General features: G+C 53.2%; 40 protein-coding genes and 1 pseudogene (2 of these 41 running past the window's edge). 32 read left to right on the top strand and 9 right to left on the bottom strand.

The window, feature by feature from the left end:
• Window positions 1–615, top strand: the 3' portion of a protein-coding gene (locus BITS_RS01745; protein ID WP_026642845.1) for an Nramp family divalent metal transporter. 663 nt of this gene lie to the left of the window's left edge; only the last 615 of its 1278 coding nucleotides appear in the window; its start codon lies beyond the left edge, outside the window; it ends in the stop codon at window positions 613–615.
• Between the two features lie 119 nt (window positions 616–734).
• On the opposite strand, the gene BITS_RS01740 is transcribed toward BITS_RS01745, so the two are convergent.
• The 3 genes from BITS_RS01740 to trxA form a co-directional block, all read right to left on the bottom strand.
• Window positions 735–2468: an MDR family MFS transporter gene (locus BITS_RS01740; RefSeq protein WP_081693602.1), complete on the bottom strand. Its 1734-nt coding sequence runs from the start codon at window positions 2466–2468 to the stop codon at window positions 735–737.
• Between the two features lie 302 nt (window positions 2469–2770).
• Window positions 2771–3772: a G5 domain-containing protein gene (locus tag BITS_RS01735; RefSeq protein ID WP_026642846.1), complete on the bottom strand. Its 1002-nt coding sequence runs from the start codon at window positions 3770–3772 to the stop codon at window positions 2771–2773.
• 190 nt (window positions 3773–3962) lie between these two features.
• Window positions 3963–4292 carry a thioredoxin gene (gene trxA / locus BITS_RS01730; protein WP_026642847.1) on the bottom strand — a complete coding sequence of 110 codons (330 nt, stop codon included), beginning with the start codon at window positions 4290–4292 and terminating at the stop codon, window positions 3963–3965.
• Between the two features lie 339 nt (window positions 4293–4631).
• Here trxA and BITS_RS01725 point away from each other — a divergent pair, with 339 nt between their 5' ends.
• The 12 genes from BITS_RS01725 (at window position 4632) to BITS_RS01670 (ending at window position 20353) form a co-directional block, all read left to right on the top strand.
• Complete coding sequence (locus tag BITS_RS01725) at window positions 4632–5246, top strand: NUDIX hydrolase family protein (RefSeq protein WP_026642848.1); 615 nt, start codon at window positions 4632–4634, stop codon at window positions 5244–5246.
• A gap of 123 nt (window positions 5247–5369) precedes the next feature.
• The gene (locus BITS_RS01720; RefSeq protein WP_152571161.1) at window positions 5370–6227 is read left to right on the top strand and encodes an alpha/beta fold hydrolase; all 858 of its coding nucleotides are present in this window, start codon (window positions 5370–5372) and stop codon (window positions 6225–6227) included.
• A 15-nt stretch (window positions 6228–6242) separates the two neighbouring features.
• Window positions 6243–7340: an NAD(+) diphosphatase gene (gene nudC / locus BITS_RS01715; RefSeq protein WP_034534445.1), complete on the top strand. Its 1098-nt coding sequence runs from the start codon at window positions 6243–6245 to the stop codon at window positions 7338–7340.
• A 270-nt stretch (window positions 7341–7610) separates the two neighbouring features.
• Window positions 7611–9233: a L,D-transpeptidase gene (locus tag BITS_RS01710; protein WP_152571154.1), complete on the top strand. Its 1623-nt coding sequence runs from the start codon at window positions 7611–7613 to the stop codon at window positions 9231–9233.
• Window positions 9234–9336: 103 nt separating this feature from the next.
• A complete protein-coding gene (locus BITS_RS01705; RefSeq protein WP_026642853.1) occupies window positions 9337–9747 on the top strand; it encodes a glycine cleavage system protein H in 411 nt (136 codons plus the stop codon).
• 130 nt (window positions 9748–9877) lie between these two features.
• The gene (locus BITS_RS01700; RefSeq protein ID WP_081693603.1) at window positions 9878–11110 is read left to right on the top strand and encodes an App1 family protein; all 1233 of its coding nucleotides are present in this window, start codon (window positions 9878–9880) and stop codon (window positions 11108–11110) included.
• Between the two features lie 56 nt (window positions 11111–11166).
• Window positions 11167–13587 (top strand): S9 family peptidase, encoded by a 2421-nt coding sequence (locus BITS_RS01695; protein WP_238556517.1) that lies wholly within the window; start codon window positions 11167–11169, stop codon window positions 13585–13587.
• A 226-nt stretch (window positions 13588–13813) separates the two neighbouring features.
• Window positions 13814–14851, top strand: a complete 1038-nt coding sequence (locus BITS_RS01690; protein ID WP_026642856.1) for a 3-isopropylmalate dehydrogenase — start codon at window positions 13814–13816, stop codon at window positions 14849–14851.
• A 114-nt stretch (window positions 14852–14965) separates the two neighbouring features.
• Window positions 14966–15535 (top strand): TM2 domain-containing protein, encoded by a 570-nt coding sequence (locus BITS_RS01685; RefSeq protein WP_026642857.1) that lies wholly within the window; start codon window positions 14966–14968, stop codon window positions 15533–15535.
• A gap of 303 nt (window positions 15536–15838) precedes the next feature.
• Window positions 15839–16558 carry a Crp/Fnr family transcriptional regulator gene (locus BITS_RS01680; protein WP_026642858.1) on the top strand — a complete coding sequence of 240 codons (720 nt, stop codon included), beginning with the start codon at window positions 15839–15841 and terminating at the stop codon, window positions 16556–16558.
• Between the two features lie 142 nt (window positions 16559–16700).
• Window positions 16701–18944 (top strand): transglycosylase domain-containing protein, encoded by a 2244-nt coding sequence (locus BITS_RS01675; protein WP_026642859.1) that lies wholly within the window; start codon window positions 16701–16703, stop codon window positions 18942–18944.
• A gap of 236 nt (window positions 18945–19180) precedes the next feature.
• The gene (locus BITS_RS01670; RefSeq protein WP_044259252.1) at window positions 19181–20353 is read left to right on the top strand and encodes an NADH:flavin oxidoreductase/NADH oxidase; all 1173 of its coding nucleotides are present in this window, start codon (window positions 19181–19183) and stop codon (window positions 20351–20353) included.
• Between the two features lie 225 nt (window positions 20354–20578).
• Here the strand turns inward: BITS_RS01670 and BITS_RS01665 are convergent, their stop codons facing one another.
• Window positions 20579–21724 (bottom strand): quinone-dependent dihydroorotate dehydrogenase, encoded by a 1146-nt coding sequence (locus tag BITS_RS01665; RefSeq protein WP_026642861.1) that lies wholly within the window; start codon window positions 21722–21724, stop codon window positions 20579–20581.
• A gap of 225 nt (window positions 21725–21949) precedes the next feature.
• Between BITS_RS01665 and BITS_RS01660 the strand changes: the two genes are divergently transcribed.
• The 6 genes from BITS_RS01660 (at window position 21950) to BITS_RS01635 (ending at window position 28131) form a co-directional block, all read left to right on the top strand.
• Entirely contained in the window at window positions 21950–22708 is a 759-nt protein-coding gene (locus BITS_RS01660; protein WP_026642863.1) for a polyprenol monophosphomannose synthase, read from the top strand.
• Between the two features lie 111 nt (window positions 22709–22819).
• Window positions 22820–23623: a DeoR/GlpR family DNA-binding transcription regulator gene (locus BITS_RS01655; protein WP_026642864.1), complete on the top strand. Its 804-nt coding sequence runs from the start codon at window positions 22820–22822 to the stop codon at window positions 23621–23623.
• Window positions 23624–23628: 5 nt separating this feature from the next.
• Window positions 23629–24876 (top strand): galactose-1-phosphate uridylyltransferase, encoded by a 1248-nt coding sequence (gene galT, locus BITS_RS01650; RefSeq protein WP_026642865.1) that lies wholly within the window; start codon window positions 23629–23631, stop codon window positions 24874–24876.
• Window positions 24877–25109: 233 nt separating this feature from the next.
• On the top strand, window positions 25110–26360 hold the full coding sequence (gene galK, locus BITS_RS01645; protein ID WP_026642866.1) for a galactokinase: 1251 nt from the start codon (window positions 25110–25112) through the stop codon (window positions 26358–26360).
• A gap of 112 nt (window positions 26361–26472) precedes the next feature.
• A complete protein-coding gene (locus BITS_RS01640; RefSeq protein WP_026642867.1) occupies window positions 26473–26745 on the top strand; it encodes an ACT domain-containing protein in 273 nt (90 codons plus the stop codon).
• Between the two features lie 21 nt (window positions 26746–26766).
• On the top strand, window positions 26767–28131 hold the full coding sequence (locus BITS_RS01635) for a PFL family protein (RefSeq protein WP_026642868.1): 1365 nt from the start codon (window positions 26767–26769) through the stop codon (window positions 28129–28131).
• Between the two features lie 264 nt (window positions 28132–28395).
• Here the strand turns inward: BITS_RS01635 and BITS_RS01630 are convergent, their stop codons facing one another.
• Window positions 28396–29040, bottom strand: a complete 645-nt coding sequence (locus BITS_RS01630; protein WP_081693604.1) for a tRNA (cytidine(34)-2'-O)-methyltransferase — start codon at window positions 29038–29040, stop codon at window positions 28396–28398.
• Window positions 29041–29342: 302 nt separating this feature from the next.
• Between BITS_RS01630 and BITS_RS01625 the strand changes: the two genes are divergently transcribed.
• The 10 genes and pseudogenes from BITS_RS01625 (at window position 29343) to BITS_RS01580 (ending at window position 51661) form a co-directional block, all read left to right on the top strand.
• Window positions 29343–30359 carry an HhH-GPD family protein gene (locus tag BITS_RS01625; protein ID WP_026642870.1) on the top strand — a complete coding sequence of 339 codons (1017 nt, stop codon included), beginning with the start codon at window positions 29343–29345 and terminating at the stop codon, window positions 30357–30359.
• 178 nt (window positions 30360–30537) lie between these two features.
• A complete protein-coding gene (locus tag BITS_RS01620) occupies window positions 30538–31143 on the top strand; it encodes a hypothetical protein (RefSeq protein ID WP_034534500.1) in 606 nt (201 codons plus the stop codon).
• 213 nt (window positions 31144–31356) lie between these two features.
• Window positions 31357–34919: pseudogene (gene rpoB / locus BITS_RS01615) on the top strand (DNA-directed RNA polymerase subunit beta).
• A gap of 91 nt (window positions 34920–35010) precedes the next feature.
• Window positions 35011–39030, top strand: a complete 4020-nt coding sequence (locus BITS_RS01610) for a DNA-directed RNA polymerase subunit beta' (protein ID WP_026642873.1) — start codon at window positions 35011–35013, stop codon at window positions 39028–39030.
• Window positions 39031–39385: 355 nt separating this feature from the next.
• On the top strand, window positions 39386–40039 hold the full coding sequence (locus BITS_RS01605; protein WP_051264398.1) for an SDR family NAD(P)-dependent oxidoreductase: 654 nt from the start codon (window positions 39386–39388) through the stop codon (window positions 40037–40039).
• A 100-nt stretch (window positions 40040–40139) separates the two neighbouring features.
• On the top strand, window positions 40140–40517 hold the full coding sequence (locus tag BITS_RS01600; RefSeq protein ID WP_051264399.1) for a nuclear transport factor 2 family protein: 378 nt from the start codon (window positions 40140–40142) through the stop codon (window positions 40515–40517).
• A gap of 295 nt (window positions 40518–40812) precedes the next feature.
• Window positions 40813–45357 carry a PD-(D/E)XK nuclease family protein gene (locus BITS_RS01595; RefSeq protein ID WP_420795446.1) on the top strand — a complete coding sequence of 1515 codons (4545 nt, stop codon included), beginning with the start codon at window positions 40813–40815 and terminating at the stop codon, window positions 45355–45357.
• On the top strand, window positions 45354–49355 hold the full coding sequence (locus tag BITS_RS01590) for an ATP-dependent DNA helicase (protein ID WP_026642875.1): 4002 nt from the start codon (window positions 45354–45356) through the stop codon (window positions 49353–49355). Before BITS_RS01595 ends, BITS_RS01590 begins: the two co-directional genes overlap by 4 nt.
• Window positions 49356–49493: 138 nt before the next feature.
• Window positions 49494–50279, top strand: coding sequence for a GNAT family N-acetyltransferase (locus BITS_RS01585; RefSeq protein ID WP_152571153.1), 786 nt, complete (start codon window positions 49494–49496; stop codon window positions 50277–50279).
• Window positions 50276–51661 carry an MFS transporter gene (locus tag BITS_RS01580; RefSeq protein ID WP_407712221.1) on the top strand — a complete coding sequence of 462 codons (1386 nt, stop codon included), beginning with the start codon at window positions 50276–50278 and terminating at the stop codon, window positions 51659–51661. The genes BITS_RS01585 and BITS_RS01580 overlap by 4 nt, the downstream gene beginning before the upstream one ends.
• An 89-nt stretch (window positions 51662–51750) precedes the next feature.
• On the opposite strand, the gene BITS_RS08860 is transcribed toward BITS_RS01580, so the two are convergent.
• From BITS_RS08860 to BITS_RS01565, 3 genes are all read right to left on the bottom strand, one after another.
• Complete coding sequence (locus BITS_RS08860; RefSeq protein ID WP_081693606.1) at window positions 51751–52011, bottom strand: Txe/YoeB family addiction module toxin; 261 nt, start codon at window positions 52009–52011, stop codon at window positions 51751–51753.
• 5 nt (window positions 52012–52016) lie between these two features.
• The gene (locus tag BITS_RS01570) at window positions 52017–52283 is read right to left on the bottom strand and encodes a type II toxin-antitoxin system RelB/DinJ family antitoxin (protein ID WP_026642879.1); all 267 of its coding nucleotides are present in this window, start codon (window positions 52281–52283) and stop codon (window positions 52017–52019) included.
• Between the two features lie 521 nt (window positions 52284–52804).
• Window positions 52805–53818 carry a bile acid:sodium symporter family protein gene (locus BITS_RS01565; RefSeq protein ID WP_034534447.1) on the bottom strand — a complete coding sequence of 338 codons (1014 nt, stop codon included), beginning with the start codon at window positions 53816–53818 and terminating at the stop codon, window positions 52805–52807.
• Between the two features lie 241 nt (window positions 53819–54059).
• Here BITS_RS01565 and dapB point away from each other — a divergent pair, with 241 nt between their 5' ends.
• Entirely contained in the window at window positions 54060–54812 is a 753-nt protein-coding gene (gene dapB / locus BITS_RS01560) for a 4-hydroxy-tetrahydrodipicolinate reductase (protein ID WP_026642880.1), read from the top strand.
• A gap of 85 nt (window positions 54813–54897) precedes the next feature.
• Here dapB and BITS_RS01555 read toward each other — a convergent pair whose 3' ends face one another.
• Window positions 54898–55665: a FadR/GntR family transcriptional regulator gene (locus BITS_RS01555; protein WP_202961117.1), complete on the bottom strand. Its 768-nt coding sequence runs from the start codon at window positions 55663–55665 to the stop codon at window positions 54898–54900.
• A 164-nt stretch (window positions 55666–55829) separates the two neighbouring features.
• Between BITS_RS01555 and BITS_RS01550 the strand changes: the two genes are divergently transcribed.
• Both BITS_RS01550 and BITS_RS01545 read left to right on the top strand, forming a co-directional pair.
• Entirely contained in the window at window positions 55830–57242 is a 1413-nt protein-coding gene (locus BITS_RS01550) for a GntP family permease (protein WP_026642882.1), read from the top strand.
• Window positions 57243–57305: 63 nt separating this feature from the next.
• A protein-coding gene (locus BITS_RS01545) for a gluconokinase (protein ID WP_081693607.1) crosses the window boundary here: on the top strand, window positions 57306–57671 show its 5' portion. Its footprint extends 210 nt past the window's final position; only the first 366 of its 576 coding nucleotides appear in the window; the start codon lies at window positions 57306–57308; its stop codon lies off the right edge, out of view.

The raw sequence follows: 57671 nt of genomic DNA, 5'->3' as shown, positions 1-57671 counted from the left end.
ATCTATCTGCATTCCACTCTGGTGAATGATCATTATTCTGCGGGGCGTGAAAAGCCCAGTATCAAGCGGTTGCTTACCGGTTCAAAGGTGGATGTGGTCTGGGCTCTGCTTCTGGCCGGAACGGTGAATTTGGCACTGTTGGTTCTAGCGGCTCATTCCTTATTCGGTGTGACTGGGACGGATACCATCGAAGGAGCGCAACAGGCAATTGTCCGCGTATTGGGTCCCGGCGTCGGTGTGGTGTTCTCTATTGGATTATTGGCATCGTCGTTATCTTCAACAGCAGTGGGCACCTATGCAGGTTCGCAAATCGCCAAAGGCCTATTGCATTATGAACTGCCCATGTGGCTGTGCAGAGTAATCACACTCGTCCCGGCTCTGCTTGTGCTGTGGTTCTCATCCAATCCCACGATGGCATTGATTGTGGGACAAGTGGTATTGTCACTCGGCATCCCCTTCGCCATAATTCCTCTTATGCGTTACACTCGAAGCGCCGAAATCATGGGTTCGTGGCGTGATGGGCTGGGCAAGCACTTGCTGTGCATTGCAGTAGGTGCGGTCATCATTTGTCTGAATGTGGTTCTTGTGTATTTAACGCTTACCGGTCAGGCATAAGGCCTGTAAGGCGTAAGGATTATCTGCCGGCATATTCATTGCATCGAATGTGATGATTCATACCTCGAAGCAGGATGTGATGGCTGTTTGGACATCTTTCTGTTTCGGGGGAGTGCGGTTTATTCCTCCACGCTTGATGCTTGTGGCCCGTGTTCATGATTGCCCTGAGCCCGATGGGACCCGATATTGATCTGATGGCCTGCGATCGAAGGCAAATGGGGGTGCACCATGTGGACACGCGCCATGGCTCGTTGCACGGTGTCATGGGTTGAACCGGCGCCATTGCCTTTGACTCCGAAGAACACCAGCAGCACCATGATGAAGCATATGGCTGCGCTGATATGCAAAGCAGATTGCACTCCGAATACGCTTGCCTGAATTGCGGTTTGCGGTGTGCCACCAAGACTTGCATGACGCAGTTTGGTGAAGGCTTCCATGCTGATAACCAAAATAGGGGCACCGATGGCACCGGCAATTTGCCGGGCGGTATTGGTCACCGCTGAACCGGCTGAGACTTCATGTGGTTCCAAGCAGTTCAATGACCATGTGGTGATGGGCATCAGCACGAATCCCATGCCGATTTGGCGGACGAATTGCCAGATCGAAATCCACCAAATCCAAGTATGCATTCCCAGAAGACTCATCATGATAGTGCCGAAAAACAGGGTTATGGATCCGGTAAGCGCAACAGGTCGGGCTCCGAATCGATCAAGCAGTTTGCCGCCGAAGAACTGGGCGATGCACATGCCAAAGGCGCCCGGCAGCATGATCAGACCGCTCATTGTGGAGGAGAACCCTCGATCATTTTGAATGTACAACGGAATAATCACCACAATGGAGCTAAAAGCGAAGAAGCTTAATGATGCGCATATGGTTCCTATGGTGAAGCTTCGATTGCGCAAAACACCGAGGTTCAGCAGTGGTGGCTGAATGGCTCGTCCCTTGTGTTGCATTGCTGCTGGCGGCACCTCACTGCCGGCGGCACGGGCCTTTCGGTGTGCTTCGCGGAGCTCTTCAAAGCGACGCGCAGTGTGAATTTGCCGCATAATGAACCAGGCGATGCCAAGTATGCCAATAACCATTGGACCCCAAACCATGGGGTTATCGAATGGATACGACTCGATATTGGTGAAGCCAAACATCAATCCGCCAAAACCAATGACTGAGAGGCTGGCCGAGAACAGGTCCGCTTGTGCGTTTCGATCTTGTGCTCCGAAGTTACGCAGGAATACCACTGCAAGCACGATGGCGATTGCACCGATAATTGTAAGCGAGAGGAATATTGAGCGCCAGCCATTGGCATCGGTCTGCCAACCGCCTATGGTCGGCCCGAGTGCAGGGGCGACACTCATGGCCATGCCGACAGTGCCCATGGCAACCCCACGACGAGACATAGGGTAGATGGAGAATACGGTGATCTGCAGAACTGGCCACATTACGCCTGTTCCTATGGCTTCCAGTGTGCGTCCCAGTAAAACGAGTAGGAATGTGGGAGCGGTCAAGGCGATTGCAGAGCCAATCGTGAACACGATCATCGAAGTGATCACAATATGGCGGGTGGAGAATCGCCTGGTCAAGAAGGCGGTCAAAGGCACCATAACACCCATAACCAACTGGAAGACCGAAGTCATCCATTGTCCTGTTGTCACATTGATCTTGAATTCCGCAACGATTGTTGGCAATGCGGCGCTGAGCTGAAGCTGGGTGAAATTGCCGACGAATGTGATGAAGGTGAGAATGGCGAGTGAGATAAATGCCGGTTTCGTCAAATGTCCGTCACGGAAGGTGTCTTCGCTCGATAAAGCTTGACTTCGCTGCTGTTTTATTGTTGACAAGTGACGATTCTTCGACATCTAAGTTCTTTCGACGCATTGGCGGGCCCAAACGGTTTTTGGCGCGATTGGGACTTTTCAAGCCGTTGAAGAGCGGCTAGTAGCATGCCGGCATAGAGAATCGGCGTTCCCATCCCCAGTCGGTAGCCTTGTTCGTGACCAAGATATGATACACCGTTGTCCGGATTTCTGTTGCGGCCACGGTGCAGCAACCTGTCGTAGACAATATCCATGGTATCCGAAGTCGTGAATAACAACGGACGGATATGTTTTGAGCCCCGCACCGAACGGTACGAGGCTCAAAACATCAATGATATTGTCAATCAGTATGAGTGGTTGGCGATCCAATAGTTGTATGCACCTTGGATAGAACCATATCTGCTGGCGCAGTACATCCAGAACCACTTGAGCTGTGTCTGATAATTTGTCGCCCAATCGGATCCTGCAGAAGCCATCTTGCTGCCCGGCAGAGCCTGTGGCAGGCCGTAGGCGCCTGAGCTGGCATTGGTGGCATTCACACGCCATCCCGACTCATGGGTGATGATGTACACAGTTGCCGTGAAATCGGCCTCTGTGTAGCCATTGGCAATCAAATAATCATGAGCCCACTGCTGCATCTCGCCTGCTGGCACTGTGGTGCCGATATCGGTGGATGTGCTCGATGAAGATGACGAAGAAGATGAGGTAGATCCGGTACCTACCAAAATGACCTTGTCAACCGGGGCTTTCTTCACATAGGAAGCGAAAATATTGGAAGATACCACCTTGTCGCCGGCGCGAGTCACAAGGCTTGTGGTTTCCATGACGCCTTCCTCGCCCTCGGTCTCCACCTTCTCGGTTCCTGCCGGGAGATCGGAGGTTTCTTTTTTGACGACATTGAACGCAATGGATTCGTCAGAGGTTTCCAATTGCGCACCTGCGCGTTCAATGGTGATGACCGTGGATTCATCCACTTTGGTGGTCAACGAGGGAGATACCGTGTCATTGGATTCAAGCGTGATATCACCGGCATCCAAAACCGATTTCACATCGGTAAAATCCGTTCCCAAAACCACTCGAGACTGACCGTTGATCTTCACCGTGATATACGAAGTCTCACCGTTGAGAGCGTCGCGGGAAGTGCCACGGGACACGTCGAGTGCATTTGAATCAGTTGCCGAATACTCAGTCACCTGTGCCACCGGGTTGGCGGACACATAGAACGTGCGGGAGATAACGCCTACTCCCGCGAGCAGGCTAATCGCTGCCGCCGTTGCCGTTATCTTCATCCACTGGCGTTTGCTCAGGGATTTCAGGGTGGGCACTTGCTTGCGATGGCTTGCCATTATGCTCCTTGATGGGCCTACATTACCTAGGTCCCGCTTCGATGTTTTCTTATGTTCAAACCTCATCGACGCGGGCGCACCGCGCACAATGATAACAGAACATCCTGAACCTACGAAAAAACCGCCTTCTGAAGTGCAGTACACACCTTGTGCATTTCAGAAGACGGTTTGTTATTCCGCCGTTGGGCGATTACTTGAGTTCGAAGTTCTTTGCCTGCTCGATCAGCTTGTCGAGATCGGAGCCACGCAATGCACCTGCCTGCTTGTAGATGACCTTGCCCTTCTTGGTCACCATCAAAGTAGGCACTGCCTGGATGTCTGCGGCTGCGGCCAGTTCCTGGTTCTGGTCGATATCCACCTTGCCGAACACAATCTCGGGGTTCTTCTCGCTGGCCTTGTCGTACACGGGGCCGAAAGCCTTGCACGGTCCACACCAAGTGGCCCAGAAGTCCACGAAAACGAGATCGTTGTCGGTGATGGTTGATTCAAAGTTCTTGCTGTTCAGTGTCGTAGTTGCCATAGTCGACTCCTTACCTTTTTGACGTGACCACAGCATACCCCATAGGGGTAGTTCATATGCTGACAGGAAAATACCGCTGAGTCGGAATATTTCGCTGAGATTCTCAATCGCTCAACGACACTAAGGAAGTTGAGAAATAAGGCCGTTTTTCAAGGTGTTCCGATTGTGGATACAGCAGGCAGTGATATGCAGGTCGCCAGCGTCGTGGATACGCTCGTGGCTTTGGTCGTCAATGAAACAAATACGCTCTGCATGTGGAAACAATCCTGCCTTGCGAAATACCTACGAAATACCTTCCTGTGTTGCGCATCGGTTTGAGGCATGTCGCATAATAGTGGCATGCCAGTGTTGAATGATGAAGTGCCTGATGATGATGACTTCGACGCAGGGCGTCGTCGCGGCGAATTCGATAATGTCACCCCTGAGGATTTCGGTGGGAGCAATCCTCCAGGCTGGTTGGATCGCCCTGAAATAGAGCGGATTCGTCGGCAGGTTCCGATTCCTTATGTGGAAATCGTGCCCGTGCGCACTGACGATCTCGGCCGAATCGTGAGCGTGGGTTCACTGCTTCGGGTCGATGAGCACGGTTCCATTGAACGAACGCTCATTGCTGGCAGAGTGTTATTCCATGAGTCTTTGCGCGAAGCCATAGCTCGAAATATTGCCAAGGATTTGGGTGATATTGCATTGCCTGTGCTGCCGCAATGCCTGCAGCCCTTCACCGTTGCAGAATTCTTCCCGACGCCGGGTTTGTCGGAATTCTATGATCCTCGCCAACACAGCATCGCTTTGTGCTATATCGTCCCTATTCCGGGAGATTGCAAGCCTCAGGATGAGACATTGGATGTGGAATGGTGCGATCCTCATGATGCACGCATCGATGTGTTCATCGAGCAGATGGCGAATGGTCATGGGGCTATTGTGCGCAAGGCATTGGCTTGGGCGGGTGTGTGAATACGCCGGCTGAACACTGGCAGTTCCGGCGTATGCAGTCGGAGGCTGAGCACAGGCGCGCCGTGTGCAGCAGCAATCGCATATCAGAGCGGAAGATCGGATTGGAAAGGAGTGACAGTGGGGATTTCATTGCATAACACGTCATACGCCGATGGTCAGGGATTGCCATTGGTTCTCGTCCATGGTTTCCCTGTGGACCATCACATGTGGGATGAGTGCGCACAGCAAATTGCGCATATGTCGGAGCACGCAGGTCTGGAGCCATTTCCTATCTGGGCGCCGGATATGCCTGGCGCAGGGGAGTCGGCAGTGCCCGATGAATCGGCGACCGGACCAATTGCTGAAGATGGCGCATATGAGCAGGCCATGGACAGACTTGCAGATGCATATGTGCAGTTGATTCGTGATGCAGGATATCAGCGGGCTGTGTGGGTGGGCCTGTCAATGGGCGGGTACGTGGTGCTCGATATCCATCGCAGGCATCCAGAAGCCGTTGCTGCGATTGGATTGCTCGATACGAAGGCGGATGCCGATAGCGATGAGGCGCGTGCGAGGCGTCTGCATATCGCTCAGGAATGCGAATCTTCGCAAACAGTGGATGCGGTCATGCATTTTGCGGCTCCTCAGCTTCATGACTCGACAGTGAAGCGTTCAGCGGATTTCACTGCAATGTTTGCTGCCTTGATTCAGTCGCAGACGCCTGAAGGGGTGGCTTGGAGGCAGCGAATGGCGGCGGGAAGACCCGATCTCAACGCGGAACTGCCCAAGATTGCAGTGCCTGCTTTGGTGTTATGCGGTGATTTGGATCCTTCAAGTCCTCCAGCTGTTATGGAGCCGATATCCCAAGCGATGACGCGCAGTGAGGTGCGGATGCGGGTTATCGAGGATTGCGGGCATTTCAGTGCGACCGAACATCCTCTTCGAGTCGCTGAGGCAATCGTTGATCTGGTAGGTCAGGCCGTCAAGGCTTCGAATCATTGAGGGAGTTGGATACTCATGGGGTTGTTTTCGCCGCTTGCGATGACACAGGCGCTGCCTTTTCTGCCTTTGGCTCAGGGCGATATTGATTATCAGGTGAGCAAAAGAGCGCAGCCAGGGCTTATTGAGGAACTACTGCAGAATCCGAATACCAAGGTTATGTTGGTGAGCGACGGCTTGGTGGCCGTAGCAAAGGATCCGGCGGGGTTGAGGCAACATTCGGGTGCCCCGATGAGCCTCGCAACAATACCTGGAAACTATGCGGTTCATGATGTGTTGAACCATCAGGAAGTACTTCCCATTTTCTTGGGCTCGTATGGGCCCGAACGCGATGAATATGCCGTAGCGGTGGATATAAGCCGGATTTCGGTGGATCCTCGAGGCAATACCCGAGGCGTGTTGCCTGATGCCGCCAATACGGGTGCCGATGCCGCATTGGATGAGAGCATGCCTGCCAACAAGACGTCGCTATCGATTTTTGCCCATGCAAAACAGCAATATGACTGGGTGGATTTGCGTACCTTTGCTCCACACGCCTCGGCACGTCAAGTCGGACAGGCGACGACGGCGATTGCCTTGAGCAACTGGCATACAGCCCAACGGTATTGCCCGACCTGCGGATCGAAAGTCGAATCCGCGCTCAGTGGATGGGCTCAGCGATGCACGAATGAATCCGATGGCAATCGTTTGCTATTCCCTAGGGTTGAACCGGCGGTTATTGTGGCAATCGTTGACGGCGAAGACCGATTGTTGATGCAGCATAATCGCGCTTGGAATGATGCCAGTTTGTTCTCTGTCACTGCTGGATTTGTGGAAGCGGGGGAGAATTTGGAGCACGCATGCCGTCGTGAGGCGATGGAAGAAACAGGAATCAGACTCGGAGAGGTCAAATATCTCGGCTCCCAGCCTTGGCCATTCCCGGCGTCCTTGATGATGGCTTTCAAAGCGCAGGCTCTCACGACAGAAATACATGCCGATGGTGACGAAACCACGGATGTGAGATGGATGAGCCGAGACCAACTCACACATGCCCTGATAGCAGGGGAGATGAGTCTGCCCGGTAAGGCCTCGATTGCACGCCATATGATCCAAGAGTGGTATGGGCAAGAAATATAACCATCATCTTGGGGATTGTGTAGGATTACGACTGTTATGCGTTCATGCACGCTTGGTGATATGAACGATGCTCATAGGGGATGAGACGAATCTCATGATTCGATTGAAGGTTGGGAATGCTGCGTTCCAACTTGTGACATTGGTCACAGTAATCCTCTGCAGAGTGCATAACTGTGCTCGCGTCGGCGTGTTGATAGCTGGTAAGGGCAGGGAGCGTCAGGTAATCGAGTTATCCTAGGCGCATAGTAAGGCAGGGAAAGGACGATTATCGTGACGAGCGCTTCAGAAGGTCGATCCTTGTTTGATGCGCAACCTGGAGAGGTTACCACAAACATTCGTCGCATCGATCAGACCTCGAATATCGGTCAAGAGGCCGGCGCCGCGTTCGCGGGCGCGCAAGACGGAGATGTCATTGACATGGCGGCTCTGGGAACCGGGCATAAGGAAAAGAACAAGCGTCGAAATCTGACGTTGTGGATTGTGCTTGGCATTCTTGCTGCATTAGTGGTGCTTTCGCTGAGCTGGTTCTTTGGAGCCGGGTGGTATTTCCAAGACAAGGCGGCTCTGGGTGTCGAATTAGGAGGCACCAGCGTTGCCGGTCAGAACGCCGAGCAGCTGAAGACTACGGTGAATAATGCCGTCGCAAATTCCAAAGTCACTGTCACAGATGGTGACGGCAAGTCCGTCACGGCAAGCCTTGCTGATCTGGGTGTCAAGGTCGATGTTGATGCCACGGTCAGCCAGCTTCTCGCTGCCAAAAGCGATAATGCCATTGCCAAGGTGAATCCATTCGCTTCTCAAAACGTGGCCTTGAATGCCACTGTCGACAAGCTGAAGCTCAGTGACTATCTCACTGAGAATTTTGTTCAGGAATCAGATCGAGCCGTGGCTTCCAGCATCGCCTACGATGATGCCAGCAAGACTTTCACTGCAACAGAAGGCAAAGGCGGACGAACTCCTGAAGACACCGGCGTTGTCGAGGCGGTGAATGCCCTCATAAGCGAACCCGGTTCGAATAAGAACGTCTCGGTGGAATACAAAACCGTCGACATGCCCATCTCACTGGATGCGGCCCAGAAGGCCGCGGATGAGGCCAATACTCGTTTGTCTGCCGCGTTCACCATCAATAATGGCAACTCAAAGACGTTTACGGTTCCTGTTGAACAGGTTGCTTCATGGATTACTCCGACAGGCGACCCAAGCAATGGCACCATTAGCCTGAGCTATGACAAGCAGAAAATCGTTGACTACATGGCGTCCACTCTTCCCGAACAGCTCAATCAGCAAATGGTCTCGCAGGAAGATGTGATTGATGGCAATGGCAGCGTGCTGCTCACCAAGGTCAAGGGTGTCGATGGCGTAACGGTCAAGAATACCGACGCGGTTGCTGACCAGGTGTACAACGCACTGACAGGAGGCCAGGGCGCGGACGTCCAGGTTGCTGCCGATGTGACCGCTCATGATGTCAAGCAAGTCAAGTCGGAAATGCGCATTGTTGTGGACAAGACCACGCAGACTGCATCGGTGTACAAGAATGATCAGCTGGTCAAGACTTTCCTGGTGTGCACAGGACGTGATGGCGGCAACGAATCCGATAACGGTACCTTTGCCATTTATCTGAAATATGCCTCTCAGGATATGACCGGTTTGAATGATGATGGTTCACGGTATCTCTCCAAGGGAGTGAAGTGGGTCAGCTACTACAACGGTGGTGAAGGATTCCACACCGCCACTTGGAATTACAACGGCATTGCGACCGGTGATCCGGCCAATCACGGTTCCCACGGTTGCATCAACATGTATGAGCAGGATTCCCAGTGGATTTATGACAACTGCCCTGAAGGAACCATCGTGCAGGTTGTCGGCACCCAGCCAACAGGCCCAGTGCGTTAATGCATATTGGTACTTGATATCGGAAGCGGGAGCGAATTGCGGTTCGTTCCCGCTTCTCGCATAACGGCATGTTCTTCCAGCGGCCTTGCGTATGCTTGGAGATATGAGTGAGCGCGAAATCGATGAGCAGCCTTTGAATCTTGACGTTCCGGAGCATTTGCAGTATTCAGACGAGCATGTCTGGTTGGATGATGACGACGATCCCGCGATTTTGGGTATGACCGAATACGGCATTGAGCGGCTTGGAGAACTCGAGGAAGTGGAACTTCCTGAGTCCGGCGAGCGATTTGAAGCAGGCGATGAAATAGCCCAGCTCAACACTGAACATGGTCAGACACCTGTTATCACGCCGGTTGCTGGAGTGGTTCGTTATGTGAATAATGCAGTGAACGATGATCCGGGCATGGTGAGTGACGACCCGTATGGCGAAGGCTGGCTCGTCAAAATCGAACTCGATGATGATGAGCCGGAGTTGCTTGACGCAGCAAGCTATGTTGCGGTTATCCGCAGATAGCCGGAATGCTTTGCTGCTCAGCATGCTCGTTATGAATGATGTCGACAAAAGTTGCATCCAATGAGAGCCTGTTGGCACGGAATACTAGGCTGTTGAATGCAGCTTTGGCAATTGGTTGAAAGCAAACCGTATGATGGAAAACATGATCGGCGACGAAGAATCCATGAGTCTTGACATAGAATCAGTAGACGATATGCCCACGATACCGATTCCAGCTCGTCCGGCCAGCACCACATTTGATACCGCATCGCGTCATGAGCGCATTGAAACCAAGCCGGCTGTCGTGCAGTGGTCCCGCCGATTCATTACCAGGTTGTTTTCCATATGGGTGAAAGCCGCGACGTATGCTGCGAATCGTATGGATTGGTATCCGCGCGTCGAGCCATATATCGGATACGGAACCGATGATTTTTCCCGATTGATTTGCCGAACCATTTATGCCCCTGAGCATAGCCGTGCAGGAAAGCTGATTCGTGGTATCAGGGGAATGCTCACGATACCCGCCCCCAAGGTTCGTGTACGCATAGCAATTGATGGCATCCCTTTGGAAACGGTTCAGGTGGGGAGATCCGAAGCCTATGACGAGGTGGATCAAAGCCATGCCCAGGGCAGCGAATATGCGGTTTCTGATTCATCCGGATACTTGGATTTGGTGGCAATGCGCGAATTGCCCGCAGGTGTGCACGCCGTTTCCTATGAGATCGAACGTCGTAAGCCGGTAACCTCGAATCTGTTTACGATTGCGCCAGGAACGCAGGTCGGCGTCATCTCCGATGTTGATGACACGATCATGGTGACGCAGGCACCTTCGATGTGGAGAGCGGCTTACAATCTGCTGTTGTTGAATCCAAACAAACGTGCGCCAGTGCCCGGCATGGGCGTATTTTTCAATAAAATCGCGGATATCTTCCCAGATGCCCCCTTCTTCTATTTGTCAACATCTCCGTGGAACGTTGAAAGCTCGATTCGACATTTCATTGCCAACCATGGATATCCTGAGGGGCCGTTGCTTTTGCGCGATTTGGATCCCAGACCTAGGACCTTCGTGCCCAGTGGCGTACAGCATAAGCTGGAATTCGCCGAACAGTTGATGTCGGATTTTCCAGACATGAAGTTCATACTGATAGGTGATGATGGACAGCGCGATCCGACGACCTATGCCACGATTGCACGCCGATATCCTGGTAGGGTTTTGGCCATTGGAATCAGGCAGCTCAGTCCCAAGGAGTCCTCTCCATTTGGGCAGGTTTCGGGCATTACCGCCACTCAGCCGATGCCGGTTACCGATGTTCCTGTGTTCACGGGAACGACTGGAGCCAATCTGATGAAAACCATGTTGCCATATTTGAAGCGCTGCCTCTAAACAAGCCAGCTTCAGCTAACGGCGCGTTATATGCGCTCGGCTCTACAATGGCGGGCATGATTGCACAGCAGAATAATGCGTCGGCGCAGGAGTCGATTACTCCTCCTGTGGCAAAGAAAGTACCTCATCTTCGTCAATTCCATGGGGATGAATTCAACGATGTGTACGAATGGATGCGCGATACCAAGTCCGAAGAAGTGCGCAACTATGTCCAAGGCCAAAATGCGTACACCGAATTCCGTCTTAAGAATTTGGCGTCCTTGCGCCAATCATTGTTTGATGAACTGAAATCGCGGGTCAAGGAAACCGATATGTCGGTGCCTACGCGCATTCATGACTATTGGTATTTCAGCCGTGTTCAGCAGGGCAAGCAGTATGGGTTGCAATGCCGCATTCCTGTCGCCTCTGCTGATGACTGGGATGCTCCCGAAGTCGATCCCTTGTCCGTTCCCGGTTCTTTGCCTGGTGAGCAGATTGTGTTTGACGCCAATGTCGAATCGGCTGGCAAGGATTTCTTCCAATTGGGTGGCATGGACCTCAGCCGTGACGGTCGATGGCTGCTGTACGGCGTGGATACCAGCGGCGATGAACGATACGACTTCCGTATCAGGGATCTGCAGTCAGGTGAAGATCTGCCTGATCAATTGGATGGCATAGGCCGCGCCTGCTTGACTCCCGATGCCCAGTGGGTGTTCTACACGGTATTGGACGATGCGTGGCGTCCATATGCGGTGTATCGCCATCGTGTCGGCGCCCCTGTGAGTGAGGATGTGGAAGTCTTCCGAGAGTCTGATGAACGATTCTGGGTTGGTGTTGGCGTGAGTTTCGATGAGCGCAATATGGTGATCAATACAGGATCGAAGACCACTTCAGAAGTCCGTTTGCTTCCTCTTGCCACGCCGGAAGGCGAGTTCTCAATCTTCATCGCACGTGAAGAAGGTATCGAATATGATGTCAGTTTTGCCTGCTTCGAAGGGGCTGGTGAACAAGGTGAAGACGTCGATGTGGCGATTGTGAGTCATAATGCGCATAATCCCAATTTCGAAATCGATATTATCGATATGCGCGATCACAAGCCGCCTTTCACATTGGGAGAAGGTGTGCCGGTTGCTGTGGGATCTCCGTATGGATGTGAGCAGGGCGATCGCTTCGAACCGGGTGCACGTGACCATGCCATCAGTGAACCATATTTCAATCCTGCCAACCCGCGCATTCTGCAAGGTGCGCGTGGGCTAAGCGTGGACGGTTTGGCATTGTATCGTCATTTTGCGCTACTGAGCTACCGTGCAGACGGTATGCCGCATATCGCCATGATGACCAAGTCCCAGGCGAAGGAAGATTTCATATCGCATCAGCCATGGAGATTTGTTGAGTTGCAGCCGCATGGCGTTGGAGACGACTTTAACAGCGCGGCCGATAAGACAGAGGCACCCGCCATTGCTCCTATACGGCTAGTCGGGGACGCGGATGATCAGAATCATTTGCAGCCCGGGCATAAGCTCTATTCCGTCTCCGCTTCGTCAAATCCTTCGTATCTTGCGCCGAAGTTGAGATATGGCTTCTCAAGCTACACCAGTCCAGGCGAATTGCATGAATTCGATCCCGCCACAGGTGAGGATGTGCTGCTCAAACGCGCGCAGGTTTTAGGAGACTTCGAACCGGGCAAATATGCCGAGCGTCGCATTTGGGTGAAGGCTCGTGACGGCGAAACCATCCCGGTTTCTCTGGTGTGGCGACCTGATGCCGTGACACTGCCGGCGCCGATGTTCATAACGGGATACGGTGCGTATGAAATCAGCTCTGATCCTGGTTTTTCCGTCGCACGACTCAGCTTGCTCGATCGCGGCGTGCTCTATGCAGTAGCCACATTCGCGGTGGCGGAGAGATGGGACGGGGCATGGTACGAACAAGGCAGAAGGCTGAATAAAAAGCATAGCTTTGAGGATTTCGTGGATGCCACCATTGCAGTTCAGGATTTGGGTTATGCAGATGTCAAACGAACTGTGGCCAATGGCGGATCTGCAGGAGGTCTGTTGATGGGAGCCGTGGCCAATCTTGCTCCCGAACGATACGCAGGTATTGAAGCCGATGTGCCTTTTGTGGACGCTTTGACCTCTATTCTGGATCCTTCATTGCCTCTTACTGTCACTGAATGGGATGAGTGGGGAGATCCTCTGCATGATGAGCAGGTATATCGCTATATGCGCAGTTATACGCCATATGAAAATGCCCCAAGTGATGAGAAGCCGGTGCATGACTTCCCGGCGATTTTCATTACCTCTTCTATGAATGACACCAGAGTACTGGTCGTCGAGCCGCTGAAATGGCTCGCCCGATTGCAAGCAGCCGGGGTGGATGCTATTGCAAAAATCGAGGTTGAAGCGGGTCACGGAGGTGTTACTGGTCGTTACAAGCAATGGGAAGAAGTCTCGTATGAAAATGCTTGGTGTCTTTCGATAATGGGTATCGAATCATAGCGGCTCCTCTGCATCGACATATGCGTAACGAGGTTCAAATTTCACTATTTGGAATTTGAACCTCGTTTTTGTGCGATGTGATTGCAGATGCAAATCCCGTCAAGAATGTTGATATTTCAGACTTCTGCAGGATTTCTGCCGCAATGGTGTTTCGAAACTGCTTCAAAATGTCCATAAGGTGGAATGAATATGAGCTGGTCGATACCGCGACGGTACGCTCGCCGTTATGAGTAACAGCACAACATATCGCATTGCCGTCATCGCTGGCGATGGCATTGGCAAAGAAGTTACACCGGTAGCGCAGGCTGTATTGGATAAGGTGTGCGCTGACGAAGCAAAATTCATATATGAGCCCTTTGATCTGGGTGCTGAACGGTATCTCCGTGACGGTGCGATCCTGCCCGAAGACGAGCTGGAACGGATCAAGAGCATGGATGCGATTCTGCTGGGTGCCATTGGCGATCCGCGTATCAAGGCGGGAATTCTTGAACGTGGACTGCTGTTGAAGCTGCGTTTTGCCCTTGACCAATATGTGAATCTGCGCCCATCGAAATTGTATGAAGGCGTCACATCACCGCTTGCGCAACCAGGAGACATTGATTTCGTGGTGGTCAGAGAAGGGACCGAAGGGTTGTATTGCGGTGCCGGCGGCGCAGTGCGGCGCAATACGCCTGCTGAGGTTGCCACCGAGGTCTCTATCAACACGGCGTATGGTGTTGAGCGGGTAGTGCGCTATGCCTTTGATCTGGCTATGAAAAGGCGCAAGCATATTACGCTGGTGCATAAAAAGAACGTTCTGGTGAATGCCGGCGATATGTGGCAGCGCATTGTTGACAGGGTCGGAGAAGAATATCCTGAGGTGAGCCACGATTATCTGCATATCGATGCGGCTACCATTTTTATGGTGAGCAAGCCTTCTCGCTTCGACGTGATCCTCACCGATAATCTCTTTGGCGATATTCTCACTGATGAAGCGGGTGCTGTCGTTGGTGGCGTTGGATATTCAGCATCCGGCAATATCAATGCCTCGAATGAATATCCCTCGATGTTTGAGCCTATCCATGGTTCGGCTCCCGATATCGCAGGACAAAGCATCGCCAATCCAACGGCGGCTGTGTTGTCAGCTGCTATGCTCCTGCGTCATCTGGGATTCGATGCGGCGGCTGGGCGCATTGACGCAGCAGTTGAGGCTGATATTGCTCAATTGGGTCCCACTCAGCGGAGCACTGAACAAGTCGGGCGGGATATTCTCGCCAGGCTGTGATGCCATGGGGCAGGAAAGTGCGTCTGGTGACTGTGGATGAATGTATTGAGGCCATTGCATGTCTTGTAGTTGAATTTGCTGGAGCTTCGTCGTGAATAGGATATGATGGACACCATGAGCGATTACAACGGAGGCAATGGCCCAGTTCAAGGTTCGTATGACAATGCTGCGGCTTCACAAGCCAATCAGCAGCAAAATCAACAATATAACCAGCCCAATTCCTATGCTGCAGGACAGCAAGCTGCATATGGTCAAGAGGGATCCTATGCCCAGCAGAATGCGTATGCCCAGCAGAATGCACAATCCTATGGATATGAGCAGCCGAACGCATATGCCAACCAGAATGGCTACGGCCAGGACAATGGCTATGCCCAGCAGAATCCCAATATGGGTGCGCCGCAACAAATGCCCAATGGGCAGATGCCTTACGGCTATGCTCCGAAGCAGAAAATCGTTGCGGGATTGCTGGCTATTTTCTTGGGTACTTTGGGCATTCATAATTTCTATCTCGGCTACACAACCAAGGCAGTGATTCAACTGCTGCTAACTGTGGTCGGCTGGTTGATCTTGGTCGGACCTATCATTGCCGCTATCTGGAGTTTCGTAGAGGGCATTTTGATTTTGTGCTCGAATTACGGTTCTCCATGGCATCGAGATGGACGCGGTTTTGAATTGATGGATTAGGTTCGCAGAATCCTTTCAATGAATGGCCCTTGCGCAGGAGAATACCTACTGCGCAAGGGTTGATTCATACATGCGTCTGCTTTGCGATGTTGTGCAAAGCGATGGGTGTCACTGCGCTGGATCCCTTCAGCAACTGATGTGTTTTTCGCCGAGACACGGTAACCAACAGATATAGCCGGCGTGTCGGGAAGTTGCGAGTGTGGCTACAATATACGGGTGGTCAAAGCTGATTCACCGACGTGGCTCACCGTATTGGGGCATGGTGCAAGGAAGTCGGCTAGAGATACGACAGGTGGAGGTGTCATGTTTACGGGCAAGCCGAATGCGATGAACGAGAACAATAATATGCTGTTGCATACAGCCTTGTTCAAGCAGGTGCCGCTCGATCAAGCCGAAGAACTGATGAGTCACCTTCGCCAGGCCACTTTTGATAAGGGCGATTACATTTTCCGTGAAGGCGATACCGATCATCGCATGTACATCCTTGAATACGGCAAGGTAAAGCTCACTCGTCGTTCAGAGGACGATCGAGTGCAGTTGCTCAGCATCCATACGTATGGCGAGGTACTTGGCGAGATTCCGGTTTTCGATCCTCACGGAGGGCCGCGAACCGCTTCTGCCATTGCCATGACGAATAACACGCAGGTATTGTGGCTGGAGCATGATGCATTGTTCGCATGGCTGGATATCCATCCTCGTGTGGCCATCGATATGCTGCAGGTACTGGCCAATAGAATGCGCGCCAATAATGAGCGTATTTCCGATTTGGTGTTTATGGATGTGCCTGCACGATTGGCGAAGACTTTGCTGAACCTGGCATCCCGATTCGGAGAGCCTGTTGAGGCAGGTCTTAAGGTTCCCCATGATTTGACGCAAGAAGAGATGGCTCAATTGGTGGGGTCTTCACGAGAAACGGTGAATAAGGCACTTATGGATTTCGCCAACCGTGGCTGGATCGCTCGTGAAGGTCATTCCATCATCATCTATCAGCCGGGAATGCTTATCCGTCGCTCTCAACGCTGAGGCGAGTCATACAGCTTGAATACGGCTGACATTCAGCTGATTTCCGATGTGTTTTCGGCTGGCATACTGGCGTTATTCCAACATAAAGCAAGTTTGATATGGAATGGTCGCGAGGTAGAGACACCCCTTTAGAATAGTCAGCATGCCGAAGAAGAAATCCCTCACTGTTCAGCGCGTGCTCGCTTTGTTGCTGTCCTATGTCACCTTGTGCATAGCTGGCGGCGTTGTGGCCAGTGCGTTGTTCCTACCGGCCGTAATCGGGGCGAATAATGTTGCCAAGGCCGTTGTGCCTTCATTGAAAGTGGAAGGCATCGACTTCGATGTGACCAGTCTGCCTCAAAAATCCACGATGTATGCCTCGGACGGCACAACGGTTATTGCATCCTTCTATGCACAGAACCGCACGGTTGTGCCTTTGAAGAGCATTTCCACCTATATGCAGCAGGCTGTGGTGGCTCGTGAGGATCGTCGTTTCTTTGAGCATTCCGGCGTCGACGTCCAAGGCGTGCTCCGTGCATTTGTCGAGACGTATATCAAGAAGGGCGATACCCAGGGCGGTTCATCGCTCACCCAGCAGTATGTCAAGAATGTGCTGATGATTCAGGCACGCGAAGATGATGATCCCATTGCCGAATACCACGCTTCAGAAGACACGATAGCCCGTAAATTGCGAGAGATGCTGATTTCGGTGCAGATGGAGAAGCAGTATTCCAAGCTGGAAATATTGCAGGGCTATCTCAATATCGCGCAGTTCGGCAGCAATAACCTGTATGGCGTGGAAACGGCGGCCAAAAGGTATTTCAATACGACGGCTGCTGACCTGAATATTGTGCAGTCGGCGACTATCGCTGCTATTACGAAGAACCCTTCACAATATGACCCTTCTATTGAGGAGAATCAGGCAGAGGCCGAGAACCAACGCAATATCGTGCTTGATTTGATGCTGCAGCAGGGCTTCATATCACAGCAGGAACATGATGAAGCGCGGAACACTCCGTTGAAAGATACGCTCAATATCCAGCCGGCTGCATCTGAGGTGGGATGCCAGGCTGCTGGGGACGCGGCTTTCTTCTGTGATTATGTGAGCAAGAAGATCCTCAACTCCGAGGAGCTGGGGGCGACCTTGGCCGATCGTCAGAAGTTGCTCAATGAGGGCGGCTTGGAAATCTACACCACAATGGATGTCAATGCGAATAGTGCTGCGATGAATGCCGCACGAGACACCATTCCGGTCAATGATGCCAGTGGATTCGAGGTGGCAATCGCCGCCATAAAACCTGGAACCGGCGAAGTACTGGGCTTCGGCATCAATCGAACGTATGACGCAACCGATGCTGCCAAAACCGATCCGACCCACACGGCAATCAACTACGCAGTCGATGAGCGTGATGGTGGAGGCATGGGTTGGCAGGTCGGTTCGACGTGGAAGCCCATCAACCTTGTGGCTTGGATGCAGCAGGGTCACTCCATTAACGAATCGCTGCGCACTTCGATGCGATACAACAACACTGACTTCAGCTGTTCGCAGTATCAAGGCGTAGGTGTGTGGCCGGTGCAGAATTCCGGTGGCGGCACAGTCAGCCCTGAGACACCTTTGCAGGGTCTGGTTCGTTCGCATAACACCACACAGGCGGCTATGGCTCAGCAGATCAAGTTGTGCTCGATTGCGGACGCCGCGAAGACTTTGGGATATAACAATTCTCCGCTCGGTCAGGAAGATGTGTATTCCGCCAACTCTTTGAACCCGCCAATGACCATTGGTTCGGTGCAGGCTTCTCCTTTGACCATGGCCAATGTGTATGCCACTTTGGCTGCCAATGGTGTGGAGTGCACGCCTATCGCCATGAAGCGCGTTGTCGATAAGAACGCCAATGAGCTGAAGGTGCCGAGTGCAAACTGCCATCAGGCGATCTCTTCGGAAATCGCCCAGACCACGGCATATGCCCTGAACCAAGGTGTCGTCCAGTCCGGCGGCGAGGCTGCAACCACACAGTTGGACAATGGACGCAAGACCTTCGCCAAAACCGGTACGAATGAGGATACCTACATGTTGACTGGCGGATTCGCACCCAATACGGTTGCCGCATTCGTGGCAGTGGGCAATGCCGAATCCCCTGTGAGCTTCAATGGCAAGACGATCAACGGACAGTATCGTTCTTCCTGGTACGGCATGTATATCGCCACGCCGGCATGGAAGGAGTTCATGAACACCTATCTTAATGCCATAGGCGCCCCGAATGACGACAGTTATGGCACTCCCGCGGCGCAATACACCACAGGAGGGTCCACATCGACTTCAACCCAGCAAAGTACCGAAACCGAAGAGGAGAGTACCCAACAAGAGGGCACTACCGATGAGGAGATGTACTACGAGGAAGAAGAATAGGCTCATGCGGTGTGTGCGACTTCGGGTTGAAGCCTCGCCTCGCCGGTGATTCCGTTATGATACGCCGGGCATTCAACGGTTGGTTGGGTGCCCGGCATTACAATATGAGTGGAACCAGGAATCGACATCCGTATTGGCTATTGCATGAGATTTGCGAATGCGATGTCTTTGCTGATTCCGGTGTGTCGGCAAACAGTGCCATATGGCATCGTTATGGCTCAGATAAGGCAGGAAGCATGGCATCGAACGAAGAAGTACTGGAAGAGCTTCAACCTTCAAAGAAGAAAGGGAAGCGAAACCGTGAGGGCAAAAAGGTCAGGGAGCGTGGCGCTCATCTCTTCGATCCAATTACTTTGCGTGGTTTGACCATTCGAAATCGTATCTGGCTGCCTCCTATGGATATGTATTCTGTGTATGAGCGCGATGGCAAGCCGACGCCTTTCCACTATCAGCACTATGTGTCGCGTGGATTGGGCGGATTCGGTCTGATTATGGTCGAAGCTACTGCGGTCTCTCCTGAGGGGCGCATATCACCTTGTGATGTCGGGCTGTGGAATGATGACCAGGTCGAGGCATGGCGCTGGATTGTGGAAGGCGTACGTCAGACCGGTGCAAGCATCGGTGTGCAATTGGGCCATGCCGGTCGCAAGGGCTCCACTGGATGCTTCTCCATTGGGCATATCGCACAAAGCGTTCCTCTTGAAGAGGGCGGCTGGCAGACCGTGGGCGCAACTGATGTGCCATATGGACGATATGCGGCTCCTCGTGCTTTGACCACCGAAGAAGTGCGCGGGATTGTTTCTCAATTCCGAGATGCTGCAATGCGTGCGGTTTCAGCTGGTTTCCAAGCCATTGAATTGCATGGCGCACACGGCTATCTGCTTTCGCAATTCATGGATCCGCTGATCAATACGCGCGAGGATGAGTACGGCGGAAGTTTTGACAATCGTATGCGTTTCCCCCTGGAAGTCATAGATGCTGTGCGAGAAGCGATTTCAGACACCATGCCTCTTATGATCCGTATTTCGGCAACCGATTGGGCTGCTGGCGGTTGGGATCTCGATCAAAGCATCGATGCTGCCAAACTGTTCAAAGAGCATGGAGTGGATTTGGTGGATGTGTCCACAGGTGGCATCGTCTCTGGCGTCACAGTCCCCGTTCAGCCCAATTATCAGGTGCCCTTCTCGGCTCAGATCAGGCAAAAGGCAGAAGTGCCGGTTACCGCAGTCGGATTCATTACCCGACCAAAACAGGCACAGAAGATCACTCGTAACAGGCAAGCCGATGCGGTGCAAATCGGTCGCGCGGCCCTGCGTGACCCGTATTGGCCATTGCGCGCTGCTCATAAGCTCGGCATTCCTGTCGAAAAGGCTCCCTATGCGGATCAATACGTGCGTGGAGCGTATTAAGGGTTTGTGTCGCTCCGGCTTCCGCATTGAGCATGCGCTGGTTTGAGTCATTGGAGCATTGGCCGTTGAGCCATGGAGCAGCTTAAACATATCGCCTCGTATTCCTGATAAGAAATTAAGGAATACGAGGCGATATTGTTGTTGCCGCAATCCAATCGTTTGGCGTGCAGCACACGTTAGGCGAAGACTAACACCTTAAGCCACATACGGTTGAGACTTGCATGCTCAGGCATCGACGCCGACGGCTTCGCTTACGCTCGAGAACCCGTCCTTACGCAGCAGGTCGGCAAGACCGCGTTTGAGCACCGTGATCTGCTGCGGGCCGCGATACATAAGCGATGAAATAAACATCGCCAAGCTTGAACCCGCGCGAATCTTGGCATATGCCTGTTCCGGCGTGAAGACGCCTCCTATTCCTGCTATGGCGAAACGTTCGCCATAGGAAGCGAAGGTTTTGCGCACCATCTCAGTACTGGCGTTAGCCGTGGGACCTCCGGAAAGACCGCCCTTCAGATTCTCGGGGATATTGAGTCCGGTGCGGTCCTTTTGCAGATTGGCAATGCTCACCGCTTGCACATTGTGCTCGCTGAGCACGTCGAGCAGTTCGCGCATCTGGGGCCAGGTCTTATTCAATGGCATTTTCACCAGGGTCGGCTGCGGCCTGTCAACGGTGTCAAGCACGTCAAAGAGACGATCCAGATTGTCGGGCTCGATGAAGGGTTCTCCGACTTTGGTATTGGGGCAGGAAATGTTGATTTCCACCATCGCGGTGCGACCCGCCGCACGTTCCAGGGAGATTCGGTAATCCTCGATACCTTCGTCAAGATCGCCGGTCAAATCATCATTGGTACGTGCAATGGAGAGGGAGATCTGCATGGAGCTTGCCTGCGTCCACGCCTGTTCGGCTCGTTCAATAACTGCTTCGCTGCCGTCATTGGCAAGCCCGACATGGACCAGCATGGAATCGTATTCAGGAAAGCGGTGGAACCATGGCTTCGGATTTCCGGGGCAGGGACGTGAAGTTGTGGAACCCACTGTCTCAAACCCGAATCCGGCATTGTCCAGCAGAACCGGCATATCACAATTTTTGTCAAGGCCTGCAGAAAGCCCGAAAGGATTGGCGAAATGCACTCCTATGACATCGGTTTCCAAAATTGGATCGGTGTAGTTCAATGTGCTGCGCAAAAGCCACATCAAGGGTGCGATATTCCTGGTGACATGGCAGAATCTGATCATGTCGTCGTGGGCGGTGTCAGGGTCGTGGTTAAATACGAAATTCGGTTTGACAATGTGCTTGTATCCGAAAGTAACTAAGTCCGTGGTCGCCTTATTGACCGCGTCATGCCAAAAACTTGTGGAAACATAAGTCATACATGCCATTGTGTCACTTCTCACAAGCTCTGAACAACAGTGAGTCTGAAAATAGAGTGAATGCATGGAAAAGAACATGGCCGAAGCGGCATATTCGTTGGCGCCTGTGGACGATTGAACCGTTACGCATAACCGTTTGGAGTGCATTCGGATTGCATTCAGCAACGCTGTAAGCTGTGGTGGTAGCTTATCGGGGAACAATACTCTGGCGAAAAGGAATGGATGATGTGCGATTCCGTATGTGTGGTTATGCCGACCTACAACGAGGCTCAGAATCTGACGATCACACTGACAGGGGTTTTCGCGCATAATCCTGAAGTTCATATTCTGGTCGTGGATGATGCATCACCTGATGGAACCGGTGAATTGGCAGATGCGATGGCGCAACATGATGATCGGGTGCATGTCATGCACCGCCAGGGCAAACAAGGGCTGGGGCCTGCGTATATAGCAGGATTCGATTGGGCAATAGCGCACGGATATTCCATTATTTGCGAGATGGATATGGACGGCTCCCACAGGCCGCAGGATCTTACGAAACTGCTTGAACGCATGCGGGATCCCCGGGTTGATGCGGTCATCGGTTCGCGGCGTGTGCGTGGTGGCAGCTCTCAAGGGTGGCCATGGTATAGGAATCTGATATCCAGCTGCGGATCATGGTACGCACGGTTCATGCTCGGCATTTCGATTCGTGATATGACGGCAGGATTTCGGGCTTATCGAAGCGCGGCACTGCAACAGCTCAACCTGCATGACATTGCCGCAAATGGTTATGTCTTTCAAATCGATATGACCAGACGGCTGGCGGCCAAGGGTGCGAGAATCGTTGAAGTGCCCATCGTCTTTCCGCAGCGTGCATATGGAGAGTCGAAGATGAGCCTCGGCATTGTGTCAGAGGCGATGAAGAAGGTGACCATATGGGGTTGCGAACGGATGTGGCGCTCGCTTGTACGCATATTCCGCGACAATGGCAAGGCTCAATAACGATAGATTTTTGTTCATAATAACGAGAATCTGTGCGACTATCGTTCATTTGTTGCTGCGAAACGCTCAACATGGTTGTCATTTTGCGCGAGGATGTGCGATAATGTTCGCATGATATCCTCACAACGTCAGCATCTCATACTCAGTCGTTTGAGAACACGCGGTGCAGTGCGCATCACTGCGCTTGCAAAGGAGCTTGGTGTATCGGCTATGACGATACGCCGCGATATCGCTGAATTGGCGGATAAAGGACTGCTGAAACGAGTGCATGGCGGCGCAGTGACCACAAGCACTTTGCTGAGCGAGCCGTTATTCTCTGTCAAATCACAGATGGACATTGGCCTCAAGGATGCAATTGCTCAGGAGGCCATCAAATATGTGGCACCTGGTGATGTGATCGCAATAGGCGGCGGCACGACTGCCTATGTGTTCGCGCAGCATCTGTTGGAGTCCCAGCAATCATCGGGAATAACCATCTTGACGAATTCCATTCCTGTTGCGGAGCTGGTTCAGGCATTGGAATCCAAGGACGTCGAGGTTATTGTCACTGGCGGTGTCATCACACGTTCTAATTCACTGGTAGGTCCGATTGCGGATAAGGTGGTTGCCTCCTTGCGTGTGAATACCGTGTTTCTTGGAACGCATTCCGTATCCATCCCAAGGGGATTCCTCATGCCGAATTCCCTGGAAGCGGCCACCGATATGGCAATGATGGATATTGCCGACCGCACCATAATTCTTACTGATCACACGAAGTGGAGCTGCACATCGCTGTCGCTTTTCGCAAGCTTCGACCAAGTGGATGCAGTAATAACCGATGACGGTCTCGATCCCGATTCCGCATCAAAAACACGAGATTTGGTCAAAGAACTCGTTCTGGCCCATCAGAGCGAACAACTCGAGGAAAGTGAGTGACCGACATGGAACAATTCGCGCACTACCAGCCGGGTGCATATGCGCAGGAGCATATTCGCATCACGCCGACTACGCTGTCGGATGGTCGTGACTTTTTCTATCTTGATGATGAACCGCAGTTCGTCTCCGGCGAAAAGACTCGTGAGCTCAAGGATCCACGCCCATTGGCCTATCGATTCGCGCCACAGTTGGATGCCGAAGGCAACGAAGTGCCTTATGCTGCCCCGCAAATGCGTCGTGATCCCCTCACAGGCGATTGGATCCCTATGGCCACGGCACGTATGAACCGACCGATCACGGCCGGTCCGGGAGCGACGGCAAAGGGTAATCCTTTGGCTGCCCGTAAGCCAGGTGACCCGTATCAGGATGGAGAAGTGCCTGATACCGATTACAATGTCGTCGTTTTTGAAAATCGTTTCCCCTCCATGGTTCGCGTTCCAGGCGCCGACGAATCGGTGAGTTATATCAATGACAATCCCCTGTGGGAAAAGAAGCTGGCCGTCGGACGTTGCGAAGTGATTTGCTTTGATTCCAACGAAACCGGCTTGCCGGCCGATCTGCCTGTTTCTCGTTTGCGCACGGTGGTCGAGGCTTGGGCATTCCGCACTGCGGAAATCTCCCAGATGGAAGGCATCGAGCAAATCTTCCCATTCGAGAACCATGGCCAGGAAATTGGCGTGTCTCTGGCACATCCTCACGGGCAAATCTATTGCTATCCTTTCATCGCGCCGAAGATGGAGCAAGAGCTGCAGCATACCGAGGCCTATTTCGAACGCACAGGCGGCAATTTGCTCAAGGATATTATGCAAGGCGAGCTCGAAGCGCAGGAACGCATTGTGATGCGTAATCACAGCTGGGTGGCATATGTGCCGGCCGCTGCCCGTTGGCCTTTGGAGGTGCATGTGGCCCCGGTGCGTGATGTCCTCACGCTTGATGAGCTCAATGATCAGGAACGCTGGGATTTGGCCCAGATGTATTCCACATTGCTCAAGCGCGGCAATGCCTTCTTCGATACCGGTGATGGCAAGGGTATGGATCTGCCATATATTGCCGCATGGCATCAGGCGCCGATTCACGATAAGCGTCGCGAACACTATCGTTTGAATTTGCAGTTCTTCTCATTCCGTCGCGCAGCCAATAAGATCAAGTACTTGGCTGGTTCGGAATCCGGCATGGCTGCATGGATTTCCGATACCACACCCGAGCTTATTGCATCGCGCTTCCATGAGTTGGGCGAGATCGATATCGCATAAGGTCGCATCACATGTCAGTAATGGCAAACTGCGTTGAATAACGAAATGCCTGGCGCGTGGAAGCCAACAATATTGCGTCTTCCATGCGCCGGCACCCCTGGCATCACAAAAGATATGCCAAAACCACAACCTCATACACCGAGCTGTTCATCGCAAAGAAGTGATGGAATTCAGTCAATGATCTGACTGGGTTGTAGCAGGACGTATTGAGGACAGGAAAGATAAGGAATACTATGTCTGCCGTTGAATTTATCGAGCCGCTCACTGCGGCAGAAGGAATCCGCATCGCTTCGGAACTGTTCCGGAGCACACACGGTGAAGAACCGGATGGAGTCTGGGCCGCACCCGGTCGAGTCAATCTCATTGGAGAACATACCGACTACAACGCAGGTTTGTGCCTACCGATCGCGCTGCCTCACCGCACATATATCGCGTTGAAGCGTCGTGAGGACACCGTGGTACGAGTGGTTTCCGATGTCAGTCCGGAGCAGGTGGCCCAGTCGGATCTCGCGGGTCTTGAGGCTGGGGGAGTCGAGGGATGGTCGGCGTATCCCGTCGGAGTTGCCTGGGCATTGCGCAAAGCGGGATTCGACGCGGTGCAGGGATTTGATGCAGCTTTCGCTTCATGCGTGCCATTGGGATCCGGATTGAGCTCTTCTGCCGCAATGACATGCTCTACGGCGCTGGCCTTGGACGAAGCATATGGCTTGGGCTATGGGGAATCGGATTCCGGCAGGGTCACATTGATCAATGCCGCCATCACTTCTGAAAATGATATGGCCGGCGCATCGACTGGAGGACTGGATCAGAACGCATCAATGCGTTGCACTCCGGGACATGCGTTGCTTTTGGATTGCCGTCCGGAATTAAGCGCTCTGGAAAGCGTTTCCCAGAAGGCCTTTGACTTGGATGCCTATGGGCTTGAGTTGCTCGTTGTCGATACTCAAGCACCTCATCAGCTCAACGATGGGCAATATGCACAACGTCGCAGTACATGCGAGGAAGCCGCAAAGATATTAGGTGTGAAGGATCTTCGCGAAGCTTCGGATGCCATCTATGAGAGTGACGATGCCGATAAAGCTCTTGCCGAGACTTTGTCGGCTTTGCCGGATGAGACAATGAAGAAGAGAGTCCGTCATGTGGTGACCGAAATCGAAAGAGTGCGTCAATTCGTTGACGCATTTGCCAAGGGTGACGTCGCACAGGCAGGAAAGTTGTTCAATGCGTCGCATGATTCGCTTGCCTCGGATTATGAAGTGACCGTCCCCGAACTGGATGTGGCGGTAGAAGTGGCTCGTGCCAATGGTGCATATGGCGCCCGCATGACCGGTGGCGGATTCGGCGGATCAATTATCGCCCTTGTTGACAAGGGTCGCAGCCAAGAGGTCGCGCAGAAGATCGCCGATGAATTCGAGAGGCGCGGCTTCCACGAACCTCGGGCTTTGGCTGCTTTTGCGGCGGATTCAGCGCAGCGAGTGGCATGACATTGCACTGAAACGCCAAACGGACGGTGCATATGCGAGATAGCCGGCAGTCCATGGAAGACTGCCGGCTATACTTAATGCCATACATCCCCCTTATCCTGAGTGGAGTTTCATGAACAAGGCAATTATCACCGTCGTAGGCCAAGATACTGTCGGCATCATCGCGCGGGTTTGCACGTATCTTTCCGAACATCATGTCAATGTACTCGACATCTCCCAGACCATAATCGACGGATTTTTCAACATGATGATGATCGTCGACGTGGAACAGGCCGATGCAGAATTCAGCACCATGGTTGAAGACCTGGACGCTCTTGGCGAGCAGATCGGTGTGCGTATCCGTTGCCAGCGTGAAGATATCTTCACCAAGATGCACCGAGTCTGATCGGTCGGAGGAGCATTGCCAATGTTGAATATCATGGAGGTCCACGAGACCAATTCAATGATCGAGCAGGAAAAGCTCGATGTGCGCACGATTACGATGGGTATCAGCCTTTTGGATTGCGCCGCTGATTCCGTCGATGAGGTGTGTGACAACATTTACCGCAAAATCACCACCTATGCCAAGGATCTGGTATCCACAGGCGAAGCCATCGAACGCGATTACGGTATTCCGATTGTCAATAAGCGCATAACCGTGACCCCGATTTCCTTGGTCGGCGCCAGTGCTTGCCGCACGAGCGAAGACTTTGTGCGCATCGCGCATACGCTGGATCGCGCGGCAAAGGCAGTCGGTGTCGATTTGATCGGCGGATATTCCGCGCTGGTTTCCAAGTCCATGACCCCTGCTGAGCGACTGCTGATCAATTCGCTTCCTCAGGCCTTGTCTGAAACCGATATCGTATGCTCCAGCGTCAATGTGGGCTCCACTCGTACCGGCATTGATATGGATTCAGTGGAACTGCTGGGTCGTATGGTGAAAGAAATTGCCGAAGCCACCAAAGATAACGACAGCTACGGTTGTGTGAAATTCGTGGCGTTCTGCAACGCCCCTGATGACAATCCGTTTATGGCCGGCGGTTTCCATGGCGTGACCGAAGGTGATGCCGTTATTCATGTGGGTGTTTCCGGACCTGGCGTTGTTTCTCGCGCACTTGACGAAGCCAAGGGCAAAGATTTTGAATTCCTATGCGAAACGATTAAGCGCACTGCATTCAAGATCACCAGAGTCGGACAGCTCGTTGCTCAGGAGGCATCGCGCCGTTTAGGAGTGCCTTTTGGCATTATCGATCTGTCGCTGGCTCCGACCCCAGCTGTGGGCGATTCCGTTGGAGAGGTTCTGGAGAAAATTGGTTTGGCACAGGTCGGTGGGCCCGGCACCACGGCAGCTCTCGCCATGCTCAATGATCAGGTAAAGAAGGGCGGCATCATGGCCAGCAGCTATGTCGGCGGTCTTTCCGGTGCCTTTATTCCTGTTTCCGAAGACAAGAATATGATCGATGCGGCTTCCTCTGGGTGCCTCACCATAGAAAAGCTTGAAGCAATGACTTGCGTATGTTCTGTGGGCTTGGATATGATCGCCATCCCTGGAGACACCACTGCTGCCACCATTTCAGGCATTATTGCCGATGAGGCTGCTATTGGCATGATCAATCAGAAGACCACTGCTGTGCGTGTGATTCCTGTGGCAGGCAAGGGCGTCGGAGATATGGCCAATTTCGGCGGTCTTATGGGATATGCGCCGATTATGCCGGTGAACCAGTCCAGCTGTGAAGCGTTTGTCACCCGTGGCGGACGTATTCCTGCTCCGGTGCATAGCTTTAAGAATTAGTCTGAACTCGTTGGAAGTCAATCGGGCTGCGATATGTCATAACACATCGCAGCCCGATTGGTATTTCGGCAAAAAGATGAATGCTGGACGGAGCAACATACGATCGATAGTCAGAGCAGCCTATGAGTCTCGACTATCGTTGCGGAATGTGTAGCCGCTAGGGATATTGAGGTGTCGAAGTGGCCTTCCTCTACCTGATTGCATGAACACGCATAGAAAGGCCAGGAAGGCAGCTCGGCCGAAGGAGAGAAGAAGTTTCTGCGATCACTCGCCTCCGTCAAATCCCAACTGACGCCATGCCTCATAGATGGCAATAGAGGCGCAATTGGTCAGATTGAGGCTACGCAGGCTCGGGCGCATAGGCAATCGGACCTGCTCTGCAACGTGTGGGCCGGCCATAATATCCATGGGATCAGGGATATCTCCTGGCTCGGGGCCGAAAAGCAAAATATCGGTGGGCTTGTATTCCACTTCCGTGTAGAGCTTAGTGGCATGCGCGGTGAACGCGATTATGCGTGAATTCGGCATGGACTCGACCAGGTTTTCAAAATTGGGGTGCAATACCACGTGGGCCATATCGTGATAATCCAAACCGGCGCGACGAAGCTTGGTATCGTGCAGATTGAAGCCAAGGGGTTCGACCAGATGCAAAATCGTACCGGTTACCGCGCAGAGTCTTATGGCCGATCCGGTGTTTCCGGGGATACGTGGCGAGTAATAGCATAAATGCGGCGTCACCGTCGTGGCTTGGCCGGCTTCTTCGGCGCTGAGCATGGCGTCAATAACGCTTATGGGGTTGCCGTGCGCGTCTGTGACCAGTTCATCCGGACCATAATTCGATTTGCGATACCCGTATTCATACATGGGTTCGACATTGCCTTGAGCGGCTTGAGCGTTCTCATTCGTCATAGAGTTCAACCTATCGTTGCGAACCGACAGCGTGTTTCTGGACGGTCGGAATGCCGTGGGCTGGCATGTTCGCGAAGGATGTCGGCTTGACTCAATCCATCCCGCAAATATGTTCTTTGCTGCGTGCGGCAGGTTGGATAGGGTGCTCTGGGAGGTCAAACGCATTCAGCATGATGAGGAATATATGCAAGAATCGAAGACTGACGATTGTGATCTGAGTTTGGACGAGGTTTTCAATAGTGGCCGTGCATGAGGAAGAATATCGGGAGTTCGCGCAGGAATTCGCTCCGCGTGCCAACGAGGTGCGCCGTCGACTTGCAGCGTGGTGGCAAACGGATGCCCGAGATTTGCCTTGGCGATTCGGGCGGGCAACTCCATGGGGAGTGCTGGTTTCCGAAGTCATGAGCCAGCAGACCCAGATGAGTCGTGTGGTTCCATACTGGCAGACATGGATCACGACATGGCCGGATGCCGCAAGCTTGTCCAAGGCAAGCGCCGCTGAAGTCATCACGGCATGGGGGAGACTGGGATATCCACGACGTGCATTGCGATTGCAGGAATGCGCTCGCGTGGTGTCCGAGCAGTACCACAATCAATTGCCGCATAGCTATGAGGAGCTACTGGCACTGCCCGGTATCGGAGATTACACGGCCAGTGCAGTGATGAGTTTTGCGTATGGGCAGCGGATTGCAGTAATCGACACTAATATCAGGCGGGTGCTGTCCAGAGTGTTCTTGGGGAAGGAATCTCTTGGAGGTTCGACGACGCCGGTGGAACGCGCCTTGGCCAATGCTGTCTTGCCTGATGATGGGCGGAATATCGGGCAGATACCGGAATCAGTCGACGCTGATGTCAAGCCTGCTGAGCAGATGCCTCATGCCATAACCGCCGGCAATGCTGCAGATTCCAAGGTCGGAGACCCTGCGCAGAAGAAATCGGTCGGCGTATCTGCTATGCATACGGCAGCTTCGGTGATATGGAATCAGTCGGTTATGGAATTGGGCGCAGTCGTATGCACGGCCAAACAGCCCTTATGCGAAACATGCCCGATCGCCGAGCAGTGTGTGTTCCTGTCCAATGGCAGACCCGGCTTGGGCCAAAGGCGTACTCGTCCACGTCAGCGGTTTGCAGGCACGGATCGTCAAGTGAGAGGTATTGTGCTCCACGCCTTGCGGCAAGCTCAGACCCAGACCATCACCCGAGAGCAGGTTGAAGCATTGTGGAAGGACTCCGTGCAATTGGACAAATGCGTTGCCTCCCTTGATGACGATGGTCTGATAGAGATCATGCCTGATGGCAGTGTGCGATTGCCGCAATGAATATGAACAGGGCTTGCGGTTGCAATCGAATTGCATCTGGGATTGTCGATAGCCGGGGCGACTGCAACAAATTTCAATATCGCTGGATTGCGGTGCAATACGACCCTAGGGCATGAATGTACCATGCGACCATGGGCATGAATTGAAGATATTGGGAATGTCGCGCTACACTCGAATCATGCCTAAACGTCGTCTCACCAAGAAGCAGGTGTATCGCCGCCGTCGCATTGTGGTATTCACTGCACTGGTGGTGGTTTTGGCTGTTATTGGGTTGTGCGTGTATAGCTTGGGCCAGGGTATTTCCGCAGTGGGGGGATTGCTGAGCGGCAATAGCGCGACGGCGATAACACGAAGCAGTGTGCCCAGTCCGAAAAAGACGTCCAGTGTCAAGAACTGCGCCGTAGGAGATGTCGAACTGTCTTTGGTGCCTGAGGCGCAAAGCGTGGCAGTCGGCGGTTCGCTCAATTTCACTGCGACCATAACCTACAAGCAATCCTCAAGTTGCTTGATTGATGCTTCAGATGCCTCTCGTGTACTCACCATCAAATCGGGAAATGACACGATTTGGAGATCGGACTCCTGCCCGGTGAATTCTCGCTGGTTGCTTTTGGCTAAAGGCGATACCGATGTGCAGACCATAACGTGGAATACGAATCGAACCGGCAGCGAATGCGCTGACGATTCCACACTGCTGCATGTGGATTCGGGAACGTATGTGGCACAGCTGTCCTTGCGTGATGTGGAAGGCGTGGAAAGCGATCCCGTGACCGTCACGGTTTCCTAGCCTCATGCTAGGGTAGGGAATACCAATTCAACACGCCGACAGGGTCTTGCATCTCATCTTGTGATATGCTACTCTGTCGATTTTGCGTATGGTATGTCATATTGCGGGCATACTGACAAGGATGAAGCGCCCGCGAACAGGCATATGGCGGCCTGGCTCCAACGCTTCTGGGGATTATTACCGAACGAATAAGCGAGCGATAAGGAACGTCCATTGGCTGAAAATAAAGCTACGACGAATACCACCCAAGTCATCGCACGCGCTGACGAACATGACATCGAGCTGCATAAGGCGTCAGACCGTGTGAATTTCGGCTCCATCCGTGAGCCCATCGATGTGCCCTATTTGCTGGGCGTGCAAACCGACAGCTTCGATTGGCTGATCGGCAACGAACGCTGGCGCAAACGCGTGGAAGAGGATGAGGCCAACGGCACGAATACCGTTCCTCATGTTTCCGGCCTTGACGAAGTGTTCCAGGAAATCTCTCCAATCGAAAACTTCGCTCAGACCATGAGCCTGACGTTCTCCGATCCATACTTCGAAGAACCGCGTCACACCGTGCAGGAATGCAAGGAGAAGGATTACACCTACTCTGCTCCGCTCTATGTGAATGCCGAGTTTGAGAACGGTGATACCGGCGAGATCAAGAGCCAGACGGTGTTTATGGGAGACTTCCCGTTGCAGACGCCTCACGGCACTTTTATTATCGGCGGCACCGAGCGTGTGATCGTTTCCCAGTTGGTGCGTTCTCCTGGTGTCTACTTCGACCGCACTCCGGATCGTACTTCTGACAAGGAAGTCTTCGGCGCAAAGATCATCCCAAGCCGTGGTGCATGGCTTGAGTTCGAGATCGACAAGCGCGACACCCCGCATGTGCGCGTGGATCGTAAGCGCAAGCAGTCCGCGATTGTCTTCCTCATGGCAATTGGCATGACCAAGCAGGAAATCGCCGATGCCTTCAAGGATTATCCGCTGGTGCTCGAGGCTTTGGCCAAGGAAACCGCGGAAACCCAAGATGAGGCGTTGACCGATCTGTATCGCAAGATTCGTCCTGCAGATACCGCAACCCCTGAAGCCGGTAAGAATCTGCTGGATTCCTTCTACTTCAACACCAAGCGTTATGACTTGGCTCGCGTCGGTCGTTACAAGATCAACCGCAAGCTCGGTCTCGAGGCCGATTACAACGATCGCAGCCTGAACCGCGAAGACATCATCGCAACCATCAAGTACTTGGCCACCCTGCATTCGGGCGACAAGACTTTCCCCGGCGTGCGTGATGGCGAAAAGGTCGATCTGCGTGTGGATGTGGACGATATCGATCACTTCGGCAACCGTCGTATCCGTCAGGTCGGCGAACTGATCCAGAACCAGCTGCGTACCGGCTTGAGCCGTATGGAGCGAGTGGTTCGTGAGCGTATGACCACTCAGGACGCCGAGGCCATCACACCTCAGTCCCTGATCAACATCCGCCCTGTGAACGCCACTATCAAGGAGTTCTTCGGAACCTCGCAGCTTTCGCAGTTCATGGATCAGAACAACCCTCTGGCAGGCGTGACCAACAAGCGTCGTCTCTCCGCTCTGGGTCCTGGCGGTTTGAGCCGCGACCGTGCTTCTATGGAAGTGCGAGACGTGCACCCGTCCCACTTCGGACGTATGTGCCCGATCGAGTCTCCTGAAGGTCCGAACATCGGTCTTATCGGTTCTTTGGCAACCTTCGGACGCATCAACCCCTTCGGTTTCATCGAAACCCCGTACCGCAAGGTGGAGAACGGTCACGTCACCGACGAAGTCGTGTACATGACTGCGGATCGCGAAGCCGAGCATGTGATTGCACAGGCCAACCAGGAACTCGATGCCAACGGCAACTTCGTCGGCACTCAGGCACTGGCTCGTATGGACGAAGAAGAGGCAGTCGATGTGCCGGTCAGCTCCGTTGACTACATGGATGTCTCTCCGCGTCAGATGGTCTCCGTCGGTGCTTCTTTGATTCCGTTCCTGGAGCACGATGAGGCCACCGTGCATTGATGGGTACCAACATGCAGCGTCAGGCCGTCCCACTGATCAAGTCTGAGCGTCCTCTTGTTGGAACCGGTTCGGAATGGCGTGCAGCCGTGGATTCCGGCGATGTCATCTTGGCTGAAAAGGCCGGTGTGGTCACGTATGTCTCCGCAGACATCATCCGCGTCATGAACGATGACGGTACTCAGTCCAGCTACAAGTTGGCTAAGTTCCAGCGTTCCAACCAGACCACGTGCTACAACCAGGTTCCTCTGATCAAGGACGGGGAACGTGTCGAGGTCGGCACGGTGCTGGCTGACGGCCCTGCAACCGAGAAGGGCGAAATGGCCCTGGGCAAGAACTTGCTCGTTGCCTTCATGCCATGGAACGGCTACAACTACGAGGATGCTGTGATCATTTCCCAGCGTCTGGTGCAGGACGACACCCTCTCCTCGATCCACATCGAAGAGTACGAGATCGATGCCCGTGAAACCAAGCTGGGTGCCGAGGAAATCACTCGCGATCTGCCGAATGTCGGTGAAGATGCAGTGGCAAACCTTGACGAGCGCGGCATCATCCGCATTGGTGCCGAGGTCGAGGCTGGAGACATCCTCGTCGGCAAGGTCACCCCGAAGGGCGAGACCGAGCTGACTCCTGAAGAGCGCCTGCTCCGCGCGATCTTCGGTGAGAAGAGCCGCGAAGTGCGTGACACCTCGCTGCGCGTGCCTCATGGTGAAACCGGAACCGTCATTGCGGTGAAGGAAATCACTCGCGAAGATGCCGAAGAGGACGGCGATGAGCTGCCCAACGGCGTGAACCAGATGATTCGCGTCTACATCGCTCAGCACCGCAAGATCACCCAAGGCGATAAGCTTTCGGGTCGTCACGGCAACAAGGGTGTTATCTCCCGTATTCTGCCGGAAGAGGATATGCCATTCTTGGCCGACGGTACTCCTGTGGATATCATGCTGAATCCTCTGGGTGTGCCTTCCCGAATGAACTTGGGCCAGGTGTTGGAATTGCACTTGGGCTGGGTTGCACATGCTGGATGGGATATCAGCCTGGATCCGAATATGGAAGCCGAATGGAAGAAGTACGTTCCGCAGGGCGCTGAGAGCGGCGCTCCTGGTACTCCAGTGGCAACACCGGTATTTGATGGTGTGCGTCCGGAAACCCTGAAGGGACTGCTTTCCACAACGCTCACCGATCGTGACGGCAACAAGCTGGTCGGCGATGACGGCAAGGCGACCTTGTTCGATGGTCGTACCGGAGAACCATTCACCAAGCCGATTTCCGTTGGCTACATGTACATGCTGAAGCTTCATCACTTGGTTGACGATAAGATCCACGCCCGCTCCACCGGTCCGTACTCCATGATCACCCAGCAGCCTCTGGGTGGTAAGGCACAGTTCGGCGGACAGCGCTTCGGCGAGATGGAAGTTTGGGCACTTGAGGCTTATGGTGCTGCTTACACCCTGCACGAAATGATGACCACGAAGTCTGATGACGTCGACGGTCGTGTGCGTGTGTATGGCGCCATTGTCAAGGGAGATAACCTGCCTCCTGCGGGCATCCCCGAGTCCTTCAAGGTGCTGCTCAAGGAAATGCAGTCCCTGTCCCTGAATGTCGAGGTGTTGAACGCAGAAGGCGTGGCCATCGATATGAAGGATGAGGACGACGATCCATCCTCCACCGACGATCTTGGCTTCAATATCGGTGCGCGCCCAGACGCCTCCGCTAAGGAAGACCAAGTAGTTCGTGAGCCTGAATACCAGTGATCCCAAGCTGTGTGGTGCCCTGTCAAAGGGGCAGGACACCACACAGCACTGAATCGTGATTGACCAACCATTTTAAAGACAGGACATAAGAGTGCTGGACGTCAATGCATTTGACAAATTGAGGATCGGCCTGGCCACTGCCGACGACATCCGCAACTGGAGCCACGGCGAGGTCAAGAAGCCGGAAACTATCAACTACCGTACCTTGAAGCCGGAAAAGGACGGCTTGTTCGGTGAACAGATTTTCGGACCAACCCGCGATTGGGAATGCGCATGCGGTAAGTACAAGCGCGTGCGTTTCAAGGGCATTGTGTGCGAGCGTTGCGGTGTGGAAGTCACCCGTAGCCGCGTGCGTCGTGATCGTATGGGACATATCGAGCTTGCAGCTCCTGTGACCCATATCTGGTTCTTCAAAGGCGTGCCGAGCCGTTTGGGCTATATGCTCGATATCGCGCCAAAGGACCTGGAAAAGGTTATTTACTTCGCCGCATACATGGTTACTTCTGTGGATGAGGAGCAACGTCATCAGGATTTGCCTGATCTGCAGGAAGAGTTCGATACCGAAATCGGTAATCTCGTCAAGCGTCGCGACAATGATATCGAGGCTCGCGCTCGTAAGGTGGAAGAGGATCTCCACCAGCTCGAGGCCGAAGGTGAAGCCAAGGGCAGCGCACGCGCTAAGCTGCGCAATGGCGCAGAGCGCGATATGGCTGCTATTCGTCAGCGTTATGACGAGCAGATTCAGCGTTTGACCGCAGTCTTCGACCGCTTCAAGAACCTGAAGCCAGGGGATATGGAAGGCGACGTCGATCTGTGGCGCGAGATGGAGGATCGCTACGGCGATTACTTCGAAGGCTGCATGGGTGCCGAAGCCATCAAGAAGCGTTTGCAGGACTTCGATCTGGAAGGCGCCGCGGCTCAGCTTCGCGAAGAGATCGACACCGGTTCAGGTCAGCGCAAGGCACGTGCCTTGAAGCGTCTGAAGGTCGTCAACGCATTCCTGACCACGGGCAATAAGCCTGAGGCCATGGTGCTGGACGTTATTCCGGTCATTCCTCCGGATCTGCGTCCTATGGTGCAGTTGGACGGCGGGCGTTTCGCAACCTCCGATCTGAACGATCTCTATCGTCGTGTGATCAACCGTAACAACCGTTTGAAGCGACTCATCGAGCTGGGTGCTCCTGAGATCATGCTGAACAACGAGAAGCGCATGCTTCAGGAAGCCGTGGATTCGCTGTTCGATAACGGTCGTCGTGGTCGCCCGGTCACCGGCGCTTCCAACCGTCCTCTGAAGTCCCTGAGCGATATGCTCAAGGGTAAGCAGGGTCGTTTCCGCCAGAACCTGTTGGGTAAGCGTGTGGATTATTCCGGCCGTTCCGTAATCGTGGTCGGCCCGTCCCTGCGTATGCATCAGTGCGGTCTTCCGAAGCCAATGGCTTTGGAACTGTTCAAGCCATTCGTGATCAAGCGTTTGGTGGATTTGAACTACGCGCAGAACATGAAGAGCGCAAAGCGCTTGGTGGATCGTGGCGACGCCGAAGTGTGGGGTGTGCTCGAAGAGGTTATCTCCGAGCATCCTGTGTTGCTTAACCGTGCACCTACTCTGCACCGTCTGGGTATTCAGGCCTTCGAGCCAATCCTGGTCGAAGGAAAGGCAATCCACCTTCCTCCTCTGGCTTGCGCCGCATTCAACGCAGACTTCGACGGCGATCAGATGGCAGTGCATCTGCCATTGAGCGCCGAAGCCCAGGCTGAGGCACGTACCCTGATGATGGCTTCTGACAACATTTTGAAGCCTGCAGATGGCCACACCGTGACCATGCCTTCTCAGGATATGATTCTGGGTCTGTATTACTTGTCCACCGCAGTTGAAGGTGCCAAGGGTCAGGGTCGTGTATTCGGATCCTTGGATGAGGCTCAGATGGCGCTGGATCGCCATGAGATCGACATGCAGTCCAAGGTGCTGATCCGCGTTCCTGCAGACTTCGTACTGCCTACCAATTGGGAACCGGGAGAGTTGAAGGTCGTCGATCCGATCGACGGTCAGGATATGGTGAAGGAAGAGCGCTTCCAGGATGGTACCGTCCTGTTCGCCACTTCCTACGGACGCATTCTCTTCAACGAGACCTTGCCGACGGATTACCCATTCGTCAACGAGCAGGTTCCTAAGGGCAAGCTTTCCAAGATCGTCGACGATATCGCAACGCGATATTCCACCGCGCAAGTGGCTGCAACCTTGGATGCCCTGAAGGATCTGGGCTTCACTCGCGCACCTTGGTCCGGTGTGACGATGGCCTTCTCCGATATCGTGGCGCCGAGCGACCGCGAGGATATCGTCAAGGACTTCGAGGAACAGGCCGATAAGGTCAACTCGCAATACGATATGGGTCTGCTTACCGATGAAGAGCGCCGTCAGGAGCTCATCAATCTGTGGACCGAATGCACCGATAAGGTTGCTGACTCGATGCGTGACAACTTCCATGATGACAACAATGTGAACATCATGGTGCAGTCTGGCGCACGTGGTAACTGGATGCAGATTCGTCAGATCGCAGGTATGCGTGGTTTGGTGGCTAACCCGAAGGGCGAGATCATTCCTCGACCGGTGAAGTCCAACTACCGTGAAGGCCTGTCAGTGCTGGAGTACTTCATCTCCCAGCACGGTGCACGTAAGGGGCTGGCAGATACCGCACTTCGTACGGCAGAGTCTGGTTACCTGACTCGTCGTCTGGTCGATGTTTCCCAGGAAGTCATCGTTCGCGAAGAGGATTGCGGTACCAAGCGCGGTCTTTCCATGAAGGTCGCCGATCGCGATGAGAACGGCAACCTCGTGCTGGTCAAGGCAGCAGATGGTGGTCCGTATTCCCGCTTGCTGGCAACCGATGTTCTCGATCCTCAGGACGGCAAGACCGTGCTCTACAAGGCCGGCGATGCCCTGTCCATGGATGTGCTCGAGGACTTGGTGGCCCATAGTGTCGAGGAAGTCAAGGCACGTTCCGTGCTGACCTGCGAATCCAAGCGTGGCGTGTGCGCCAAGTGCTATGGCTGGTCGCTGGCAACCAACAAGTTGGTGGATGTCGGCGAGGCAGTCGGTATCGTCGCTGCACAGTCCATTGGTGAGCCTGGTACCCAGCTGACGCTGCGTTCCTTCCACTCCGGTGGTGTGGCTTCTGCTTCAGATATCACCCAGGGTCTTCCTCGTGTTACCGAGTTGTTCGAAGCTCGTACTCCTAAGGGTGAGGCACCGATCGCTGAATTCCCGGGAACCGTCAAGATCGAAGATACCGATCGCGGCCGTCAGGTGACTCTGTCTCCGGATGACGGCACGGTTGAGCCGATTGTGTACCCGGTAACCCGTCGCGCACCTATGCTGGTCAAGGATGGCGAACATGTTGCAGCCGGTACGCAGCTCATCGAGGGTTCTGTGGATCCGAAGAAGATCCTGCGTATCCTCGGACCGCGTGCTGCACAGGTCAACATCGTGGAGGAAGTGCACAATGTGTACCGTTCCCAGGGTGTGGATATCCACGACAAGCACATCGAGGTCATCGTGCACCAGATGCTGCGTCGTATCACCGTGATCGATTCCGGCGATACCAAGCTGCTGCCGGGCGAGCTGGTGGATCAGTCCCGCTTCCGCGAGGCCAATCTCGAAGCCGTGAAGAACGGTGGCAAGCCTGCTGCCGGTCGTCCTGAGCTGATGGGTATCACCAAGGCTTCGCTGGCAACCGATTCGTGGTTGTCCGCGGCATCCTTCCAGGAGACCACGCGTGTGCTCACCGAGGCCGCCCTGAACCAGAAGGAAGATGACCTGAAGGGTCTGAAGGAGAACGTCATTATCGGTAAGCTGATCCCGGCCGGAACCGGTTTGGCACGTTACCGTAATGCCGTGGTTGAGCCTGACAAGGCCATCCGCGACACCATCTACCCGAACTTCGGTTTGGGCGGTGACGACGCTGCTGCTATCGACTTCGGCGATGGCGATATGGGCGATGTTGACTTCTCCAACATCGACTTCGGCGATCTGAAGCTCGGTGACGACTTCAACCCTGATGACTACCTGAATGATGAAGGCGGTCAGGGTGATCTGGGCGACGATTTGAGCCTGTGATTACTGAATAGCGCATAGCAAATAATGGGCGGTCTGCTGTATGGCGGGCCGCCCATTTCGTGTATGCAACCGAGTGCGAAGTATGCCCTAAGTGAACTTGACTTCAAGCAAACTTGAAGAAATATGCTGGACGGTATTGATGCGTATCGCCAAACAGACAAAGCGATGTCGGGTGATATCACAAAGTCGACTTGGTTGGTCGGGTTCACATATTTGCAGATGAGGGAGTTGCAAATTACATAGCTCGGCCGTGAATATTGCGAATGTTTGTTTGAAGCGATACCACAATGGCTGGTTGGAAACGGGCCGGGGCTGATTGGAATCAGTGCCGGAATATGCAAGACGAGGAGATGCTATGAGCATTCATCAATTGGCGATATGTGGAGCAACAGGCACTATTGGTCGTGAAGCGGTGAGAAGTGCTGTAGAACATGGTCTGCATGTGCGAGTACTGACCCGTAGGGAGCAGTCGGCTCGTCAATTATTTTCGCAATATGCCGATAATATTGAAATCGTTACTGGAGACTTGACCGACTTGAATGATGTTATGGCCTTTGTTCAAGGTGCGGACGGCGTAATTATGACGCATGGGGCTCCATATGGGGATGAGCGAGGATATAAGGCCATCGATTTCGGTGCGGTAGCGAATGTCGTCAGCGCATTATCGGGTAGTGACACGAAGATCGCATTGATGACTTCAATCGGTACCAGTCATTCAGACGCCCCTGTTTTGGCTTATAAACGCAAGGGAGAAGAGGCCTTGCGTGCTTCTGGATTGCCATATTTCATAGTTCGTCCCGGGTGGTTTGAGCGTGGTGCGTCCGGTAATGCGCAACTTATGCAAGGGGATCGTATTGAATACGGGCAGGCATCCCCATCCGATGTTGGTGATGTGCTGGTGGAAGGGTTGCTTGATCCTGCAATAACGGCGCATACCTGCGAAGTGTTTACACAAGACACGGAAGAGTCAATCGCAGAGCAATTGGCTGCATTGCATGCAGATGCTTGAGTCTTGTAGAAGAGTGTTGTTAATCGATGTACTTATCGATCGGGCATGTCTTTATATGACCTCTGTGACGAGTGCTGTATACGATAGAAATGAGTGATTTATGCCAGTGTCCAAGGAAATAACAAAATCGATACTTGATATCAATGATGTGCTAATCCGAGGTATGCTCCACGCCGATGTGGGAGTATTGAAGAGCATACTTGCTCCGAACTATTCATTGGTGCATATGACCGGGTATGGGCAATCCGGACAGGAATGGTTGAATCAGCTAGCGGACGGCCGAATGCGATATGACAAAGTCGATGTGGTCTCCGTCGAAGTTGAAGGCGATGGCGAGCATCCTATTTTGAGGATGCGTTCACGAACAACTGCAAATATTTGGGGCTCGCAGGGGACTTGGAATCTGGATCTGCGTTCAACCTTCAGACGTCAAGGTGATGGCTGGGTTTTCGCGCATACAGATGCAAGTACTTGGTAGTGCCCCCCCCACAATCGTGTCTCTGACTTGGTTACTCTCGAACCGCAGAGATTCACGGTGGCATTCTTGACCTGAGGCATTTCAACAGTCGGATTAAAAGTCATGAGCTACCCATGATTTTGCTTCGATGAATAGGCGATGCGCAAGCCTGCAAGATGACTTACACATTACCTATTCATCGTTTTGATAAGGCGCGTATGGAAGCCTTGTATATATGACTGAAAGATACGGCCATGAATGTAGTGGAACACGCCGTTTGACGCTGAGGTTCACAACCGGCATCTACTCTGATGATATGAGTCTGAGCGAGGGCATACAAAAGTCGAAAAGCGGCAGCGGTGAAGATGCTATGCAGGGCACACAGGGGAGTGAGGCCGTGCACAATGCAGGAAATCAGCACCTAGATATGAGCAGGGTGCATTCCTTGATTTCAGGGGAATTGCGTAATGCTTCGGGGAATCTTACGAAAACCCTGATGGTCATCGGTTTGCCGAGGGGAGGGAAAACCACATTCGCTCTGGAAGCGTTGATGGAAGGACTGCGAGAGTTCGGGGATGATCGGGCAGTCATGGCCGTTCAAAACCGACTTCTGGCACGTTCTTTGGCTGATCAGGTGGTGCGCCGCTTGGGAAGCACGGCTCAGAGCAGACCCGTCACCACATTGTCCGCTGTGGCCTTCCGTATTATTTCTGCACAGCGTAATCGAGACGGGTTGAACGCGCCACGATTGCTCAATGGTGCAGAACAAGATGCCCTGCTCCGTGAGGTATTGGCAGTGCATATCATGCATGCACAAACAGGGGATCAATGCGAGACATGCGCACTGCTCCGCGAGTACTTTGCCGTCGAGCAATGGTTCACTATGGCGATTCGGGCATCAGGCCAAGATTCGACACTGCACATGGTGAACGGGGAAGGTGGAGATTCCGCAATAGAGCGTGATAGGCGTGAAGGGACTGCTTCACCCAAAACGGTTCAATCGGCGCAAACAGTCGCACTATTCGCTCGTGGTATCAATGACGCACTGGTTCGTCAACTCAGGGACATGCTGGCTCGTATGGATGAGTTGGGAGTTGATGAGGGTCAAGAAACCCGATTGATTGACATGGCATTGCATCTCGCTGGAACCGGCGAACGACTCAATACCCAATGGCGACTCGCATTTGCTTTGCGCCGCGAATATCGGTCGATGATAACAGAAAAATACGAGAATGAATATCGTCTGGATGCTTCGCAGCTATTGGTAGAAGCCTCGCATTCAGTTCCGGCTCTTTCACAGAAAGAATTGCCGGCTCTGCTCGTAGTGGATGATTTTCAGGACATGACCTTGGCTGGTTTCTCATTCTTGGAAACACTGGTGGTTCACGGTGTGCGCGTCGTTATGGTTGGCAATCCGGATGAATCAGTGCAAAGCTTTAGAGGGTCATATCCTGAATTTCTGATATTGCGCGCAGCACGCGAACCACTGCAAGCGGCAGAATATATTTTGCCTGATGTCACAGATCGGTCCATGCAATCATCGGAACAGCAAACGGCTGATGAACAGGGCTTCGAAAATGGCAAGTCAAGAGAAGATGCCTTGTCGGATACACCTGCACGCACAGCTTCCTTGCACCGGCTTGCTTCACGAATTTCTACATCAATAGGCTCCTTGGAGGAATTCGATACCAGTATTCCGCAACGTCCGTGGAAAATACAAGGCAGCGGTGAAGAGCCGTCGCAATCCGGGCAGGATGGGAGAGCTAGCCAGGCTGCGGATCAACCGATAGGCAGTGACGAAGCAACAGAGTTCACTCAGGATCACAGTGTGCGATTCTCGCTGTATCGATCAGGTAAAGAGGAGCTTGACGATGTGGTCTGGCATATGAAGCATGCCCACTTGGTCGAAAACCGATCATGGAATGATATGGCTTTGATAGCGCATGACAATGCCGCAGTGCGTATGTTTGGCGAACGATTGCGACGCGATGGGGTTCCGGTCCGGTATTCATCGATTACTCGTCCACTGAAAGATGAACCTTTCGTTCAAGGCCTGTTTGCGTTGATTGATTTGGCTTCTATGCGCGATGAAATGGCCCGAAGTTCAGGTCTGCGGCTGCGAACCATGGCTGAGCGAGCCCGTGAGAAGGTGCGTCAACTCATCAATAGTCCTCTGATCAATGCGGGCGTGCGCAACGGCGGTGGCGATGTTCCCGTTCGATTGACAGTGGTGCAATCCGCTCTGGAAGCGCTTGGAGTTCTGGAACAAGCGATATCGAAAACGGTGCCACAGCCCGGCAAGAAGGATACCGCCGCAATTGCCGGTCAGCCGGTTCAATCTCAGGATGGGATTCAAGCAAAGTCAGTTTCAGAAAAGATCCAGAACGACAGCGATAAGGATACGGCATACAGCCCTTTGCGTCGTGTGCGTGCAGCATGGGAAAAGCTGCGCCAGCAGTGGACGGAGGACGCAGCACAGGAACGCGTGCGTCTTGCAGCTGGAAGCACCGTAGAGATACATGATGAACTCGTTCAACCCAGTGACGCCACTATGCCATTTGATGCAAATGCCATGATTCTTATGCTTGCTTTGCATACTGAAGGAGCGGAGGAGCTGCTGGATGTCATCGCGGCAGTCGGTGGAACCGATCCGAATATTCGAGCTTTCCGCTCTATGTGGGATCTGGTATCCAAGGTCTCGCAATCCTTGCACGCGCTGCCGTCCCAGCATCCGCAGTACGCCTTGTCCGTGGCATGGGAGGCTTGTGGCGTGGCCCAGAGATGGCAAAGGACGGCATTGAACAATACCGAAGAGGGACGCACTGCAAATAATCGTCTGGACACGGCGATGCGGCTCTTCACCTATGCCGAAGGCAGTGCGCCCGATTCCACCATTGCTTCCTTCATAGCTCAGGTACTTTCCATGCGAATTGAAGCGGATTCCTTGGCGACGGTGGCGCCGATCGATCAAGCGATCACTCTGACCACACCTGCCGGGGCTGCAGGGCAGCATTGGCCTTGTGTGTGGATTCCGGCTATGCAGGAGAAGGTCTGGCCCAATTTGGCTGCCCGCAATACCATGTTCGGCGGAGAAGAGCTTGCCGATGCGATGCTGCATGGCAAGATCCATCAATCCCAGCAGGGTAATGATCCACGGCTGCTCTCAGTGCTGTATGCCGAACAAAAAAGCTTTATGGTGGCCGTGACCCGTGCTGACGAGAGTCTGCATATCAGTGCTGTGCTCAATGACGATATGGTTCCCTCTGACTTCTTGTATATGTATCTTCCTGAATATTGCAGTCGAGAAGAGCATGCGGATGCCAGCAAGAGACGATATGCCCAAGTTCAGGATGCCGGCGGCTATGCAGGTCTCGATGCCGATCCCAGAGGGATCGTCACAGCGGCTCGTATCACATTGGCAACGCATGATACGCAGAGCGCAGAGTCACAGGATGCGGCGGATGCGCTCGCGGTTCTGCGCGCTCGCGGTATTGATGCAGCCGATCCGAATGCGTGGCCCTATATGGTTGATGAGGCTCAAGCGCCAGACAGTGCTGAGGTTGTTCAGACTGGTATGAATACAGAAACTGATGTTGGTTCTGGTCCTGATACTGATGCAGAGGACGGGAGTCGCAAGGATCCGATCACCCTTTCCCCATCGGCAGTCGATAATCTGTGGGGATGCCCAGTGTGTTGGTTGCTGGAAAACAGATTCTCCGGTCCTCGACCAGGTAGCATTTTTGCCAGTTTCGGCACCATTATTCACGCCGTCGCACAGCAAGCAAGCGAAGAGGGCATAGATTTGCCCGAATCGATGAAAGCGATCAGCGAGGAGGAGAATATCGAGGTAATCGCTCAACGGTTACAAGAGATATATGATGCACTGAAGGACGATCCAGAGGCTGTGCCTTCCGCTATCGACCGATACGCGTTATTGCATAGGCAGGATCAGGTACCGCAAATTCTGCATAATATTGCCAGTTATTTCGTAAAGTCGAATGCGCCGTCATATCCTCAGGCGAAGAAAAATATATATGCCGGGGCGCTCGAAAGTGTGGAATGCGAGCGGGAGTTCAGCGCGGTCTTCGATATTGATGACATTATGCAGGCATATAACGCAATGAAAGGCGTTGAGCCATTGTCTCTCCATCAGATATTCGAGCTGCTGGGCGTGCTTATGGGCGGTTGGCCTGTGGATGCTCGCGAAGACATAAGCATTCGATTGCACGGGCGCATTGATCGCTTGGAAAATCGGCGATGGGCCGATGGAAGTGAGCATATGCGGGTTATCGATTATAAAACCGGAATAGTGCCGAGTCTTGATAACATCTTCAACGATTTGCAATTGGTGTGTTACCAATTGGGACTGGCCTTCCCAGAAGGTGGGAAACGAGGCACAGATGCATTGAAGGCGATGCCGGATATTACACAGAGTGCGCTTTTCCACGTGGCGTTTAAAGATGCACCGGCAAGTAGCTATGATGCAGAAGGCGCGTTCCAACCCTCGCTATTCACTGCAGGGAGTCTCAACACGGCACCGTTCGCAGCCCGTTATCATTACACAGCTCTGAGCAGTCTTGCAAAATTGGATCCTCTGCCGCAAGAACCTCCGCAAGGATTTGATAACCGAACTTGGGGCAAGGTTCTTGACTTGGAGGGTTCGCAGGCCATTTGGGCTCTCACCATGATTGCTCGCGTATTTTATGCGGCGGCGGCAAGCACAGCCGATCATTTGTTGGCGCGTCCAACGAAGGCGCATAAGGAATACTGCCGATTTTCCCGGAGCGGTTTGGGCGGTGAAAATGTGTGTCCGGCATGTGCGGGCAAGGTCGATACGGTTTTCGAGGTGAAGGCGATATGAGCGCAGCGCGGATAACGGATAGTCCCGAGCAGGCAGCGGTAATCCGAGAGAGAGCGGATTCGGATGTGCTAGTTGTGGCAGGAGCCGGTAGTGGCAAAACCTACACGATGACACGCCGTATCATCAATCTCATCACTACCGAGCATGTGCCGGCAGAGTGCATACTCGGATTGACCTTTACCAAAAAGGCAGCGGCCGAACTGCTGACCCGTGTTTCGGCGGCAGTGGCTCAATCAAGACAGGAGCATTCTGACAGCACAGGAAATCAGGGCGCAGCGGCCTTTATGAAGCCCGGAGTAATGACCTATGATGCCTTCTTCCAGTCCATAGTGCGTCAGTACGGCCTGCTTGTCGGATTCGATCAGAACACGCAGCCGTTGAGCAGCGCGGGCATAAGGCAGCTTATATCTGAAGTGGTGGGAGAACATCTGGATATTGCGCGTTCGCAGGATTTTGGTGGTTTCAATAATGTCGTGAATTCTACTGCGGCGCTCGCCAGTGCGATTTCCAGCTCGATGATCGGTGGGGAATGCACCGATATCCAAGAGGCGATTTCTAGAATTCGAGAGTGGGACAAGGCTTTCGAAGCACAATTGAATGCCGTTTTGAAGGACGAGACGATTCCTGATACAGAGGTGAAGACACCAAAACTGAAGAAGCGGACGAAGCGCCAAAGCGATGCTGAATACGAAGCGGTATTTGAGGAGTACCGTGCTCAATGGCATGCATATTGTGTCTATAAGTGTGCTCAGTTGCTTGACGTGGTGCGCAAAAGGGATGTGCTCCTCGAATTGGTTGCTGCATACGACCAAGAGAAGAAACGCCGCAATCTGGCAGAATTCAGCGATTTCGCCATTGCCGCGTACCAGCTGGTGATGAGATTTCCCTCGATTGGTGCTCGATATCGACAGCAATTCACTCATGTGTTATTGGATGAATACCAAGACACTTCCGGAACACAGGCATCCCTTCTCGCCACGCTATTCCATCACGATTTCGACGCTGAAGGGCAGGGGCCCGCTCACAGTGCGGTGAATGCAGTAGGGGATCCTTTGCAATCCATCTATGCATGGCGCGGCGCGAGTCCCGGAGCTTTCCGAATGTTCCAACGAGACTTCTCATTGGATGAGCAATCGGTGAAATCACTTTCCGTGACACGAAGAAATTCCCGATTGGTGCTTCAATCAGCCAATATTCTCACCAAGGCATTGCGCGTCGAACCGAAACGTGCGAGTAGTTCACTGATGCGTGAAGTTGATGTGGCTCAATTGCACACATTGGATGAAGCGCCGACAGGGAATGTGGGCGTTCTCGGATTTGCATCCCTAGGGCAAGAGATTGATGCGGTTGTGCGCTTTGCCGAGCATGCCATTGCGCGATTCACCCCAAGCGACCCCAATGTGCGCGACCAGCGACCGCATGCGGCGGTGCTTTTCCGTAGCAAAACGTATATGCCGAAATTTGCGGATGCTTTGCAAGAGGCGGGTTTGTCAACGCTCGTTGTGGGATATTCCGCGGTACTGGAACGTCCGGAAATTCGAGATGTGATCGCCTTGCTGCATGCAGCGTCCGATCGCACGGATGCTGCTTCGCTTATGCGACTGCTGGCTACGCCGCGATATGGTGTCGGAGCGCAGGATCTGCGAGCACTGGCCAAAATCGTGGATAACCTGAATGTTGAGCGGCGTTTCGCGTCATTGGTCCAAGCCGGATTGGTCTCAGAAGAAGAATCAAGAGCAGATTGGCCCCGTATCGTCAGGGAACATAGCGATAGCGTGCCCAATATGGTGTTCCTCAGCGATGTGCTAGGTCAGCAGGATTGCGCGAAGACCATTGACAAGGCATCTATCTCGGACCATGGGCGACGATCCATATTCCAGGCCTCGCAAGCGCTGTCAAAGGTTCGAAACTCCATGCACCAGGGTGTTTCCCAAGTGGTGCGTACCGCTGTGGAAGCTTTGAATCTCGATGTGGATCTGGTGGTCGCTCAGGCGCTGCGCAATCCGGATAAGCCCGTGGTTCCTGCCGAAGCCAGGGCGTCGCTCGAAGCCTTGGACACTATGGTGGATACCTATCAGCAGGAATTGTCGCAAGGCCAGTCGCCAAGTCTGCGTGGTTTTATGGCATGGGTCGATGCCCTTGACACCATTGATGATCCAACGGCTGCTACGCCTGATATGCCTGCTGATGTGGCACTTATGACCGTGCATCAGTCCAAGGGATTGGAATGGGATGCAGTGGCTGTTGTGGAGCTTGAAGATAAGACATTCCCCAGCAATCAGGGCGATAATTTATCTGTAAAAGTCCGCGACGGGCAGGAGGGAAAGCAGAGTTCGACTCTTGATAACAGCAGTGTCATTGATGAAGCATATGAGGGATGGATACCACCGGAATACTCGGAAACTGCAAAAACTTGGTTAAGTGATCCGACTGCAGTGCCGGTTCCTATTCGTGTGGACCGTGATATTCTGCCTCGGTTCCCACATGATGTCGACCCATCACAGGATCCCATACAGGCGCTGTCTGCGCTTGATGATGTGGAACTTATCGATGACGAAATATTCGGTAGTATGCGCGGGGCAAGCGACTTGGGTGAAAGCATGGATGCCGTCGATCCCAACACATGGTATCTGACCCAGGAAGAAGAGGCTGGCAGGAGGCTGCATGCCGACGAGCGAAGGTTGGCATATGTGGCGATTACGCGCGCTCGTGCAGATGTGCTCCTCACGTATCGTGGAGATGGGAGCATGCAGTGTGATTATCCCGGCCCGATCAAGAAGGCCCCATCGAATTTCTGGCAGGAAGTCCATGATGCGCTGAATTGTTCTGCTGCTGTGAGCGAGCCCAGCAACTTGGATCCACAGTCGGATTTGAACAAGGCGAATATTGACCTGCCGGATGGATTCTTCATCGGTGACAATGCGCAAGAGTTGATGGACACGGTGGTTGGCGAAGCCTGGAATGCGCCTGTTGATCGGGAAGCGGGGACAGAGGGTAGCCTGCCATGGCCGTACCAGCTTTCTGAGCATGTGCGCGAACGCTTGCAACAGGCATACCAAGCAGTGGGATCTCGTTCCATGGAGCATTTGCCCGCATTGGATGAGAATGCAATCCCACAGCATCCTTTGCTCGAGAGTGCGCTTATGGTGGCGGATGATGAGGATCTGATGCCTCGTAACATTGCTGACGGCAGTGCTCGTTCCAAAGAAATCGATGCTTGGGTGCGCAAGCAGGCGGAACGTGTGCTTGCTGGAAGGCGGCAAAGCGTCACTGCAGTGCAAGCCCGTGCCGGTCATATGTCTCAACATGAGGCATCCATGTATTGGCGCGGAATAATCCGTCCCATTCCGCATGTGTCATCGCCGGCAGCACAGGAAGGAACTGTGTTTCACGCTTGGGCCGAGCGATTCATCGGTGCTTTCAACGGTAATTCGTTCGATGTCGATGCTCGAGATGGCAGCAGCGAATCGGCGGATATGGATGGGGTGTTCTTCACGAGCAGGGATGCCATGTTGGAGGATCTCGAACGAAGCGATATCGCAGCCGGATCATCGCAGGCTGACAGGCACCTCATTCAATGGCAGCGACGTCTGGCGTCGTCGAGATGGGCCAAGCGAGTGCCGGTTGCGGTGGAACGTCAAATCGTCGTATCCATTCCTCAATTGGGCGATATCATCGTCAATGGCAAGCTCGATGCCGTGTTCCGTGGAGGCCTCGATGAGTCGGATTCCTCAAAATCCTTCACTATTGTGGACTGGAAAACCGGTGTGAAACCGCGCTCGCAAGAAGATATCGACCATAAACTCGCGCAGTTGGATATGTATCGTTTGCTATTGGCGAGAATAGAACAGGTTCCACTGGACAGTATCGATGCCACCCTTTACTATCTAAGTGAATCCAATGAGGACGCTCGGGAATTGCATGCCCGGGCGAAAACAGAACAGGAAATCCTTGCCGAGTTGAGCTCCGGCATCCCGGAAGCAAGCGATGTTGACTAGGACGAAGGCGATAATGCCTTGGTCGCGACTGTAAAACGCGTCGTGAAGTCCATTGCGGGGTGCCGCGACCCTCGAGCGCATGCGTGGGCGGACACGCATGCCGAAGGTGCGAAACAGATATGACAAGGAGTTATCGCTATGGTCGGGAACGGCTATTCCGCGAACGGCAAACCAAGCGTCTCAGCAGAAGCTGCTGAGCGAACACCGCATGCACACGCCATGCATCGAGAAGACCACGGTATTCGCGAAGGGCTTGGCGCCACTTCAGTTGAATATCGTCCAATGCGCATAGAAGATCTTGATGACATTGTGCGCAGCTTTGACCAAACATGGGGAGTGGCGGATGCTAATGCCGCTTCTGTAGCATCGTCGCTCTTGTCACGATATTATGTCTTGCACTATCTGCAGCCTGCCACCGATGCTCGGATAGCACAGTTGAATGGCTCATTTATGGGAGTGGCGCTTTCCCGGGCACAGGGCGCGGAGATCCTCTTCCCTGATGTGGAAGAGTGGATGGATCGCACGGCTTTTGCATTGCGAGCAAGCGATGCCGGAAGCATGATGTTGGATCAGGCAAATCAAGGCTTCGATATTGAATTGCAGATGGAGGCCGAATGCGGCTTGCCGGATACTGCACAGGGTGAGTTGGAGCTTTTCCTGGTTGATGCTTCAGCCCGAGGTCATGGTGTTGGTGGATCGCTGTGGCGCCATGCCATGCAATATTTCGCGCAAGAGCGCAAGTCCGGATTCTTTTTGCACACAGACTCCACATGCGATGTGGGATTCTATGACCATAAGGGATTGAACCGCATCAATCATCGAGATATCCGTCCCAGTCACTCGACCTTGGCGGATGAAGGAGTCCTGCCTGAGGATTTGTTTATCTATGCCGGTGACGTCAAGCAATTCGCGGAGGTGCGATGATGACGACTGTGCAAGCTCGCCCTGTTTCGCCGTATGCTCGGTTATTTGCCATTCCTGGCGCCAAGGCATTTTGTTTTTCAGGAGCCGTCGCCAGACTGCCCATGTCCATGATGAGCTTGGGCATTGTGTTGGCTTTGAATCATGTGTATAACAATTGGACTGTCGCAGGAAGTATGAGCGCGGTGTATATTCTCGCCGTTGCTGCTGTGACACCGTTGTACGCGCGCTTGTTTGACCGTTTTGGGCAGTATCGCGTCGGTCGTTTCGCTTTGACGCTCCAAGTGCTTTCCATGCTTGGGTTCGCCGCGGCTGTGCTGATGCGCGTTCCCATTCCGTGGCTGTTTGTATTGGCCGTGGTCATGGGCTCAACCCAGTTCGCCTTCGGTGCTTTGGTGAGAACCAGATGGACCTATGCTTTGCGCAATGAGGTCGATAAGCAATTGCTGAATACGGCGTATGCTTTAGAAGCCGCGATTGATGAGGTCGTCTTCATTATGGGGCCTATTCTGTCGGCATTCTTGGCAACCTCGGTTCATCCGGTATCACAGCTGTTCGTGCCGACTTTGGCATGTGGAATTGGAGGCACGATATTCCTATCTCTGCGCGACACTCAGCCGCCGGTTATGCGGGAAGTGCAGGTCGCTGCTGCACCTGCCGATGATGACGATGTGCGCAGGGCTATGGCCAGCGATGATGCGTCGAATGCTTCGCGTTCTGGTGCAGGTGAGGATGCTGCCGATAGCCTTGAATTGCGATCACTGCATCGACAAGGTGCGAAACCGAAAAGCGTGCTGCTGTATCCAGGCATCATTCCTGTATTGGCGGTATTCGTGGTATTCAATGTGAGCTTCAATGCTTTTGATGTATCCATGACAGCCACCATGAAGGCTATGGGTGTTGAGCAATTCCTTGGCTTGCAGCTTGCCATGTTTGCGCTTGGATCGCTTATCGGAGCCTTCATCTTTGGGTCGAGGCAGTTCAAAGGCTCGAATTGGTCGCATATGATCCTGTTCCTGAGTCTGCTTACGGTCGGATTCATTGCTTTCCGCTTGTCAATGGATAATTTGGTGTTGCTTGGTGCCTTTGAGATATTGGCAGGTCTGTGCGTATCTCCGCTGTTTGCGACGGGAAATCTCATCGTCAAGGATATTGTCCCGGCCAGCTCGCTGACCGAAGGACTTTCGTGGGTGACGACAGCCGGTACGGTCGGCGTTGCCATGGGATCCACCCTGGCCGGAGCGGTTATCGATGCCAGCAACCCACATGTATCCATGATGATTCCATGGATCGCCACAGGATGCGCCATCCCATTGGCTGTGCTCGGCTGGGTGCTTTCAAAGCGCTCGCGCAAGCGGGATGCCGAGCAGTCTCATGAGAATTGATGTGCGGCGGTGTAAGAGGAATTTGCGCATATTGCCGTATCCATATCAATGAACGCTGGAGTACCGTTTTGGATTGGGTCCTCCAGCGTTCATCCGTAATGTCCTCTGCATGCGATTATAACGATGAGCTCTTCTTCGACTGCATATACGATTCGATGTTCATTATCAATTCTTCGACTCCAGAAACCTTGGAGATCGTTTTTTAAGGCTTCAGGTTTGCCTATTCCGTCGAAAGGCGATCTCGCAATGTCTCTAATAAGCTGGTTTATGCGTTTGAGCATTCGTTTATCACGCGATTGCCAGTTCAAGTAGTCTTCCCATGCGTCGTAATCCCATTGAATGCGGCGCATATTAATCAGCCTTCAATGAGCTCGTGTTCTACCAGTTGAAGATTACCTTCTTTGTATTCACGCATCTTATTTTTCAGATATGCAATGTTACGAGGATCGTAGAAAGAATCAGGTGCTGAAATTTCGAAAGGAATGCGTCTCTCTGAAGCAACTTTTTTGGCAAATACGGTGAATGCAGCACTCATGGTGAGACCCATTGCCTGACACGCCTGTTCCATGTCCCGCTTTACGGCGGGGTCAAGTTTAAAATTTACTGTTACTGTCTGAGTCATGATGTTGTTCTTTCTATTTCTAATACAGGTACATTTTATATTAATTCACTTTATTGTAGATGTACTCTAGGCATAATATAGATTACAGCATCATGGTGATAGTAGTGTGCTGAGGGAAACGAACAATATGTTCAAAGATGAGCCGTTGGATGATGCAACTCTTATGTGTGGCCCTTAATATGCGTTTAATCCCGCGGGGCTGCTCGATGTTGCAGAGTTGTGGTCGGTTGGGAATGAATCTCTTACCGCACGATGGAATCCGCAAGTCATACTAATTGGTCAAAAGTCAAACTGCCTCTCGAGCACAGAATACTCGAGAGGCAGCCGCTAGTCGGGGTATCCAAACGGTTGAACACCGCAAAGGTACCGTCGAACATTATATCATTTTGGTAAATGCTGAAAGATGGACGTCCGACTTTGTGCAAGTTTGCAGTTACGTTGCTGTCGTCACAGTAGGCGATGAGGAATATCGAATTTGGCTGGTTTGATACCCTCAGTCGAGCCCGAACCTAAACAAACTATTAACCCTGCTTCGCCATCTCGCCATGCTCGCCGTTTGCGGATTCGGCGTCGATACCGTGGCGGTCATCGTGATTCCTCCACCACGAGGAGAGGATGGAACCCGAGATATTGTGCCAGACACTAAAGAATGTGGATGGGATGGCGGTGATAGGCGAAGCCGCGAATGCCGACATGGCCAGCGTCGCGCCCAATGCGGAATCCTGCATGCCGACTTCGAAGGTGATCGCTTTCTGCTGAGCATAGCGGAATCCCTTGGGATACACCTTGTACATCAGCTTGCTGAATCCGTATCCCAATCCATATCCGCTGAGATTGTGCAGAATCACCACTGGAATCGCCAACGCGGTTTCTGGTGAGAAGAGCTTGCCTTGATTGACGGCAACGACCACGCCGATAATCAGCAATATTGCAAGCTGGGAAACGATTGGCAAGAATGGTGTCACCTTGGCAATCGATTCTCCGAATATCATATGGCAAATAACGCCCAGAGCCACAGGGATCAGCACGACCTTGAGTGCGGTCAGGAACAATTGCTGGGCCGGAATCTCGACGTACTGGCTGGCCAGGAATTGCATAAGCAACGGAATCATAAACGGTGCGCACAGCGTTGAGAGAATGCCGATTGACACGTCAAGCGCCACGTCACCGCGCGAAAGGAATGACATCACATTCGACGACGTACCGGAGGGGCAGCATCCTACCAGAATCACACCTACGGCCAGAGGGCCATCCAGATGGAAAATCCAGCACAATACCACGGCAATCAACGGCATGATGACATAGTGCGCAACAGTGCCGAGGATGATCATAAGAGGCTGCTTGAGAATGCGGGCAAAATCATCCAAGGAGAGCGTCAAACCCATACCGAAGAGCACAATGCTCAACAGATAGCCTGTATAGCTTTTGCCCCACAGACTCGCCTGCGGAACCACATAATTGAATACCGCCCACACAATGACGATTGCGGTAAACCATTTGGTCAACCAAGATGCGAATGTAGTGACCTTTCCCACGGTGTTCCTCTCTCTTGCAGGAATGGTATGTGGGCGAAAACACTAGGTCGACACTCGTCTTGCCTCAAGTGTGATGCCACAATGTGAACACGCGCGTTAGGTAAGCAATCGACTGCCAAGCGCGGCAAAGCGCCTCTGCGGTGAAGCGGTGATACTCGCTTTCTCGCATTATGAGAGCTTGTTTGGCGAAGAGTCAGGATAACCTAGATTGAGAATTGGTTCATGGCAGCAAGGAGCAGTGATGATCAGAGTAGCGGTGGTTGGCGCTCGCGGGCGTATGGGTTCTCATGTGGTGGAAGCGGTTCGTTCGGCTTCTGATATGGAGTTGACCGAGAGCCTGGATGCCGGTGACGATATCAAGCAAATCTCAAAAGATAACACTGATGTCGTTGTGGAATTCACCGTTCCCGCTGTGTCGCTGGGCAACGTCTTGGCTCTTATCGAACAGGGTGTTGATGTGGTTGTGGGCACAACCGGTTGGGATGATGACAAGCTCGAACAGGTTCGTGAAGCCTTGTCGCATGCGCCGAGGGCTGATCAGGCTGTTTTCATCGCACCGAATTTTGCCATATCGGCAGTGCTGGCAGATTATTTTGCCGCCAAAGCCGCCAAGTATTTTGAATCCGCCGAGGTTATCGAATTGCATCATCCGGACAAAGTCGATGCGCCTTCCGGAACCGCTCTGCACACTGCCCGAGCAATTGCGCAGGCGCGGCAGGAAGCTGGTATGCCAGCTATGCCTGACAATACGCAAAGTGACGGAGGCTCGCGCGGACAGGTTGTTGACGGAGTTCATGTGCATGCGGTCCGTCTTCGTGGCCTGAACGCTCATGAGGAAGTGCTGCTGGGCAATGCCGGAGAACAGCTCAGCATCCGCGCTGACAGCTTTGATCGCATATCCTTTATGCCGGGAGTGCTCCTTGCAGTGCGCACGCTTGCTGGCGGCGGCCATGCGGGACTTACCGTTGGGTTGGACGCATTCTTGGATCTGTGAGATTCTCACTTCATTTCAGCGGCATAGTCCCGAACCTTGGCGGCGTGCAGCCGAGCTTGGAAGGCGCTACGCCCAGGGCAGTTACTCACTGACGGGTCAGTTGTGCGATAGCGTCTTCTGACTCGTCAACGATTGCGCGCATCGCGGCTTGTGCCGCCTGTGCATTGCCTTGGCGGATGTATGCAGCAACATCTCCATGCAGGCGCAGAGCCTGAGGGTCGGCTATGGCCGGCATAAGCTCATGCTCGGTGCGACCTTGCAAAGTAGAGGTAATAACTCCGCCGAGTGCTATGAACATGCTATTGCCAGAAGCGTTGAGCAGCGCAGTATGGAAACGCATATCGGCATCAAGATATTCCGCGCCATTGGCCTCATGGGAGTGGGCGACCATATCAATGGCGGCTTCGGTCAATGCTGACCAATCCTGACCTTGCGACCTTTGCGCCGCCAGACGTGCGGCAGTTGGCTCAACGGCATTGCGCAGTTCTGAGAGCTCGTGAAGAACGGCTGCACGATTCGGCCCGCGCAGTCGCCATGCAATCACCTGAGGGTCGAAAAGATTCCAATCTTCGGGTGGATTCACGGTGGCTCCCGCTTTGCGCTTTACGCTGACCAGACCCATATATTCCAAAACACGTGTGACCTCTCTGGTCACCGTTCTCGAGGGATTGCCCAACTCAGCGCTTGGTTCGGGCATGCGCTCGCCCGTGGGAATGTCACCGTTCACAATTGCCGTGCCCCACTCGTTGAGCAGCCGATTATGCAAAGAGTCCTCGTCGGCGTTCCTATGGGATTGCAAACTCGGGGATCCTGTTTGTGCAACATTGCGAAGTGTCATCTCGTCTGCCGTCATTTCATCAAAAGTATGAATTGATATTTCTATTATGGCATACATATTGCGACACGCCTTGATTATTGTATTGCGTATTCCATAACCATGCCGTATTCTCTTATTAAACGTACAAAATAAATGCCATATTTTTATATGGCATACAAAACTCAGCGAAGAGAATACGTATGAACACAGTAATGACGCTTGCACAAAGCAGTGTGCAATTGAATACCATGCAACTCGGATTCAGCGTGGCGGCAAGCATTATCGTCCTCATTGCGTTGGTGACGGTAGCCAAGCTCAATCCCTTCGTGTCCTTGCTCATTTCCTCACTGGTGGTGGGCATCGGTTCCGGTTTCGGCCCTGTCGATACCGTGAAGAGCTTCGGGGAATCATTCGGTTCCACGATGGCGAGTGTCGGCATTCTTGTCGGTTTAGGAGCCATGCTGGGGCGCGTGCTTATGGATACTGGCGCGGCCGATAGTGTCGTCAACACCTTGTTGGCCAAATCCTCGCCGGCGATGATCCCATGGACCATGGCGCTTATTGGTGCGCTTATCGGCCTGCCCATGTTCTTCGAAGTGGGTCTTGTGGTCCTGGTGCCGGTGATTCTGCTGATTTCACGCCGCGCCAATCTGCCTCTTATGCGCGTGGCGATACCAACGCTTGCAGGTCTTTCGGTTATGCATGCCTGCGTGCCGCCTCAGCCCGGTCCGCTCGCGGCATTGAGCTCATTCAGCAATGCCAATGTCGGCATCACCATGATGTTCGGCATCCCGATTGCCGTGGCCACCGTAATCATTGTGGGTCCTGCATTCTCGGCCATAGCGGCGAAGTGGGTGCCGGTTCAGGCTCCTGACAATGGCATGACATCAGAAAATGACGGCGATGCCGAAGGTAAGTCACTGCCTCCATTCTGGCTTTCGGTGCTATGCATTCTTATGCCTGCAATTCTTATGCTGGGCAATGCCATTTTCCAGATAGTCGCGCCTGAGCAGGCTTCATCGCAGGCGATATATGCGCAGATCCTCACCTTCTTGGGTCAACCCAGCATCGCACTGCTTGTTGCTGTGCTTTTCGCAATGTTCAGTCTGGGTGCAGCAACCCATACGCCATTCTCCACGGTGAATGCTTCTTTGAAGGCAGCTTTGCCTCCGATTGCCGGCATCCTGCTCATTGTGGGCGCAGGTGGCGGCTACAAGGGCGTGCTGGTTGATACCGGAATCGGTGATGTCATCGGTTCATTCGTTGAGAATTCCAGCATCTCCATCTTCCTTCTGGCTTGGTTGATTGCAGCCTTCATCCGCGTTGCCACCGGTTCGGCAACCGTTGCAATCATCACCACAGCCGGTATTCTGCAACCGGTTATGGATGCCATGAATGCGCAGCCAGCGGCCATCTCGCTGTTGGTCTTGGCCATTGGTGCCGGTTCCATATTCCTGTCCCATGTCAATGACGCTGGATTCTGGCTTATCAAGGAATACTTCGGACTGGAAGTGGGGGAGACCTTCTCCACATGGACGGTTCTTGAATGCCTGCTTTCCGTCGTTGTTCTGGCCTTGGTCATGGTGACGAGCATTTTCGTGCCCATAGCCTAAAGCCCTCAATCGCATACGTATTTCGCAATGAACGCATTACTTACTGATATAGAAAGAGACGAAATGACTAGCACAACCACAACCTCGCCGGTTCGCGTTACTTCAACTGTTCCGGAAGGATATTTTGACCAGGCAGTTCCAATCACCGTCATCATGGGAGTATGCGGCTGCGGGAAAACCACGGTGAGCACGCAGATAGCCGAGCGCCTTGGGTGGGAGAGCGCCGAAGCCGATGACTTCCATCCACAAGCCAATATCGACAAAATGTCCCGAGGCATTCCTTTGACTGATGAGGATCGTTGGGGTTGGCTCGACCAGATAGCCGCATGGATCAAGGATCATATTGAGCGCGGAGCGCCCGGAACCGTGACTTGTTCGGCTTTGAAGCGCGTGTATCGCGATAAGCTGCGCATGCCTGGAGTGGTTTTC

This window comes from Bifidobacterium tsurumiense (assembly GCF_000741765.1).
Taxonomy (GTDB): Bacteria; Actinomycetota; Actinomycetes; order Actinomycetales; family Bifidobacteriaceae; genus Bifidobacterium; species Bifidobacterium tsurumiense.
Note: the sequence above shows the minus strand (reverse complement) of the source record. Positions and strands in the feature narration are given on the sequence as shown.

Bases quoted from the DNA above. Each gene is read 5' to 3' on its own strand.
- BITS_RS01570 (WP_026642879.1), bottom strand. From the start codon at position 52,283: ATGACTCAGACAGTAACAGTAAATTTTAAACTTGACCCCGCCGTAAAG.
- BITS_RS01600 (WP_051264399.1), top strand. From the start codon at position 40,140: ATGCCAGTGTCCAAGGAAATAACAAAATCGATACTTGATATCAATGAT.
- BITS_RS01640 (WP_026642867.1), top strand. From the start codon at position 26,473: ATGAACAAGGCAATTATCACCGTCGTAGGCCAAGATACTGTCGGCATC.
- galT (WP_026642865.1), top strand. From the start codon at position 23,629: ATGGAACAATTCGCGCACTACCAGCCGGGTGCATATGCGCAGGAGCAT.
- BITS_RS01590 (WP_026642875.1), top strand. From the start codon at position 45,354: ATGAGCGCAGCGCGGATAACGGATAGTCCCGAGCAGGCAGCGGTAATC.
- BITS_RS01680 (WP_026642858.1), top strand. From the start codon at position 15,839: ATGTTTACGGGCAAGCCGAATGCGATGAACGAGAACAATAATATGCTG.
- BITS_RS01555 (WP_202961117.1), bottom strand. From the start codon at position 55,665: ATGACGGCAGACGAGATGACACTTCGCAATGTTGCACAAACAGGATCC.
- BITS_RS01725 (WP_026642848.1), top strand. From the start codon at position 4,632: ATGCCAGTGTTGAATGATGAAGTGCCTGATGATGATGACTTCGACGCA.
- BITS_RS01700 (WP_081693603.1), top strand. From the start codon at position 9,878: ATGATGGAAAACATGATCGGCGACGAAGAATCCATGAGTCTTGACATA.
- BITS_RS01670 (WP_044259252.1), top strand. From the start codon at position 19,181: ATGGCATCGAACGAAGAAGTACTGGAAGAGCTTCAACCTTCAAAGAAG.
- BITS_RS01635 (WP_026642868.1), top strand. From the start codon at position 26,767: ATGTTGAATATCATGGAGGTCCACGAGACCAATTCAATGATCGAGCAG.
- BITS_RS01595 (WP_420795446.1), top strand. From the start codon at position 40,813: ATGAGTCTGAGCGAGGGCATACAAAAGTCGAAAAGCGGCAGCGGTGAA.
- BITS_RS01665 (WP_026642861.1), bottom strand. From the start codon at position 21,724: ATGACTTATGTTTCCACAAGTTTTTGGCATGACGCGGTCAATAAGGCG.
- BITS_RS01675 (WP_026642859.1), top strand. From the start codon at position 16,701: ATGCCGAAGAAGAAATCCCTCACTGTTCAGCGCGTGCTCGCTTTGTTG.
- BITS_RS01735 (WP_026642846.1), bottom strand. From the start codon at position 3,772: ATGGCAAGCCATCGCAAGCAAGTGCCCACCCTGAAATCCCTGAGCAAA.
- BITS_RS01695 (WP_238556517.1), top strand. From the start codon at position 11,167: ATGATTGCACAGCAGAATAATGCGTCGGCGCAGGAGTCGATTACTCCT.
- BITS_RS01740 (WP_081693602.1), bottom strand. From the start codon at position 2,468: ATGTCGAAGAATCGTCACTTGTCAACAATAAAACAGCAGCGAAGTCAA.
- BITS_RS01585 (WP_152571153.1), top strand. From the start codon at position 49,494: ATGGTCGGGAACGGCTATTCCGCGAACGGCAAACCAAGCGTCTCAGCA.
- galK (WP_026642866.1), top strand. From the start codon at position 25,110: ATGTCTGCCGTTGAATTTATCGAGCCGCTCACTGCGGCAGAAGGAATC.
- BITS_RS01685 (WP_026642857.1), top strand. From the start codon at position 14,966: ATGAGCGATTACAACGGAGGCAATGGCCCAGTTCAAGGTTCGTATGAC.
- dapB (WP_026642880.1), top strand. From the start codon at position 54,060: ATGATCAGAGTAGCGGTGGTTGGCGCTCGCGGGCGTATGGGTTCTCAT.
- BITS_RS08860 (WP_081693606.1), bottom strand. From the start codon at position 52,011: ATGCGCCGCATTCAATGGGATTACGACGCATGGGAAGACTACTTGAAC.
- BITS_RS01630 (WP_081693604.1), bottom strand. From the start codon at position 29,040: ATGACGAATGAGAACGCTCAAGCCGCTCAAGGCAATGTCGAACCCATG.
- trxA (WP_026642847.1), bottom strand. From the start codon at position 4,292: ATGGCAACTACGACACTGAACAGCAAGAACTTTGAATCAACCATCACC.
- BITS_RS01690 (WP_026642856.1), top strand. From the start codon at position 13,814: ATGAGTAACAGCACAACATATCGCATTGCCGTCATCGCTGGCGATGGC.
- BITS_RS01550 (WP_026642882.1), top strand. From the start codon at position 55,830: ATGAACACAGTAATGACGCTTGCACAAAGCAGTGTGCAATTGAATACC.
- BITS_RS01620 (WP_034534500.1), top strand. From the start codon at position 30,538: ATGCCTAAACGTCGTCTCACCAAGAAGCAGGTGTATCGCCGCCGTCGC.
- BITS_RS01660 (WP_026642863.1), top strand. From the start codon at position 21,950: ATGTGCGATTCCGTATGTGTGGTTATGCCGACCTACAACGAGGCTCAG.
- BITS_RS01605 (WP_051264398.1), top strand. From the start codon at position 39,386: ATGAGCATTCATCAATTGGCGATATGTGGAGCAACAGGCACTATTGGT.
- BITS_RS01655 (WP_026642864.1), top strand. From the start codon at position 22,820: ATGATATCCTCACAACGTCAGCATCTCATACTCAGTCGTTTGAGAACA.
- nudC (WP_034534445.1), top strand. From the start codon at position 6,243: ATGGGGTTGTTTTCGCCGCTTGCGATGACACAGGCGCTGCCTTTTCTG.
- BITS_RS01705 (WP_026642853.1), top strand. From the start codon at position 9,337: ATGAGTGAGCGCGAAATCGATGAGCAGCCTTTGAATCTTGACGTTCCG.
- BITS_RS01580 (WP_407712221.1), top strand. From the start codon at position 50,276: ATGATGACGACTGTGCAAGCTCGCCCTGTTTCGCCGTATGCTCGGTTA.